The 57,671-nt window shown below is 56.3% G+C and carries 55 protein-coding genes, 2 rRNA genes and 2 pseudogenes (1 of these 59 running past the window's edge); 16 read left to right on the forward strand and 43 right to left on the reverse strand.

Annotation, left to right across the window (positions count from 1 at the left end; genetic code table 11):
• Positions 1–1,134 (forward strand): 23S ribosomal RNA (locus tag RZ35_RS14450); the annotation flags it as partial.
• A 105-nt stretch (positions 1,135–1,239) separates the two neighbouring features.
• Positions 1,240–1,355 (forward strand): 5S ribosomal RNA (rrf, locus tag RZ35_RS14455).
• Between the two features lie 165 nt (positions 1,356–1,520).
• On the opposite strand, the gene RZ35_RS14460 is transcribed toward rrf, so the two are convergent.
• The 7 genes and pseudogenes from RZ35_RS14460 to RZ35_RS14485 all read right to left on the reverse strand — a co-directional run bounded on the left by RZ35_RS14460 (position 1,521) and on the right by RZ35_RS14485 (position 7,584).
• Positions 1,521–2,282 (reverse strand): amino acid ABC transporter ATP-binding protein, encoded by a 762-nt coding sequence (locus RZ35_RS14460; RefSeq protein WP_026743960.1) that lies wholly within the window; start codon positions 2,280–2,282, stop codon positions 1,521–1,523.
• A gap of 8 nt (positions 2,283–2,290) precedes the next feature.
• Positions 2,291–3,379, reverse strand: a complete 1,089-nt coding sequence (locus tag RZ35_RS14465) for an amino acid ABC transporter permease (protein WP_036153549.1) — start codon at positions 3,377–3,379, stop codon at positions 2,291–2,293.
• Between the two features lie 15 nt (positions 3,380–3,394).
• A pseudogene (locus RZ35_RS18625) lies at positions 3,395–3,949 on the reverse strand (ABC transporter permease subunit); the annotation flags it as partial.
• A gap of 71 nt (positions 3,950–4,020) precedes the next feature.
• Positions 4,021–4,573 (reverse strand): annotated as a pseudogene (locus tag RZ35_RS18630) (ABC transporter permease subunit); the annotation flags it as partial.
• Between the two features lie 66 nt (positions 4,574–4,639).
• Positions 4,640–5,665 carry an amino acid ABC transporter substrate-binding protein gene (locus tag RZ35_RS14475; protein WP_026743963.1) on the reverse strand — a complete coding sequence of 342 codons (1,026 nt, stop codon included), beginning with the start codon at positions 5,663–5,665 and terminating at the stop codon, positions 4,640–4,642.
• Positions 5,666–6,124: 459 nt separating this feature from the next.
• Positions 6,125–6,790 (reverse strand): amino acid ABC transporter permease, encoded by a 666-nt coding sequence (locus RZ35_RS14480; RefSeq protein ID WP_026743964.1) that lies wholly within the window; start codon positions 6,788–6,790, stop codon positions 6,125–6,127.
• A gap of 23 nt (positions 6,791–6,813) precedes the next feature.
• Complete coding sequence (locus tag RZ35_RS14485) at positions 6,814–7,584, reverse strand: amino acid ABC transporter substrate-binding protein (RefSeq protein WP_026743965.1); 771 nt, start codon at positions 7,582–7,584, stop codon at positions 6,814–6,816.
• Between the two features lie 1,771 nt (positions 7,585–9,355).
• On the opposite strand from RZ35_RS14485, the gene RZ35_RS14495 reads away from it, so the two are divergent.
• Positions 9,356–9,805, forward strand: coding sequence for an RcnB family protein (locus RZ35_RS14495; RefSeq protein WP_026743967.1), 450 nt, complete (start codon positions 9,356–9,358; stop codon positions 9,803–9,805).
• Between the two features lie 103 nt (positions 9,806–9,908).
• Here the strand turns inward: RZ35_RS14495 and RZ35_RS14500 are convergent, their stop codons facing one another.
• The 13 genes from RZ35_RS14500 to acuI form a co-directional block, all read right to left on the reverse strand.
• Positions 9,909–10,250: a YkvA family protein gene (locus tag RZ35_RS14500; RefSeq protein ID WP_026743968.1), complete on the reverse strand. Its 342-nt coding sequence runs from the start codon at positions 10,248–10,250 to the stop codon at positions 9,909–9,911.
• Between the two features lie 196 nt (positions 10,251–10,446).
• A complete protein-coding gene (fis, locus tag RZ35_RS14505) occupies positions 10,447–10,743 on the reverse strand; it encodes a DNA-binding transcriptional regulator Fis (RefSeq protein ID WP_012883002.1) in 297 nt (98 codons plus the stop codon).
• A gap of 23 nt (positions 10,744–10,766) precedes the next feature.
• A complete protein-coding gene (gene dusB / locus RZ35_RS14510) occupies positions 10,767–11,732 on the reverse strand; it encodes a tRNA dihydrouridine synthase DusB (RefSeq protein ID WP_036153551.1) in 966 nt (321 codons plus the stop codon).
• A 372-nt stretch (positions 11,733–12,104) separates the two neighbouring features.
• Positions 12,105–12,716 (reverse strand): alpha/beta hydrolase family protein, encoded by a 612-nt coding sequence (locus RZ35_RS18695; RefSeq protein WP_455709717.1) that lies wholly within the window; start codon positions 12,714–12,716, stop codon positions 12,105–12,107.
• Positions 12,717–13,237: 521 nt separating this feature from the next.
• The gene (prmA, locus tag RZ35_RS14520; RefSeq protein ID WP_026743971.1) at positions 13,238–14,125 is read right to left on the reverse strand and encodes a 50S ribosomal protein L11 methyltransferase; all 888 of its coding nucleotides are present in this window, start codon (positions 14,123–14,125) and stop codon (positions 13,238–13,240) included.
• Positions 14,126–14,134: 9 nt separating this feature from the next.
• The gene (gene panF / locus RZ35_RS14525; protein WP_026743972.1) at positions 14,135–15,586 is read right to left on the reverse strand and encodes a sodium/pantothenate symporter; all 1,452 of its coding nucleotides are present in this window, start codon (positions 15,584–15,586) and stop codon (positions 14,135–14,137) included.
• Positions 15,579–15,818, reverse strand: coding sequence for a YhdT family protein (locus tag RZ35_RS14530; protein WP_026743973.1), 240 nt, complete (start codon positions 15,816–15,818; stop codon positions 15,579–15,581). Before RZ35_RS14530 ends, panF begins: the two co-directional genes overlap by 8 nt.
• Before the next feature lie 268 nt (positions 15,819–16,086).
• Entirely contained in the window at positions 16,087–17,430 is a 1,344-nt protein-coding gene (gene accC / locus RZ35_RS14535) for an acetyl-CoA carboxylase biotin carboxylase subunit (RefSeq protein ID WP_026743974.1), read from the reverse strand.
• A gap of 11 nt (positions 17,431–17,441) precedes the next feature.
• Entirely contained in the window at positions 17,442–17,906 is a 465-nt protein-coding gene (accB, locus tag RZ35_RS14540; protein ID WP_026743975.1) for an acetyl-CoA carboxylase biotin carboxyl carrier protein, read from the reverse strand.
• Positions 17,907–17,927: 21 nt separating this feature from the next.
• Positions 17,928–18,380 carry a type II 3-dehydroquinate dehydratase gene (gene aroQ, locus RZ35_RS14545; protein WP_026743976.1) on the reverse strand — a complete coding sequence of 151 codons (453 nt, stop codon included), beginning with the start codon at positions 18,378–18,380 and terminating at the stop codon, positions 17,928–17,930.
• A 229-nt stretch (positions 18,381–18,609) separates the two neighbouring features.
• Entirely contained in the window at positions 18,610–19,209 is a 600-nt protein-coding gene (gene msrQ / locus RZ35_RS14550) for a protein-methionine-sulfoxide reductase heme-binding subunit MsrQ (protein WP_026743977.1), read from the reverse strand.
• 34 nt (positions 19,210–19,243) lie between these two features.
• Positions 19,244–20,245, reverse strand: coding sequence for a protein-methionine-sulfoxide reductase catalytic subunit MsrP (gene msrP, locus RZ35_RS14555; protein WP_026743978.1), 1,002 nt, complete (start codon positions 20,243–20,245; stop codon positions 19,244–19,246).
• A 343-nt stretch (positions 20,246–20,588) separates the two neighbouring features.
• Complete coding sequence (gene acuI / locus RZ35_RS14560; RefSeq protein ID WP_026743979.1) at positions 20,589–21,566, reverse strand: acrylyl-CoA reductase (NADPH); 978 nt, start codon at positions 21,564–21,566, stop codon at positions 20,589–20,591.
• A gap of 163 nt (positions 21,567–21,729) precedes the next feature.
• Between acuI and csrD the strand changes: the two genes are divergently transcribed.
• The 8 genes from csrD to tldD all read left to right on the forward strand — a co-directional run bounded on the left by csrD (position 21,730) and on the right by tldD (position 34,122).
• The gene (csrD, locus tag RZ35_RS14565) at positions 21,730–23,670 is read left to right on the forward strand and encodes an RNase E specificity factor CsrD (RefSeq protein WP_026743980.1); all 1,941 of its coding nucleotides are present in this window, start codon (positions 21,730–21,732) and stop codon (positions 23,668–23,670) included.
• A 313-nt stretch (positions 23,671–23,983) separates the two neighbouring features.
• A complete protein-coding gene (gene mreB, locus RZ35_RS14570) occupies positions 23,984–25,027 on the forward strand; it encodes a rod shape-determining protein MreB (RefSeq protein ID WP_003855260.1) in 1,044 nt (347 codons plus the stop codon).
• 106 nt (positions 25,028–25,133) lie between these two features.
• The gene (gene mreC, locus RZ35_RS14575; protein ID WP_026743981.1) at positions 25,134–26,138 is read left to right on the forward strand and encodes a rod shape-determining protein MreC; all 1,005 of its coding nucleotides are present in this window, start codon (positions 25,134–25,136) and stop codon (positions 26,136–26,138) included.
• Positions 26,135–26,623 carry a rod shape-determining protein MreD gene (mreD, locus tag RZ35_RS14580; protein WP_026743982.1) on the forward strand — a complete coding sequence of 163 codons (489 nt, stop codon included), beginning with the start codon at positions 26,135–26,137 and terminating at the stop codon, positions 26,621–26,623. Before mreC ends, mreD begins: the two co-directional genes overlap by 4 nt.
• Before the next feature lie 9 nt (positions 26,624–26,632).
• Positions 26,633–27,226 carry a Maf family protein gene (locus RZ35_RS14585; protein ID WP_026743983.1) on the forward strand — a complete coding sequence of 198 codons (594 nt, stop codon included), beginning with the start codon at positions 26,633–26,635 and terminating at the stop codon, positions 27,224–27,226.
• Positions 27,216–28,685: a ribonuclease G gene (gene rng, locus RZ35_RS14590; RefSeq protein WP_026743984.1), complete on the forward strand. Its 1,470-nt coding sequence runs from the start codon at positions 27,216–27,218 to the stop codon at positions 28,683–28,685. The genes RZ35_RS14585 and rng overlap by 11 nt, the downstream gene beginning before the upstream one ends.
• Before the next feature lie 117 nt (positions 28,686–28,802).
• Positions 28,803–32,630, forward strand: a complete 3,828-nt coding sequence (yhdP, locus tag RZ35_RS14595; RefSeq protein WP_026743985.1) for an AsmA2 domain-containing protein YhdP — start codon at positions 28,803–28,805, stop codon at positions 32,628–32,630.
• 46 nt (positions 32,631–32,676) lie between these two features.
• Positions 32,677–34,122 (forward strand): metalloprotease TldD, encoded by a 1,446-nt coding sequence (gene tldD / locus RZ35_RS14600; protein WP_026743986.1) that lies wholly within the window; start codon positions 32,677–32,679, stop codon positions 34,120–34,122.
• 36 nt (positions 34,123–34,158) lie between these two features.
• Here the strand turns inward: tldD and aaeR are convergent, their stop codons facing one another.
• Positions 34,159–35,097 (reverse strand): HTH-type transcriptional activator AaeR, encoded by a 939-nt coding sequence (gene aaeR, locus RZ35_RS14605; RefSeq protein WP_026743987.1) that lies wholly within the window; start codon positions 35,095–35,097, stop codon positions 34,159–34,161.
• 315 nt (positions 35,098–35,412) lie between these two features.
• Between aaeR and aaeX the strand changes: the two genes are divergently transcribed.
• From aaeX to RZ35_RS14625, 4 genes are all read left to right on the forward strand, one after another.
• Complete coding sequence (aaeX, locus tag RZ35_RS14610; protein ID WP_026743988.1) at positions 35,413–35,616, forward strand: p-hydroxybenzoic acid efflux pump operon protein AaeX; 204 nt, start codon at positions 35,413–35,415, stop codon at positions 35,614–35,616.
• A gap of 7 nt (positions 35,617–35,623) precedes the next feature.
• Entirely contained in the window at positions 35,624–36,571 is a 948-nt protein-coding gene (gene aaeA / locus RZ35_RS14615) for a p-hydroxybenzoic acid efflux pump subunit AaeA (RefSeq protein WP_026743989.1), read from the forward strand.
• 9 nt (positions 36,572–36,580) lie between these two features.
• A complete protein-coding gene (gene aaeB, locus RZ35_RS14620) occupies positions 36,581–38,539 on the forward strand; it encodes a p-hydroxybenzoic acid efflux pump subunit AaeB (RefSeq protein WP_026743990.1) in 1,959 nt (652 codons plus the stop codon).
• 153 nt (positions 38,540–38,692) lie between these two features.
• Positions 38,693–39,325, forward strand: coding sequence for a LysE family translocator (locus RZ35_RS14625; protein WP_026743991.1), 633 nt, complete (start codon positions 38,693–38,695; stop codon positions 39,323–39,325).
• Between the two features lie 49 nt (positions 39,326–39,374).
• On the opposite strand, the gene yjgA is transcribed toward RZ35_RS14625, so the two are convergent.
• Positions 39,375–39,926 carry a ribosome biogenesis factor YjgA gene (yjgA, locus tag RZ35_RS14630; protein WP_026743992.1) on the reverse strand — a complete coding sequence of 184 codons (552 nt, stop codon included), beginning with the start codon at positions 39,924–39,926 and terminating at the stop codon, positions 39,375–39,377.
• Between the two features lie 191 nt (positions 39,927–40,117).
• On the opposite strand from yjgA, the gene pmbA reads away from it, so the two are divergent.
• Positions 40,118–41,458, forward strand: coding sequence for a metalloprotease PmbA (gene pmbA, locus RZ35_RS14635; protein WP_026743993.1), 1,341 nt, complete (start codon positions 40,118–40,120; stop codon positions 41,456–41,458).
• Between the two features lie 38 nt (positions 41,459–41,496).
• Here pmbA and phnP read toward each other — a convergent pair whose 3' ends face one another.
• The 21 genes from phnP to kdsC all read right to left on the reverse strand — a co-directional run.
• Positions 41,497–42,270, reverse strand: coding sequence for a phosphonate metabolism protein PhnP (gene phnP, locus RZ35_RS14640; RefSeq protein ID WP_051625591.1), 774 nt, complete (start codon positions 42,268–42,270; stop codon positions 41,497–41,499).
• Positions 42,263–42,823 (reverse strand): ribose 1,5-bisphosphokinase, encoded by a 561-nt coding sequence (gene phnN / locus RZ35_RS14645; protein WP_026743995.1) that lies wholly within the window; start codon positions 42,821–42,823, stop codon positions 42,263–42,265. Before phnN ends, phnP begins: the two co-directional genes overlap by 8 nt.
• Position 42,824: 1 nt before the next feature.
• A complete protein-coding gene (gene phnM / locus RZ35_RS14650; protein WP_026743996.1) occupies positions 42,825–43,961 on the reverse strand; it encodes an alpha-D-ribose 1-methylphosphonate 5-triphosphate diphosphatase in 1,137 nt (378 codons plus the stop codon).
• Complete coding sequence (gene phnL, locus RZ35_RS14655) at positions 43,951–44,667, reverse strand: phosphonate C-P lyase system protein PhnL (protein WP_026743997.1); 717 nt, start codon at positions 44,665–44,667, stop codon at positions 43,951–43,953. Before phnL ends, phnM begins: the two co-directional genes overlap by 11 nt.
• 29 nt (positions 44,668–44,696) lie before the next feature.
• Positions 44,697–45,491 (reverse strand): phosphonate C-P lyase system protein PhnK, encoded by a 795-nt coding sequence (gene phnK / locus RZ35_RS14660; protein ID WP_036153561.1) that lies wholly within the window; start codon positions 45,489–45,491, stop codon positions 44,697–44,699.
• Positions 45,475–46,359 carry an alpha-D-ribose 1-methylphosphonate 5-phosphate C-P-lyase PhnJ gene (locus tag RZ35_RS14665; RefSeq protein ID WP_051625592.1) on the reverse strand — a complete coding sequence of 295 codons (885 nt, stop codon included), beginning with the start codon at positions 46,357–46,359 and terminating at the stop codon, positions 45,475–45,477. The genes phnK and RZ35_RS14665 overlap by 17 nt, the downstream gene beginning before the upstream one ends.
• Positions 46,349–47,455: a carbon-phosphorus lyase complex subunit PhnI gene (locus RZ35_RS14670; RefSeq protein WP_026744000.1), complete on the reverse strand. Its 1,107-nt coding sequence runs from the start codon at positions 47,453–47,455 to the stop codon at positions 46,349–46,351. Before RZ35_RS14670 ends, RZ35_RS14665 begins: the two co-directional genes overlap by 11 nt.
• Entirely contained in the window at positions 47,455–48,057 is a 603-nt protein-coding gene (phnH, locus tag RZ35_RS14675; RefSeq protein ID WP_026744001.1) for a phosphonate C-P lyase system protein PhnH, read from the reverse strand. The genes RZ35_RS14670 and phnH overlap by 1 nt, the downstream gene beginning before the upstream one ends.
• Before the next feature lie 2 nt (positions 48,058–48,059).
• Entirely contained in the window at positions 48,060–48,503 is a 444-nt protein-coding gene (gene phnG / locus RZ35_RS14680; protein ID WP_026744002.1) for a phosphonate C-P lyase system protein PhnG, read from the reverse strand.
• A gap of 3 nt (positions 48,504–48,506) precedes the next feature.
• Entirely contained in the window at positions 48,507–49,406 is a 900-nt protein-coding gene (locus tag RZ35_RS14685; RefSeq protein ID WP_026744003.1) for an NAD(P)-dependent oxidoreductase, read from the reverse strand.
• A 53-nt stretch (positions 49,407–49,459) separates the two neighbouring features.
• A complete protein-coding gene (aepY, locus tag RZ35_RS14690; RefSeq protein WP_026744004.1) occupies positions 49,460–50,614 on the reverse strand; it encodes a phosphonopyruvate decarboxylase in 1,155 nt (384 codons plus the stop codon).
• Positions 50,615–50,672: 58 nt separating this feature from the next.
• Positions 50,673–51,584 carry a phosphoenolpyruvate mutase gene (gene aepX, locus RZ35_RS14695; RefSeq protein ID WP_026744005.1) on the reverse strand — a complete coding sequence of 304 codons (912 nt, stop codon included), beginning with the start codon at positions 51,582–51,584 and terminating at the stop codon, positions 50,673–50,675.
• A 565-nt stretch (positions 51,585–52,149) separates the two neighbouring features.
• Positions 52,150–52,422, reverse strand: coding sequence for a PTS phosphocarrier protein NPr (gene npr / locus RZ35_RS14705; protein ID WP_026740687.1), 273 nt, complete (start codon positions 52,420–52,422; stop codon positions 52,150–52,152).
• On the reverse strand, positions 52,419–53,273 hold the full coding sequence (gene rapZ, locus RZ35_RS14710) for an RNase adapter RapZ (RefSeq protein WP_026744007.1): 855 nt from the start codon (positions 53,271–53,273) through the stop codon (positions 52,419–52,421). The genes npr and rapZ overlap by 4 nt, the downstream gene beginning before the upstream one ends.
• A gap of 162 nt (positions 53,274–53,435) precedes the next feature.
• Complete coding sequence (gene ptsN / locus RZ35_RS14715) at positions 53,436–53,924, reverse strand: PTS IIA-like nitrogen regulatory protein PtsN (protein ID WP_026744008.1); 489 nt, start codon at positions 53,922–53,924, stop codon at positions 53,436–53,438.
• Between the two features lie 84 nt (positions 53,925–54,008).
• The gene (hpf, locus tag RZ35_RS14720; protein ID WP_026744009.1) at positions 54,009–54,296 is read right to left on the reverse strand and encodes a ribosome hibernation promoting factor; all 288 of its coding nucleotides are present in this window, start codon (positions 54,294–54,296) and stop codon (positions 54,009–54,011) included.
• Between the two features lie 24 nt (positions 54,297–54,320).
• Positions 54,321–55,754 (reverse strand): RNA polymerase factor sigma-54, encoded by a 1,434-nt coding sequence (gene rpoN / locus RZ35_RS14725; protein ID WP_026744010.1) that lies wholly within the window; start codon positions 55,752–55,754, stop codon positions 54,321–54,323.
• A 45-nt stretch (positions 55,755–55,799) separates the two neighbouring features.
• Complete coding sequence (lptB, locus tag RZ35_RS14730; protein WP_026744011.1) at positions 55,800–56,525, reverse strand: LPS export ABC transporter ATP-binding protein; 726 nt, start codon at positions 56,523–56,525, stop codon at positions 55,800–55,802.
• 3 nt (positions 56,526–56,528) lie between these two features.
• On the reverse strand, positions 56,529–57,107 hold the full coding sequence (gene lptA / locus RZ35_RS14735; RefSeq protein WP_026744012.1) for a lipopolysaccharide ABC transporter substrate-binding protein LptA: 579 nt from the start codon (positions 57,105–57,107) through the stop codon (positions 56,529–56,531).
• Entirely contained in the window at positions 57,085–57,654 is a 570-nt protein-coding gene (gene lptC, locus RZ35_RS14740) for an LPS export ABC transporter periplasmic protein LptC (RefSeq protein ID WP_026744013.1), read from the reverse strand. The genes lptA and lptC overlap by 23 nt, the downstream gene beginning before the upstream one ends.
• Positions 57,651–57,671, reverse strand: the 3' end of a protein-coding gene (kdsC, locus tag RZ35_RS14745) for a 3-deoxy-manno-octulosonate-8-phosphatase KdsC (RefSeq protein ID WP_026744014.1). Its footprint extends 546 nt past the window's final position; only the last 21 of its 567 coding nucleotides appear in the window; the start codon falls outside the window, past its right edge; the stop codon is at positions 57,651–57,653. Before kdsC ends, lptC begins: the two co-directional genes overlap by 4 nt.

Below are 57,671 nucleotides of genomic sequence, written 5' to 3' on the forward strand. Positions count from 1 at the left end.
ACTGTTTAATAAAAACACAGCACTGTGTAAACACGAAAGTGGACGTATACGGTGTGACGCCTGCCCGGTGCCGGAAGGTTAATTGATGGGNTCAGCCGCAAGGCGAAGCTCTTGATCGAAGCCCCGGTAAACGGCGGCCGTAACTATAACGGTCCTAAGGTAGCGAAATTCCTTGTCGGGTAAGTTCCGACCTGCACGAATGGCGTAATGATGGCCAGGCTGTCTCCACCCGAGACTCAGTGAAATTGAACTCGCTGTGAAGATGCAGTGTACCCGCGGCAAGACGGAAAGACCCCGTGAACCTTTACTATAGCTTGACACTGAACCTTGAGCCTTGATGTGTAGGATAGGTGGGAGGCTTTGAAGTGTGGACGCCAGTCTGCATGGAGCCAACCTTGAAATACCACCCTTTAATGTTTGATGTTCTAACGTGGGCCCCTGACCGGGGTTGCGGACAGTGTCTGGTGGGTAGTTTGACTGGGGCGGTCTCCTCCCAAAGAGTAACGGAGGAGCACGAAGGTTAGCTAATCCTGGTCGGACATCAGGAGGTTAGTGCAAAGGCATAAGCTAGCTTGACTGCGAGAGTGACGGCTCGAGCAGGTGCGAAAGCAGGTCTTAGTGATCCGGTGGTTCTGAATGGAAGGGCCATCGCTCAACGGATAAAAGGTACTCCGGGGATAACAGGCTGATACCGCCCAAGAGTTCATATCGACGGCGGTGTTTGGCACCTCGATGTCGGCTCATCACATCCTGGGGCTGAAGTAGGTCCCAAGGGTACGGCTGTTCGCCGTTTAAAGTGGTACGCGAGCTGGGTTTAGAACGTCGTGAGACAGTTCGGTCCCTATCTGCCGTGGGCGTTGGAAGATTGAGGGGGGTTGCTCCTAGTACGAGAGGACCGGAGTGAACGCACCACTGGTGTTCGGGTTGTCATGCCAATGGCATTGCCCGGTAGCTAAGTGCGGAAGAGATAACCGCTGAAAGCATCTAAGCGGGAAACTTGCCCCGAGATGAGTCTTCCCTGGGACCTTGAGTCCCCTGAAGGGCCGTTGAAGACGACGACGTAGATAGGCTGGATGTGTAAGCGTAGCGATACGTTGAGCTAACCAGTACTAATGACCCGAGAGGCTTAACCTTACAACACCGAAGGTGTTTTTAGAGAGACGAGATTCAGCTTGTTCAAAGATTGGTTCTGGTGGTTGCACGGGAAGAGGTGTAACGGCTGGAATGAAACAGAATTTGCCTGGCGGCGATAGCGCGGTGGTCCCACCTGNCCCCATGCCGAACTCAGCAGTGAAACGCCGTAGCGCCGATGGTAGTGTGGGGTCTCCCCATGTGAGAGTAGGGAACTGCCAGGCATCAAATCAGTAGAAACCCTCAGCGCAAGCTGGGGGTTTTTGCGTTGGGGCGAAAAAGAAAAAAGCGNCCACCCCGCAAGGNAGATATCGGCAGCCCGGCAGGCCAGACTGTTATGCCCAAACAGCTAATTAAGGCTCATTCTACGAATGAGCCTTAATAAATGGTTAGTGCAGAATCTGCGCCAGGAAAGACTGAGTACGTTCCGATCGCGGATTGGAGAAGAAGATCTCCGGCGGCGCCTGTTCGACGATCTCACCCTGATCCATAAAGATCACCCGGTTAGCAACTGTGCGAGCGAATCCCATTTCATGGGTGACGCACAGCATAGTCATACCGTCTTCGGCCAAACCAAGCATGGTATCCAGCACCTCTTTGACCATTTCAGGATCTAACGCCGAGGTAGGCTCATCGAACAGCATGATCTTGGGTCTCATACACAGCGAACGCGCGATAGCGACACGCTGTTGTTGGCCTCCGGAGAGTTGTCCTGGATACTTATGCGCATGGGCCGAAATGCGCACGCGTTCCAGATAATGCATCGCCAGCGCATCGGCCTCTTTTTTCGGTATGCGATGTACCCAGTTAGGTGCCAGCGTACAGTTTTGCAAAACGGTGAGATGCGGGAAAAGATTGAAGTGTTGGAACACCATGCCAACTTCCGTTCTGATTTTTTCAACGTTGCGGCTGTCGCTATTCAGCTCGATGCCATCGACAACAATTCGTCCTTTCTGATGTTCTTCCAGATGGTTGATACAGCGGATCGTCGTTGATTTTCCCGAACCTGACGGGCCACATAGGACAATACGCTCACCTTGTTTCACCTGAAGGTTGATGTCTTTAAGTACGTGAAAATGACCGTACCACTTATTCACGTTTTCCAGCGTAATCATGTAGTCAGCGGATTGTGTTAACGCATTCTGATTCATGGATGACCTCAATGAGACTTATGTCCGGTATCAAACCGTTTTTCCAAATGTTGGCTATAGCGCGACATGCTGAAACAGAAGATCCAATAGATCAGCGCGGCGAAGACGTAGCCTTCGGTAGACATGCCCAACCAAGCGGGATCGACTGTGGCCTGCTGGATACTGCTGAACAGATCGAATAGTCCGATGATGATTACCAGACTGGTATCTTTGAACAGCGAGATGATGGTATTGACCAGACCGGGGATAACCATTTTTAGCGCCTGAGGCAGGATGACCAGAAACTGCATCCGCCAATAGCCTAATGCCAGCGACTGTGCTGCTTCATACTGTCCTTTCGGCAACGCTTGAAGGCCGCCTCGTACCACTTCGGCCACATAGGCGGATTGGAACAGAATGACTCCCACTAAGGCGCGTAACAGTTTGTCTATGTTAGTCCCTTCCGTCAGGAACAGCGGCAGCATCACCGAGGACATGAACAGCACGGTGATCAGCGGTACGCCACGCCAGAATTCAATAAATCCAATGCATAGCATACGGACGATAGGCATTTCCGAGCGTCGGCCCAGCGCCAGCAAGATCCCGAGCGGCAAAGCGCCCGCAATCCCCACGGCGGCGATAATGATGGTGAGTGTGAGTCCGCCCCATTGGCGTGTTTCCACGTGAGGCATCCCNCCAAATCCGCCGGACAGCAGCCCCCAGGCGATGAGTGGGTAGACAATGCACCATCCGGCGATATAACGGCCGCGATGCGGCACCTGTTTCCAGAACATGGGGAAAATGCTCAACAGCGCCAGCACCAGCGCGAAGTTGATTCGCCAAATCTCTTCAGTGGGGTAGAGGCCATACATAAAGTGGCTGAAGCGGGCGTGAATAAACACCCAGCAGGCCCCTTCGCGGGTACAGTCATTGCGGGTTGCGCCCAACCAGTTGGCGTCGAAGACCGCCCAGTTCAGAAGTGGCGGCACCCCTTTCCACAGCAGCCAAAGGCAGAAAAGGGTCAGCAGGCTGTTGGGGAGGCTGGAAAACAAATTCCGTCGAACCCATGCGATGGCGCTGCTAACAGGCATCGGGCGATTTGGTGTATGTGAAATCATGTTCACCCTGCTCCTCTAGCGCTCAATTAAGGCGATTTTGCGGTTATAGATATTCATCAGCAGCGAGATGAGCAGGCTGATAATCAGGTAGACCGACATCGTCATGGCAATCGTCTCAATCGCTTGACCGGTCTGATTCAGGACCGTACCGGCAAACAGCGACACCATATCCGGGTAACCAATCGCAGCAGCGAGAGAGGAGTTCTTCACAATATTCAGGTACTGGCTGGTCAGCGGCGGAATGATGACGCGCATTGCTTGAGGCAGGATGACCTTGCGTAGTGTGATCGCTTTTGGCAGGCCAAGCGATAGCGCTGCTTCATGCTGGCCGTGCGATACCGATTGAATACCAGAACGGATGATTTCGGCAATGAAGGAGGAGGTATAAACTGAAAGCGCCAGCGCTAGCGCAGCGAGTTCCGGGATCATGACCAGACCGCCGTTGAAGTTAAACCCTCTCAATACCGGGAGTTCCCAGCTCAATGCACCACCAAAGGTGATGTGCGCCAAGCCCAGCAGTAGTGCAAGGATCAGCAATGGCCACGGCCAGTTTCTTCGATAGACGCCAGTTTCAAGGTGATAGCGCTGATTTATGCGAACGATGAGAACGGTCGCGAGTGCGGTAATAACCACGGCGATTAGGGCTGGAAGGGCGCCAGGCCCGAAATCCGCCGCCGGGATATACAATCCGCGGTTACTCAAAAACACTGCATCCAGCGTACTAACCGCCTGGCGAGGCCCCGGGAGATTGCGTAGTACCGCAAAGTACCAGAAGAAGATCTGCAGCAGAGGCGGAATATTGCGGAACGTTTCGATATAGAAGGTGGATAGCTTACGGAGCAGCCAGTTATCAGACAGCCGGGCCAGACCGACCATAAATCCTAACAAGGAAGCGCAGACAATACAGATGGCTGACACCAACAGCGTATTCAGCAAGCCGACGACGAAGACGCGGGCGTACGTATCGCCCTGCTGATAGTCGATGAGATGCTGGACAATACCAAATCCTGCGGAGTTATCCAGAAAAGCAAAGCCGGACGTAATGCCACGTTGCGCCAAATTAGTAATGGTGTTGTGCAACAGATAGGCTGCGAAAGACAGTACGACGACGACAGCGATAATTTGGTACAGCCAGGCGCGCACCGCAGGATTAGTCAGTGATAAATCACCTTTTACGGTTGGGCGTTGCAGCATGATGAAGCCTCGGTAGCAGTCAAACGGGAGCACGGCGACAAGGCCGTGCCCGATTTACTTGGGGGATTAACGAACGGCGGGCGCGTATTGAATACCGCCATTGGTCCACAATTCGTTCAGTCCGCGTTTGATTTTCAATTCGCTGCCCATACCGACGTTGCGCTCAAATATTTCGCCGTAGTTACCGACCTGTTTAATAATTTTGTAGGCCCAGTCAGCGGGTAATTTGAGATCTTTTCCGTAATTGCCTTCTTTGCCGAGCAGATGAGCCATATCCGGTGTTGTCGGTTTTGCCAGCATCTGGTCGACGTTCTGAGAGGTGACCCCCATCTCTTCCGCGTTCAGCATGGCGAACAGGCTCCAGCGCACGATGGAAAACCACTCTTCGTCTCCACGGCGAACGACCGGTCCCAGCGGTTCCTTGGAGATGACTTCAGGCAGCACGATGTATTCGTTGGGATTAGCCAATTTGATGCGCAATGCATACAACTGAGACTGGTCGGAAGACAGCGTGTCGCAGCGTCCGGACTCCAGCGCTTTGGCGCTCTCATCGGAGCGGTCGAAGGTCACCGGCGTGTACTTCATGCCATGAGTTTTGAAATAGTCGGCGACGTTCAGTTCGGTATCGGTCCCCGCCTGAATACACACCGTCGCGCCGTCCAGCTCCGTCGCGCTTTTCAGCCCGGCTTTGTTGTGGGTCAGGAAACCGATGCCGTCATAATAGGTGACGCCGGTGAACAGCATGCCCATGCCCGCGTCACGCGAAGAGGTCCATGTCGTGTTGCGGGACAGCAGGTCCACTTCGCCTGACTGCAGCGCCGTAAAACGTTCTTTGGCGGTCAGCGGGGTATATTTCACCTTGTCGGCATCGCCGAAAACGGCAGCCGCGACGCCCCTGCAAACATCCACATCAATACCGGCATATTTGCCGCTGGCATCGGCATAGGAAAAACCCGGCAAGCCATCGCTGATACCGCATTGGACAAAGCCTTTTTTCTGTATGGCGTCCAGCGTGGCGCCAGCATGGGCCTGTTGCATCGCCGTCAGAAGAGAAGCGCCTGCGACCAGCGTAGAAATGAACAATTTTTTCATCATCTTATGTGCCTAATGAGTTGTGTGCTGTGGTAATGGACGCAGCGTTGCGTCCGTCCTGTCTGCCGGCGCCGTCATTTGGATATTGGGCCGTGACGTGATTAAGCAAAACTAATGCCAATCCGTGACGGATGCTCTCTGGCTGACGGCGGGGAGTTTTGTGAGGGAGGACACAAAACTTGCAATGTATTGCACCAATATAATCACGGCGCTCAAAAAAATTGCCTGTATTTGGTGCGAAACGACCTCATTGGCGGATTTAGCAGAATGCCGCGATCTTAACCAGTGCATCGCCAAGGTGTTTGTTGTCTTTTTTAGTGCAACTTGTTACTGAATTGCTGGATGAGCGGCGCGGGTAGGGTTGAAGGACGAGACTATGGCGGGCGGGTGAAAGAGATGAATATCAGTAAAATAAAGGAGTTATTCGGCCCTCCGCATCGCGGAAGGCCGGGCGCCATGTCAACGAACGTTATGCCGTTGATAAAAGCGTTCCAAGCGCGTCTGCGCTTTGCTGAGAATGGTACAAAACAGAAGGTAAATAATGGCGGCTTCGACGTAGAGAATGAGCGGTTCATAGGTGACGGAGACGATGCGCTGAGCGGCAAGAAACATCTCCGGCACGGTGATGACGGCAGCCAACGAGGTATCTTTGATCAGAGAGATAAAGGTATTCGATAGTGGGGGAAGGGACACAAATACCGATTGGGGAAAAATGACCCATCGAATAGCCTGAGTTCCCTTCATGCCTAGCGAGTAGGCGGCGTTCCACTGTCCCTGAGGCACGGACAGTATGGCTCCACGTACAATCTCGGAACTATAAGCCCCTACATTAAGGGTGAAACCGATCAGCGCGGCTGGAAATGCGTCCAGAGTGATCCCGGCGCTGGGTAGCCCATAAAAAATCAAAAACAGCTGCACCAGCAGCGGCGTGCCGCGAATGACCCAGACGTAAAAATCGGCAATCCATTTCAGCGGACGAGGCCCGTAAAGCCGGATCAAGGCGACGACGATCCCGAGCGCCAGCCCGAGAATGAAGGAGATAATGGCGAGGGGAACGGTGAACTTCAGTCCAGCAGAAAGCAGACTCCAAAAGGAGTCTGCCATAAGTTGTAGCCAGGGTGGCATCTAACACTCCGATATCTTTGCGGTTACTGGGAAACATCTTCCCCGAAGTATCGCACAGAAATCGTTTTATACGTGCCATCCGCTTTCATCTGGTCCAGCGCGTGGTTAATTGCCTCGACCAGCGGGGTTTGTCCTTTACGCACCAGAATGGCGGACGGATCGCCGCTTTCAGCGGTGGCGGCGACTTTGACTTTCGCATCCGGCTTCTGTTTTTTGAAGTCGAGGAATGACAGATTGTCGTTCAGCGTCGCATCGGCGCGGCCGCTCATCACCAGGTCCAGCGATTGGTTAAACCCATCGGTAGGGACGATATCCGCGCCGTACCGCGTCGCTAGCTTCGAATAATTACTGGTCAGACTTTGTGCGGACTTATGACCTTTGAGATCTTTAAACGTCTTGATCGTGGTGTTGTCGTTGCGGACAACCAGCACAGACTTCGCATCAATATAGGGTTTGGAGAAATCGAATTTCACCTGACGTTCAGGCGTGATACCGACCTGATTAACGACGGCGTCATAGCGGCCTGCGCTCAGCCCGGCGATCAATCCGTCCCAACGTCCTTCGACGAACTCGGCTTTAACGCCGATTTTCTCGGCCACTGCACGGCCTATTTCCACATCAAAACCGACCAATTTCCCCGATTTATCGTGATAGGTATAGGGAGCATAGGTCCCTTCCGTACCGAATTTCATGACCCCCGCGGCCTTAATGGTGCTGAGATCGTCCTGCGCCTGTACCAGAGCACTGGTGACAAGTAACGCGCCAGTCAGTAATGCAACGCTGATTTTTTTCATCGTGGTTCCTACAAAGACGGGAGAGAGCAACCGGCATGCTTATGAGGCCGAGCGGCGAGAATCTACGTGATATCACCACGCATTGCTAATCACATAAGGTGATGGTTTATAGCAACAAAGCATAAATATAGTGGTGCGCGGCGGTTTTTTCCACAACGGGGGAGCCGTTGGTGCTGGCGTGAGGATAAATAAAGAAAAAGGGACGGATAATCCGTCCCTTCGAGCCTGGCGTGATGGCGATGAGCTGTCCGTTAACCCCAGACGGCGTCAGCGATCTCTTTGACCAACGCAATTTTCGCCCACTGCTGCGTTTCGGTGATCTCGTTGCCTTCTTCCGTTGAGGCAAAGCCGCACTGAGTGCTGAGGCACAGGCGTTCCAGCGGTATGAATTGGGAGGCTTCCTTGATGCGGTCAATGACCGCCTGTTTGTCTTCCAGTTCGCCGAACTTGGAAGAGATCAACCCCAGAATCACCTGTTTATCGCCAGACACCTGAGCCAGCGGAGAGAAGTCGCCAGCGCGTTCGGTATCGAACTCGAGATAGTAGGCGGAAACATTTTCACGGGCGAACAGCACGCTCGCTACTGGCTGGTAACCACCGCTGGCGGCCCAAGATGAGGCATAGTTGCCGCGGCACACGTGCGTCGTCAGCACCAAATCTTCCGGCGCGCCTTCCACGCTCGCATTGTTGACCTTCAGATACAGCTCGGCCAGCGTGTGTACTTTGCTGCCTTCAACCGGTTCTGCGTGATGCCCGCAGCCGCAGCTTGTGGAGTTCGGCGTATCGGCGCCGCCGCCGCCCGCGAATTTCGGGTCGACCAGCATGCCCCAGGNGCAGTCATCCAGCTGTAGGTTACGGCATCCCGCCGCATACAGCTCTGTGATAAAGGTTCGGTAGGCCTTGGCGATATCCTGAACCAGCGCATCTTCAGTTGGGTAAAACTCCAGCGTCTTGGCTTTATTGTCAGGACGCTGCAGCTCGGCCAGAAACTGTGCCGCGGAAGGTACGGTCAGTCGCGGTATAATGCCAGGCTCTGCGAACTGGAGCAGGAATTTAAAATGTTCGACGAACGGATGGTTCTCGCCGGAGATCTTACCCGAGAGGTGCGCGGTTTCCGGACGGGTTTCCTTGTCGGCAAACGCGTAGCCTTTGGCGATGAGTTTTTTTTCCACCCCGTTAAGGCCCCACATGAAATCGAGGTGCCACCAGCTACGACGGAATTCGCCGTCGGTAATCACCTGCAAACCGGCTGCTTTTTGTTTATCGACCAGTTCGGTGATCGCTTTGTCTTCAACGGCCCGAAGCGCGTCGGCGGAAAGGTTACCCTGGGAAAATTGTGCCCTGGCATCATGCAGATATTGTGGTCGAAGATAGCTTCCTACTACGTCGGCACGAAAGGGGGGGCGTCGCGTTTGAATGGTTGTCATGAATATAAATGCCTTATTAATTATTTTAGTGGGCAGAGATTATCATGGAACTAATCCCCTCATGAGATGAAATTCTCTCAACGTGATTGAGAGAATTTCACGTTGGGCGGCGTGCGGAACCGAGCGATATATTCATCGACTAGACTGTGGGTATGAACGTGGAGCGGTGGGAAAGGGCGAAAATGACGCGAAGGTGTGCTGATGTGTTAAGAATTCGATAAGCAGGGTAAAACTAGTTAAGAAAGCACGATTTAAGACATTTCGTTATTCAAGACTGCCGTAGTGTGGACGATAGTGCTGTGTAATCTGCTTACTAAAGGCAGGACCATTCGAGGAAGNCAGTTATGAAAAAAATTACGTTGGCTATGGTAATGACGGTTTTTACCGCAAGTAGCCTGCTCTCAACCGTTTCTTTTGCAGCGGGTCCGGATCATCAGGACGGTAAGCAATGGCAGCAGGGACCGGGAAGCCAGCAGCATGGCGGCCATGACGGCAATCGTGGCGGTCAAGCGAACCGCGGCGGACATGGCGAACCAGGCCGGCAGCAGTCACACGTACAGCGCGGAGGCGACCGTGACCACTTTGTCTCCCATGGTCACGATTTCAGAAGGGGCAAACCGGCTCCGGCTCGTTATCGCGGCAATGATTATCGTGTCAACGACTGGCGCGCTCGCGGCTTGAGACAGCCGCCGTCAGGCCAGCATTGGGCTTACATCGACGGCAACTATGTGCTGATTGCCGCCGCGACGGGTGTGATCACCTCGATTATTCTCAACAGCGCCCTGCAACATTAATGTTAACAAGTGCCGGAGCGAGTCTCCGGCACCGCTTATCCCGCTTTTTTTCTCCCGCCCTTATCCGCGCGACTTGTCAGTTCGACAACGTCGGNGTCGATGATTAGCCGAACCAGTCTGCGAGTTTATCGCGGGTCTGCCGTTTGACCTCTTCGTTGATGTACAGGCTGACGGTGCCCATAGCCCCGGCAAGAACGCCCAGATCGTCTGTGAAACCCACCACCGGCAGCGCATCCGGAATGGCATCGACGGGCAGGACGAAGTAAGCCAAAGCGGCGTAGATGGTCGTTTTGGCCCATACCGGCGTATCAGGCCGTTGTGCGGCGTAATAGAGCCATAGCGCTTTTTCAATCACTTCGCGCCCGGCCTTTTTGGCGTAGCCGACTATTTTCGTCCAAAAGCGCGTTTCATTGAAATCGTCTGCCTGAGTGAACTTATTTACCATCGGTTTTCGCTCCTGGTCAGTGGCTCTGTTCATCGCGTGTTGCTGTCTCTCATTGTCGTCCTATCGGTCGACGTTTGGCGTCACGCGGATGACTTCATTATGGCAAAGAGCAGGGCGAATCGGCGGGAAAAGGGCACAAAAAAGGCGCTGATGATGGTTCATCAACGCCTTGTGAAAATACGGATGCCGAACGTTATCAGTTCATGCCGTATTTTTTCAGTTTCTTACGCAAAGTGCCGCGGTTGATACCCATCATCAGTGCTGCACGGGTCTGGTTGCCGCGAGTATATTGCATCACCATGTCCAACAGTGGTTGCTCTACTTCAGCCAGTACCAGCTCATACAAGTCATTCACATCCTGACCGTTCAGTTGAGCAAAATAGTTCTTCAGTGCCTGTTTAACCGAGTCGCGCAGGGGTTTTTGGGTTACCTGAGCCTGAGAGTTTACGGTGGAAACGGTCAGTACGTCAGAATTCACGCGTTGTTCGAACATAGTTCTGTCAGCTCTTTTTCTGTTTACGCAAGATTTTCAAAATATGCCTCCAACGCCTCCAGCTGTTCGCTGGCATCCTCAATGGCGTTGAATGTGCGCCTAAACTGGTCGTCCGGGGCATGTTCCTGGAGATACCAGGAAACGTGCTTACGAGCGATACGGAATCCCTTGCCTGGACCATAAAAGTCATGCAATTCCCGTATATGCCCGATCAGCAAGCGCTTCACCTCTGCCAATGGCATCGGCGGCAGCAGCTCCCCTGTGTCCAGATAATGCTGGATTTCCCGAAAGATCCAGGGTCTTCCCTGAGCGGCCCGNCCTATCATCAGGGCATCGGCCCCGGTGTAATCGAGAACCGCTCTGGCTTTATGCGGGTCAGTAATGTCGCCATTCGCAATGATGGGAATGCCGACGGCCTGCTTAACTGTCCGAATGCTGTCGTACTCGGCCTCGCCATTGAACAAGCACGTACGTGTTCGTCCATGAATGGTGAGAGCCTGGATACCACAATCTTCAGCCAATCTGGCAATTTGTACACAGTTGCGGTGCTCTGGAGACCAGCCCGTACGAATTTTCAGCGTCACCGGTACGTCTACCGCTTCCACCACCGCCGTCAGAATCTGTTTCACCAGATCAGGATGCTGCAGTAATGCAGACCCCGCCATCTTGCGGTTCACTTTCTTGGCTGGACATCCCATATTGATGTCGATGATTTGCGCGCCGAACTCAGCATTGATGCTGGCCGCCGCCGCCATCTCCCCTGGATCGCAGCCAGCAATCTGCACGGCTCTGATACCAGGTTCATCGCTATGCACCATGCGCAAGCGGGACTTGTCCGAACGCCACACTTCCGGATTGGAAGAGAGCATTTCGGACACTGTCATTCCAGCGCCCATCATGTGACAGAGTGCTCTGAATGGGCGATCGCTAATACCAGCCATCGGGGCGGCTATCAAACGATTGGGAAGCTGAAATTGTCCAATGTGCATAGACAAAGAGTGACCATACTGTGTCTGCAAGGGCGCGTATATTACGCATTTTTCACGCGATAGGAAAGGCCAAACTTTGAGCAATTACGCGGAACAGATCAATAAAATGGCGTTTCATCAAAAGAAATTTTCATTTTAACGATACATATCATGTGGTTATGTGAATCCCCACTCTGTGGGCCACGCAGTCGACAAGGGCTTATTAGAAGTGAAAAGACCGTAAAGATGCGGCATCAGGGAGCGATTCATGGGGCAATGAAGGCAATTGGTAGTGAAAAATGCATCATATTCAGTGGAAAGAGGAGCATTCTATCGGTCTGGCGACGGCACTAGAATGCTCCTGATTTCTGTCATTGCCGTGGCGGCAGGTTCCTATTCTTGGTCGATTTCGTCTATCGCCGCGTCAATTTCGTGGCTGATGTGTTCGATGTCAGCGGGAGAAAATTCGATGTCCGGCTGCTCCCCGGTATCACGCAGAATTTTTTGGGCAATGAGACGTGTGACCGGCAGGATGATAGAAAAGTGGTCGCCGTGCGGCACGCTATAGGCATGAAAGGACACGCCCGCGTTTTGTGCATCCTTCTCCATCTGGGGCAATGAATATTCCCAGTAATTATCGCTGCCTTCAAAATAGTAAGTCGGCGATTTGAGGTGCGTGATAAAAGTGCGAGGGGAGCGCAGGTAAAACTCACGCGAATTTTGGGTGTTGAAGGATGGGCCGACGGCGGTGGGGCCGCGACTCAATCTCAATTCTAAATCAGGCACGCCCCCAAGTGAAAACGCTGCGCGGAAACCATGTTGATACTCGTTTCCCAAAAGCGTCATCGTCCCGCCTGTGCTGTGGCCGGNGAGATATATGCGGTCGGGGTCGACGTAAGGAAGTTTAGCCAGATAGTCTCTCGCGGCATGTAAATCGTTAATCTCGCCATAAAACATCTCGAACTTGCCGGGATTGTCATTTTCTCCACGCCAGCTTGGCATCATCGTAACGATGCCGGCCTCTGGGAATGCGCGACCGCTTTGATCGTTGTCGGCGTCCTGAGGTTCCCAAAGGAAGCTTCCTATGCCGCCATAACCTCCGTGGGCCCACACCACGGCCGGATGTCGCTTGCCGTCTTTGGGATCGGGCGTCAGATAGGCGACCAGTTCACCCACGGGCGACGGATATTGTACGGTCTTATACCGCTTCACTGGCGGCGTCTCAGCCTTGCCGTCGGGTTGCAGCGTATCTTTGACCAGCTCGGTCTGAAAACCGGCTCGAGCCTGCGAGAGATCGATATCGCTCAATGGATAGTGCGCGCTAACGGCGGATGTCCCGGCGGCGAACAGCCCCGCCGCCAGCAGAATGGGTTTCAAGTTGCTATAAATCACTGCAATATTCCTTTTGTCGTCAAATAGCCTGACTACCACTGTGTCATGCGGTGTGTGGTTAAACCGGTGAGGAGAAGGGAATGATAAAGAAGCGGAACGCGCGGAATGGCGTCCCGCCAAGGCTTCAGGCGCGTTTACAGCGCCTTTCTGATACCGGTAATTCGGCACCACTCTTCTTTTTCCGCCACAGGATCCAGCGTGAACTTATCCTGATAGGCTTCTGATACGTTCGCGGCCTGTGTCGCTAGCACGCCGGAGAGGCCCAGATGACCACCCGCATTAGGTAATGCGCCGATCAGCGGAGCCAGTTCCCGCAGAGGGCCTGCCAGTATGTTGGCGACGACGACGTCGGCGGAAAGCGCTTCCGGCTGGTCTTGCGGCAGGTACAGCTCCAGACGCTCGGACACGCCATTGCGCTGGGCATTATCGCGGCTGGCCTGAATGGCCTGCGGGTCGATATCGATGCCGATGGCGCGGGCGGCGCCCAGCTTCAGCGCCGCGATGGCCAGAATGCCGGAGCCACAGCCGAAGTCGATGACGGTTTTCCCTTGCAGGTCGAGACCGTCCAGCCATTGCAGGCACAGCGCGGTGGTAGGATGCGTGCCGGTGCCGAAGGCCAGACCGGGGTCCAGCATCACGTTGACCGCCTCCGGATCGGGGATATCACGCCAGCTGGGGCAAATCCACAAGCGCTTGCCGAACTGCATCGGATGGAAATTATCCATCCATTCACGTTCCCAGTCTTTATCTTCTAACTGCTCGATTTTGTGTTTGAAACCCGCGCCCAGCAGCGGTTCCTGTTCCAGGATCGCGACGACGGCCTTCATGTCGGTCTCGGCGTCGTACAGACCGATCACGTCGGTATCGCCCCACAGGCGCGTTTCGCCCGGCAGCGGCTCGAACACCGGCGTGTCATGAGTGTCCTGAAAGGTGACGGACACCGCGCCGCTTTCGACCAGCGCGTCTCCCAGGGGTTCGGCATGTGCGCCGGAAGTATTAATTTTGAGTTGAATCCACGGCATAACGGCCTCTTACTTAACGTCGGATGAAGTAACGGCGGCGGGCGCGGCGTGCCCGAACCGGTTACCAATAATAAATGCCAGCAGGCTTAATGCCAGTGCGGGGACGATCGGATGAAATCCGCCCCATTGGATCTTGAAGCTGGCCAGCAGGGTATAACAGAGCGCACCCCCTATCATGGCGCACAGCGCGCCCGTCGCGTTGGCGCGTTCCCAGTACAGTCCCAGTACCAGCGGCCACAGGAACACGGCCTCCAGTCCGCCGAACGCCAGCAGATTGAGCCAGATAATCATTTCAGGCGGTCGCCAGGAGGCCAGCAGCACCAACAGTCCCAGCACCAGCGTGGTCAGGCTGGACAGGTGTTTGATGTATCTTTCGTTGCTGGCCCGCTGAGGGCGGACGCTGAGATACAAATCTTTGACGATGGTGGCCGATGCCTGCAGCAAATGCGCATTGATGTTGGACATAATCGCCGCCATCGGCGCCGCCAGAAAAATACCGGCGGCCAGCGGAGGCAGAACGGCGATCATCAGCTCAGGCAGAACCTGGTCGGGGATAGTGAGGTTGGGCAGAATCGCTCTCCCCAATGCTCCTGCCAGATGCATGCCGAGCATCAGAACGGTAATGACGAGGGTGCCGATGATGATGCCGCGGTGCAGCGCTTTACTGTCCCGATAGGAGATACAGCGTACCGCCGTGTTCGGCAGGCCGATAACGCCAAAGCACACCAGCAGCCAGAACGAGGTCATGAACGGTCCGGACAGCACATCGCCGGGACCGTGCGGAGAGACCAGCGCCGGGTCGATATGACGCAGTTTTTCCACTGCGACGGGCAGGCCGCCCGCGGCATAAATCACGCCGACCACCAGCAGCAACGTCCCCACCAACATCACGATGCCCTGCATGGCGTCATTGAGCACGCTGGCCCGGAAGCCGCCGAAAGCGGTATACAGCGCGATGGTGACGCCGAAGATCAACAGCCCGGTGTCATAAGGAATGCCGACCGCGGTTTCGAGCAGACGAGCCCCGCCGATAAACTGTACGGCCATGGCGCCGATGAAGGCGACCAGAAGACTGAGGCTGGCGAACCAGACCAGCAGCCGACTGCCGTAGCGGGCGTATAACATATCGTTGAGCGTGATCGCGTTATAGCGCCGCGCCAGAATCGCGAACTTTTTTCCCAGAATGCTGAGCGAGAGCAGCATGGTCGGCNCCTGGATCATCGCCAGCAGTACCCAGCCAAGTCCATATTTATAAGCGGCGCCGGGACCGCCGATGAAAGAGCTGGCGCTCACGTAGGTCCCAATCAATGTCATGGCCAGCACGAAGCCGCCCATCGATCGGTTGCCGAGAAAATATTCACGCAGGAAATTGCCTTGCTGGCGGCGGGTATAGGCGTAAACGGACAGCCCGAAGACCAGCAGCAGGTAGGCGATCAGCGGAATGACGATCTGGCTATGCATCCTCATCCTCCAGCGAGATATCGCGGAACAGATGGCGGACCATCAGCCAGCATAGAATGATGAAGGCCAGCGGCAGCAGCAGGCACGACATCTCGAACCAGTGCGGCAGTCCGGTGATGCCGGATTCGTTACCTGGCAGATACGCGGCGGCAATCCACAGCAGCAGGTAACCCAGCGTCAGGCCGAGCGCCCAGCGCGCTTCCCGGTGTGCCTGAAGAAAACGTTTATCCATCTTGTTATACAACCCAATTGGTATTCATCAGTAAGCGTGTGCAAAACAGGGGATTTTACGGTATGTGAGCGCATTGCCTAGCAGGAATTCACGTTCAGGTGCGGATAGCTGGAGATAAACCGGTGCGTTTCTGAATGCGGGAAGGATGCAGAAAAAGCAGTAATCGACTGAATACTCGTTATTTTTATCTTTTATCACGGGGGCGAAAAGACAAGGCCGGTCGACTGCCTGAAAGCGATCGACCGGCCTTTATCTCGTCTGCGGCGTGTTACTGCAGGCCGAGTTTCTTCTCCAGATAGTGGATGTTGGTGCCACCATGCTGGAAGTTTTCGTCGTTCAGGATCTTCAACTGCAGCTCGATGTTCGTCTTGATGCCGTCGATGATCAGTTCCGCCAGCGCATTACGCATACGGGAGATCGCCACGTCGCGGCTTTCGCCATAGGTAATCAGCTTGCCGATCATGGAGTCGTAATAAGGAGGCACGGTATAGCCTGCATAGATGTGCGATTCCCAACGAACGCCAAAACCGCCCGGCGCGTGGAAACGCGTGATTTTNCCCGGACTAGGCAGGAAGGTGTTGGGGTCTTCCGCATTGATACGACACTCGACCGCATGGCCGCGGACATGCACTTCTTCCTGTTTGATCGACAGCGGCAGACCGGCGGCGATGCGCAGCTGCTCTTTGATCAGGTCCACGCCAGTGACCATTTCGGTGACGGGATGTTCCACCTGAATACGGGTGTTCATTTCTATGAAATAGAATTCGCCGTTTTCATACAGGAATTCGAACGTACCGGCGCCGCGATAGTTGATGTCCACGCAGGCCTTGGCGCAGCGTTCGCCGATGTAACGGCGCAGTTCGCTGGTGATGCCCGGCGCTGGCGCTTCTTCCAGCACTTTCTGGTGGCGACGCTGCATGGAGCAGTCACGCTCAGCCAGATAGATCGCCTGGCCCTGACCGTCCGCCAGTACCTGAATTTCCACGTGGCGTGGGTTTTCCAGGTATTTTTCCATGTAGACCATATCGTTGTTGAACGCGGCCTTGGCTTCCGCCTTGGTCATGGAAATGGACTGTTCCAGCTCTTTATCGCTGCGGACGACGCGCATACCGCGTCCGCCGCCGCCGCCGGAAGCTTTGATAATCACCGGGTAACCGATGCGTTTAGCAAAGGCGCGGTTCTTTTCCATATCGTCGCCCAGAGGACCATCGGAACCAGGAACGCAGGGAACGCCGGCTTTTTTCATCGCGCTGATCGCGGACACTTTATCGCCCATCAGGCGAATGGTGTCAGCGCGAGGGCCGATAAAGATAAAGCCGGAGCGCTCAACCTGTTCGGCGAAGTCGGCGTTTTCGGACAAGAAGCCGTAACCGGGGTGGATGGCCACCGCGCCGGTAATTTCAGCGGCGGAGATCAATGCGGGAATGTTCAGGTAGCTTTTGGTGGACGGCGCAGGGCCGATGCACACCGTTTCGTCAGCCAGCAATACGTGTTTCAGGTCGCGATCCGCCGTGGAGTGCACGGCGACGGTTTTGATGCCCAGCTCTTTGCAGGCACGCAAAATACGCAACGCGATCTCACCACGGTTAGCGATAACAATTTTATCTAGCATGGTACGCCCCGTTATTCGATGACAACCAGCGGCTCGTCAAATTCAACCGGTTNACCGCTTTCCAACAGAATGGCTTTCACCACGCCTGCTTTATCTGCTTCGATTTGGTTCATCATTTTCATGGCTTCGACGATGCACAGCGTATCGCCGACGTTAACCTGCTGGCCGACTTCCACAAACGCTTTCGCTTCCGGGCTTGGCGTACGGTAGAACGTCCCTACCATCGGCGAACGTACGATGTGACCGCTGATTGCGGCGGGNGCTGCGGCGACTTCGGCTACCGGCGTTTCGGCCACGGTAGCGGTCAGTGCAGGCTGAGGCTGCATCGGCGCATAGGCCTGCTGCATCATCGGATAGGGCTGTGCAGCGGGGGAACGGCTGATGCGTACTGACTCTTCACCTTCGGAAATTTCCAGTTCGGCGATGCCGGATTCTTCAACCAGTTCAATCAGTTTCTTGATTTTACGAATATCCATGAATGGGGTTCCGTACTCTTGTTAATTGGAAATTGACAGGCGTTTTACGGCCGTCTGTAAAGCGTAGCTATAACCATCTGCACCCAGGCCACAAATGACCCCGACTGCCACATCGGACAGATAGGAGTGGTGGCGGAAGGGTTCACGCGCATGCACGTTAGACAGATGAATTTCGATAAAGGGGATGGCGACCGCCAGCAGCGCATCCCGCAGCGCAACGCTGGTATGGGTATACGCCGCTGGGTTGATCAGAATGAAGTCGGTGTTGCCTCTGGCCTGATGAATGCGGTCGATCAGCGTGTGCTCTGCGTTGGACTGCAGATGCGACAGCTGAACGTTCAGCGCCAGTGCTTCTTGTTCCAATCCGTTAACGATTTCCGTCAACGTGGTACGGCCATACTTCTCAGGCTCGCGGGCGCCCAGAAGATTCAGATTCGGACCGTTCAAAAGCAAAATGTTGAACTTATCTACCATTATGCTGCTATCTCCCGCGATTCGCTTGGTGCTGCACAAAATAGCGCGAAGCTATTCGTTTGTCACCTTTCTAGGCGCAAATTGTCCGATGCCTAAAAACAAAGTCGTGCATTATAATCATTTCGTTGCAATTAGCAGCCATATAGTGGCTTTATCTGCGGAGATATTCATCTCAGCTTCCTTTCCGCCCCGTTTCGGCGCTTTTATCACACCGCTAGACCCCGGAGCTTCAGCGCCACCACTGGCGAAATTTTTTATAACGCATCAGTAACAAAATGAGGGCGAGAAGAGTATAGAAAATAGGTTGCGGAGACAACGTTTTAACCGACCAAATGTAGTGGATAGGGGCAAGAATAGCGACGAGATAAAGCGTGTTATGCAATTTTTGCCAGCGAGATCCCAACTTGCGCATCATGGCCTGCGTGGACGTCAGCGCCAGCGCCAGCAGGAATATCCAGCTGACAATGCCGAGCGTGAGATAGGGGCGGGAGAAAAGCTCGCTGACCAGCAGCGAAAGGTGACTGAGTCCCCATTCCAACAGCGCGTAGCTCGTCAGATGCAGCGTCGCCCAGGCGAAGCACCACAGGCCGACGGGCCGTCGACAGCGGATTAGCAGCGGCTGTTTGCCATAGCGCGCCAACGGCGCTATCGCCAGGGCGGCCAATAGCCATTTCAGCGCGATTCTGCCGGTAAAATGCTGGATATCCTTCGCCGGATCGGCGCTCAGCCATCCCTGGTTCGCGGTCAGAAACAGCCACAGTAGCGGCAATATTCCCGCCAGATGAATCAGTACCTTAATCCAAAACAGGTGTCGGGGGTGCAAACGCATTCGACGCTGACTCCACGTGTTGGGCTCGAATAATTTAGAAGTTCGCCCGCAAATCCAGACCGCGGTACAACGAGGCCACCTCGTCTGCATACCCGTTGAACAGCAGGGTCGGTTGCCGCTGCACATCGAGAATACCGCCCGCGCCGATCACCCGTTCCGTCGCCTGCGACCAGCGTGGATGGTCCACGTGCGGGTTCACGTTGGCATAAAAACCATATTCGTTCGGCGCCGATAAGTTCCAGGNCGAGGGAGGTCGTTCGTGCGTGAAGCGGATTTTCACGATGGATTTAATGTTTTTGAATCCGTATTTCCACGGCGCCATCAGCCTCAGCGGCGCGCCGTTTTGCGGCGGCAGCGTTTTGCCGTAAACGCCCACGGCCATCAGCGTCAGCGGGTTCATCGCTTCATCCATCCGCAGCCCTTCGACGTAAGGGTAATTCAGTCCCCCGCCGATAAAGCTGTCCTTTTGTCCCGGCATCTGTTCAGGATCGTAGAGCGTCTGAAACGCGACATAGCGCGCGTTGCCGGTAGGATTNGCGAATGCGATAAGTCGAGAAAGCGGAAAGCCGATCCAGGGCACAACCATCGACCAGGCCTCAACGCAGCGGAATCGATAGATGCGTTCTTCCAGCGGGAAGCGCTTGAGAATGTCGTCCATATCCAGCGTGATGGCTTTGGCGACTTCGCCGTCGATCTCGATTTTCCAGTCTTCGGTTTTCAGGCCGCCCGCGTTGGCCGCCGGGTCCGCCTTATCCAGTCCGAACTCGTAAAAGTTGTTGTAACCGATGACTTTGTCTTCCGGCGTGAGCGGCAGATCCAAGCGCCAGTTCGGCGGCTGATTGAAGGTCAGCGGTTTGCCCGGCGGGGCTTTAGGCCTTTCTCCGCCTTTGAGCCAGGACAGCAAGTCCGCCTGCGCGGACAGCGGTAACGAGAGGGCTGCGGTGGAGATGCCCAGAAACTTCAGCAGTTGGCGACGCTGGTGGAACAGGGCTTCCGGCGTGACATCTGCTTCGGTCGGCGTGCGATTTTTTTTCATGGTATTCCGCCTTTATGCCTGTGTGGTGACTCGATGCGCGGCGTTCAACTGGTGTACCACGGTATGGCTTGGGCCTATTTCTGTCGGCGTGATGGGCGCGGCCGTAAGAAAAGGGGGGCGAACTCCGCGAGTCAACGGGGTTATATCCGGTGTCTCTAAACCGTTTGCGCACGGCTCATCGTCAAAGGGATCGCTAGCAGGGTCCAAATGAGGCGGTTCTTAATATATAGATGATTCCGCCGCGGAGAGATTCCGTGCAATAAAGAAAATTTTTCTCTGTCTGAGCGTCATGCGAAGAGACCACCCGAATAGGGATGGTCTAAAAAGAATAGCCCTGGCGGGTTTAACGCAGCTTCACCAGAGTACGGCCCGTCACCCGGTTAGCGATGAGATCGGCGGCGGCGGCGGGCACCTCTGTCAACCGGATCTCTTTGACGACCTGGTGATAGAACGAGGCGGGCAGCAGTTCGGCCAGCCGTTCCCAGGCCTTTTGTCGGCGCGGCGGCGGCGCCATGACCGAATCCACGCCCTGTAGCCGCACGTTGCGCAGAATGAACGGCATGACGGTCGTCGGCAGCGCGATGCCTCCGGCCAGACCGCAAGCGGCGACCGTTGCGCCATAATTCATCTGCGCCAGCAGGGTCGCCAGCACGTTATCACCCACGGTATCGATAGCGCCGGCCCAGCGCTGTTTCTCCAGTGGACGCGGCGCGGTGGTAAATTCCTGTCGGTCGAGCACCTGNCCTGCGCCCAGTTGCCGCAGGTAATCGGCGTTTTCCGTCCGTCCGCTCAGCGCGGTCACCTGATACCCTAGCGCATGAAGCAGCGCAATGGCGGTGCTGCCCACGCCGCCGCTGGCGCCGGTGACGATAATCTCGCCGTCTGCAGGCGTGACGCCGCCTTCTTCCAATGCCATGACGCACAGCATGGCGGTAAATCCTGCGGTGCCAATGATCATGGCCTGACGTGTCGAGAGTCCTTCAGGCAGCGCGACCAGCCAGTCGCTTTTCACCCGAGCCGACTGCGCGAGTCCGCCCCAATGATTCTCCCCGACGCCCCAGCCGGTCAGAATCACGGACTGCCCGACGACGAAAGCGTCGTCGTCGCTGCGGTGTACGGTTCCCGCGAAGTCAATGCCGGGTATCATGGGAAACTGGCGGACAATTTTTCCTTGGCCTGTGATAGCCAGCGCATCTTTATAGTTGATGCTCGACCAGGATACATCGACGGTCACGTTCCCTTCCGGCAGTTGCGTCGGGTCGATGGTGCGGACTTCAGGCACCGTTTTACCCTGGTGCTGTTCGAGAATCAGAGCCTGCATTGCATTACCTCCTTATCAGAGATCGAACAAATGGGTAGAGGGAAGTCAGGTAATGACTATATTGGTAATAGACATGACATGCACTGATAAACCGCAAGGAGCAGGCGGCTGTGCCGCTGCCGCATTTATTCGGTTATAAGGCCTAGGAGTAAAAGACCCAAGGATGAGATTGACCACCAAACTTTCCATGCTGATGACGACGCTGACCCTGTTGGCGATTGCGCTAATGTTCGTCAGCAGTATCTCCAGCTTCATTTACTACAGCCAGAAACGCATGGAGCACCAACTTAAAGCGGTGGCGACCAGCGTCGATCAGGCCCTGCTGGCGAACTCGCCCAGCGAGATCGCAGCGTGGCTGCCGCCGGTGATGAGGAGCCTGGGGATCGTCGAGCTGGAGATCCAGCAGGGGCAGGACAGCAGCGATGTCGTCAGCCTGCGGGAAGACAAGCCCGATGACCGGACGATTATGTATCGCCGGGCGCAGATGTCGCTCATGCAGCATCCCAATATTTCGCTGAAAATGATCTACGTCGATCCGCTGATGGGCTCCCCCCGTTATCTGTTTTCGTTTCTGTCCGTCATGGCGGTGATGCTGGTGATGTCGATCGCCATCTTTTATGCCGTGCGCTGGCTGCGGCGGCAGATGGCTGGGCAGGAGCGGCTTGAAGCGCGCGCGGAGCGCATTCTCTACGGCGACAGCGAAGTGGTGCCGTCCGGCTCTGGTCGCGAATGGCCGGTCAGCGTCAGCGGCGCGCTCGACAAGCTGTTGGGCGATCTGGTGGAAGCACGGGAAGCCAAAGGTCGAGTGGATACACTGATCCGCGCCTTTGTCGCACAGGATGCGGAAACCGGTTTAAATAACCGGTTTTTCTTCGATAACCAACTGGCGACACAGCTGGAAGATCCGGAGTCCGTTGGCACTCACGGCGTGGTGATGATGGTCCGACTACCGGATTTCGACACGTTGCATGGCACTCACGGTTATGACAGCTCGCTGGCGGAATACTGCACGGCCCTGATTAATCAGCTTGCTTTGTTCGTTCACCGCTATCCGGCTGTGCTGGTGGCCCGCTATCACCACAGCGATCTCGCGGTGCTGCTGCCGCATCGAACGTTGAAGGAGGCGGAAGGCGTCGCGGCGCAGATGGTGCGGGACGCTGAGCGCCTGCCCGCGCCGTCTTGCATTGATAAAGACGATATTTTGCATATTGGCATCTGCGCCTACCGCGGCGGTCAGCGGGTGGATCAGGTGATTGAGAATGTGGAAGACGCAACCCGTCATGCCGTATTGCAAGGTGGCAGCGGCTGGTGCGTTTTTGACCGTCGCGTGCCGGAAAAAGGACGGGGGAGCGTGAAGTGGCGCACGTTGCTGGAAGACACGCTGTCGCGCGGCGGCCCGCGTCTCTACCAAAAACCGGCAATCACCAGTGAAGGCAGGGTGCATCACTACGAGCTAAGCAGCCGTATCGACGATGGCACGCAGGAATTACTGGAAGCAGAGTATATGCCGCTGGTGCGCCAGCTCGGTCTCACCGCCAGCTACGAACGGTTGCTGGTGACCCGCACGCTCGCGCTGATAGCGGGTGATACCGACGTTACGCTGGCAATCCCTATTACCGTGGATTCCCTGCTACAGCCTTCATTCCTGAGGTGGTTATGCGAAGCGCTGCAACAGAGTGCTCACGAACAGCGTTCTCGTCTGCTGCTGGAACTGGCCGAGGCCGACGTGTGTCAGTACCTCGGCCGTTTGCGTCCGGTGATTGCCGAACTGACCGGGCTGGGCTGTCGGTTGGTGGTGGCGCAGGCTGGTCTGACGCTGGTGAGCAGCGACTATATCAAGTCACTGCCGGTCGAGGTGATCAAACTGCATCCGGCGTTGGTGCGCGGGGTCGATCAGCATCCGGAGAACCAGCTATTGATCCACAGCCTGACCGAAGCCTGCGTCGGTACGAAGACGCGCGTTTGCGCCGTCAGCGTTCGTACCCGCGAAGAGTGGCTGACGTTATTGGATAAGGGGGTTCGCGGTGGTCAGGGCGCATTGTTTGCCAACTCGGCGTCCGTCGGGAATACGCTGAAAAAATATTCACAGCAGTTCCATGTTTAATATGAATGTCCGGCCCGATTTAGCGTAGAATGAGCGCGCCGTGGAGAGCATGTCGTTACTGCTGATATCACCGCGAAAATGTTAGATTTTATGTCCGTTGTCGGCGCAAATTTTCGGGATTGTGCGCGGCCAGTCTAGATGCCGCCTGAGGGTACCCCCCTCCATGAGTTTCGTGCCTAACCCAAATTTGTGCGGCATACGTCTTTTTCACCGTAGCAGAGCCTGTTCGCGCCTTGTCGCTGCTGCGTGTGGTTGGTAAAGNAGGCGGATTTTATTTATTTCCGCCCCCAGCTTGCAGGATTATCCTTTAGTTATGTTTAAGAAATTTCGTGGCATGTTTTCCAACGACTTGTCCATCGACCTGGGTACCGCCAATACCCTGATTTATGTAAAAGGACAGGGCATTGTATTGAACGAACCTTCCGTGGTGGCGATTCGCCAGGACCGCGCGGGTTCTCCGAAAAGTGTTGCCGCAGTAGGCCATGACGCCAAACAGATGTTGGGCCGTACGCCGGGCAATATCGCGGCTATCCGTCCAATGAAGGATGGAGTGATTGCCGATTTCTTCGTGACTGAGAAAATGCTGCAGCACTTTATCAAACAGGTGCATAGCAACAGCTTCATGCGCCCCAGCCCGCGCGTGTTGGTCTGTGTTCCGGTCGGTGCGACTCAGGTTGAACGCCGCGCGATCCGTGAATCCGCACAGGGTGCGGGTGCGCGCGAAGTGTTCCTGATTGAAGAACCTATGGCGGCGGCTATCGGCGCGGGGCTGCCGGTATCTGAAGCGACTGGCTCCATGGTGGTGGATATCGGTGGCGGTACCACGGAAGTGGCGGTGATCTCCCTGAATGGCGTGGTCTACTCCTCTTCGGTCCGCATTGGCGGCGACCGCTTCGACGAAGCCATCATCAATTACGTTCGCCGTAACTACGGATCGCTGATCGGCGAAGCGACGGCGGAACGCATCAAGCACGAAATCGGCTCCGCCTACCCGGGCGACGAAGTCCGTGAAATTGAAGTGCGCGGCCGTAACCTGGCTGAAGGGGTACCGCGTGGCTTCACGCTGAACTCCAACGAAATTTTGGAAGCCCTGCAGGAGCCGCTGACCGGCATCGTCAGTGCGGTCATGGTCGCACTGGAACAATGCCCGCCAGAGCTGGCGTCCGACATTTCCGAACGCGGCATGGTGCTGACCGGCGGTGGCGCTCTGCTGCGCAACCTGGACCGTCTGCTGATGGAAGAGACCGGCATTCCAGTGGTGGTCGCGGAAGATCCGCTGACCTGCGTTGCGCGTGGCGGTGGTAAAGCGTTGGAAATGATCGACATGCATGGCGGCGATTTGTTCAGCGAAGAATAATCCGGCCTGCCAGAAATAAAGAAGGGGGAAACCGTATGGATGAAGGTTTGTTGTGTTCATCCCGTCTGGTTGCCCCCTTTTTCATTGTCGAGGAATACGCCATTTTATGAAGCCGATTTTTAGCAGGGGTCCCTCCTTGCAACTGCGACTTTTTCTAACCGTCATCACCGCCATTGTCATCATTATTGCTGACAGTCGGCTCGGTACGTTTGTCAAAATCCGCACTTATATGGATACCGCCGTCAGCCCGTTCTATTTTCTGGCGAATGGTCCGCGCGCGGCGTTGGACAAGGTCTCGGCCAAGCTGACCTCCCGGGAACAGCTGGAGCGCGAGAACGCGGCGCTGCGCCAGGAGCTGTTATTGAAGAACAGCGACCTGTTGCTGCAAGGACAGCTCAAGCAGGAGAACGCGCGGCTACGCGAACTGCTGGGCTCTCCGTTGCGGCAGGATGAACACAAGATGGTGACGCAGGTCCTCTCCGCCGGTATCGACCCTTACAGCGATCAGGTTGTGATCGACAAAGGCGCCGTCAACGGCGTGTATGAAGGCCAGCCGGTCATCAGCGATAAAGGCGTTGTCGGACAGGTGATCGCCGTCGGACAACTGACCAGCCGCGTGTTGCTGATTTGCGATGCTTCTCACGCACTGCCGATCCAGGTGCTGCGTAATGACATCCGCTTGATTGCCGCGGGCAACGGCTGCACGGAAGATTTGCAATTGGAGCATTTGCCGAACAATACCGATATCCGTGTCGGAGATGTGCTGGTCACCTCCGGTCTGGGGGGACGCTTCCCCGAAGGCTATCCCGTGGGCGTCATTTCTTCGGTGAAAGTCGACACTCAACGTGCCTATACGGTCATCCAGGCGCATCCCACGGCGGGACTGCAGCGTTTGCGCTATCTTCTCCTATTGTGGGGAGGGGATAACGACGCCCACGCCGCCATTTCTCCGCAGGAAGTGCAACGAGTAGCGAACGAACGCCTGATGCAGATGATGCCGCACGTGCTGCCGTCTCCTGACTCGATGGGACCGCCGGCGCCCCCGGCGAACGTGGCTTCTCCGACGGATAGCGCTCCTGCGGGCGGTCGCGCGCCGAGGGGCGAGCAATGAATCGTTATCGTCGCAACGGCAACGGGATTATCTGGCTGTCGTTCCTGATAGCACTGGTGCTGCAAATTATGCCGTGGCCGGATGACATCTATATGTTCCGCCCCTCCTGGCTGACGTTGTTCCTGATTTACTGGGTGATGGCGCTGCCGCACCGGGTAAATGTGGGAACCGGCTTCATTCTTGGGATCATCACCGATCTGATTCTTGGAGCGACGCTGGGCGTGCGCGCGTTGGGACTGAGCATCGTGGCCTATCTGGTGGCGTTTCGCTTCCAGCTCTTCCGCAACATGGCGCTGTGGCAGCAGGCCTTGATCGTCATGCTGCTGTCGCTGTTGTTGGATCTGTTGGTCTTCTGGGCAGAGTTTTTGGTTCACGACGTGACGTTTCGTCCGGAAGCGCTATGGAACTGCGTGGTCGATGGTGCGTTGTGGCCGTGGCTGTTTTTATTGATGCGGAAAATCCGCCGTCAGTTCACCGTACAATAGAGGTCGTGCATGACAGCACTGTATTTAGCGTCATCGTCTCCCCGGCGTAAAACTCTTCTGGAGATGTTGGAGATCCCGTTCGTGACGCTGACGGCTGACGTGGAAGAGCAGAGACGGCCTGGCGAAACGCCGGAACACTACGTGAGTCGTCTTGCGCAGGATAAAGCGGCGGCGGGCGTGGCCGTCGCGCCGCAGGATCTCCCTGTGCTCGGCGCGGACACCATCGTGGTTCTGGAAGGCGATGNGCTGGAAAAACCACGCGACGAGGCGCACGCCGCCGAGATGCTGCGGACGCTGTCCGGCCGTCGGCATCAGGTGATGACGGCCATAGCACTGGCCGATAAAGAAAAAACATTAAGTCAACGTGTGGTCACCGAAGTGGTTTTTCGGCGGCTCTCAGAACAGGATATCGTTAGCTACATTGCCAGCGGTGAACCCATGGATAAAGCCGGCGCCTATGGTATCCAGGGCAAAGGCGGGTGCTTCGTAAAATCCATTGCGGGAAGTTACCACGCTGTTGTGGGACTGCCGCTGGTGGAAACCCTTGACTTGTTCAGCCGATTTGCCGAACTGCGTACAGCAAGAGGAACCCATGACCGCTGAGTTACTGGTAAACATTACACCTTCAGAAACGCGCGTCGCTTACATTGACAACGGCACGATGCAGGAAATTCACATCGAGCGCGAAGCCAAGCGCGGCATCGTCGGCAACATCTATAAAGGGCGGGTCAGCCGCGTGCTGCCCGGCATGCAGGCGGCGTTTGTCGATATTGGTCTGGATAAGGCGGCTTTTTTGCACGCCTCCGACATCATGCCGCATACCGAATGCGTGGCGGGCGACGAACAGAAAAACTTCCACGTCCGCGACATTGCGGAGTTAGTGCGTCAGGGACAAGATCTCATGGTGCAGGTGGTCAAGGACCCCTTGGGCACCAAAGGCGCGCGTCTGACGACGGACATCACACTGCCTTCGCGCTATCTGGTCTTCATGCCGGGCGCCTCGCACGTCGGCGTCTCCCAGCGTATCGAAAGCGAAACTGAACGTGAGCGCCTCAAACGTATCGTTTCCGCCTACTGTGACGAACAGGGCGGATTCATCATTCGCACCGCCGCCGAAGGCGTGGGCGAGCAAGAGCTGACGGAAGACGCCGCTTTCCTGAAACGCCTGTGGGCCAAGGTGATAGAGCGTAAAAAGCGCAATAAAACCCGTTGCCAGCTGTATGGCGAACTGGCATTGGCGCAGCGTATCCTGCGGGATTTCGCCGGCGCGGAGTTGGATCGCATTCGCGTCGACTCTAAGCTGACCTTCGACTCTCTGGTGGAGTTCACCTCCGAATATATCCCCGAGATGGCCAGTAAGCTGGAGCTTCATGCGGGTAAGCAGCCGATTTTCGACCTCTACGATGTGGAGAACGAGATTCAACGCGCGCTGGATCGCAAGGTGGAGCTAAAGTCAGGCGGCTATTTAATCATCGATCAGACCGAGGCGATGACGACGATTGATATCAACACCGGCGCCTTCGTCGGGCATCGCAATCTGGATGAAACCATCTTNAATACCAATATCGAAGCGACGCAGGCGATAGCCCGCCAGCTGCGACTACGTAATCTGGGCGGCATCATCATCATCGACTTTATTGATATGAGCAACGAAGACCATCGTCGCCGCGTGCTGCATTCGCTGGAGCAGGCGCTCAGTAAAGATCGGGTAAAAACCAGTATTAGCGGTTTCTCTCAACTAGGATTAGTGGAGATGACCCGTAAGCGTACCCGTGAGAGTATCGAGCACGTATTGTGCAGCGGCTGCCCCACCTGTCACGGTCGCGGGACGGTGAAAACGGTTGAGACCGTCTGCTACGAAATCCTGCGTGAAATAGTGCGCGTACACCATGCTTACGATTCCGACCGCTTCCTGGTTTACGCCTCGCCGCGTGTTGGCGAGGCGCTGAAAGGCGAAGAGTCCCATGCTCTGGCCGAGGTGGAAGTCTTCGTCGAGAAGCAGGTCAAAGTCCAGATCGAACCCCTGTACAGTCAGGAGCAGTTCGACGTAGTGATGATGTAATACAGACGGCGTGTGAATACCGGCGGCCGGCGATAGCGGAAAACGCAGAGTCGACGCGGTGCGGAGACGGCATATCTGACAGCCTCGCTGCCGGTGATGGACAACAAGGAGACATGCGTGAGGCGACTGCCCGGAATCTTACTTGCTACGGGAGCCACCCTTATTGTACTGGTTGCGCTGGGGGTCAGTGGACTGAGGCTTGTCATGCCGCATCTGGACGATTTGAGGCCGAGGCTGGTGGCTTGGGCGCAGTCAATCTCCGGGACTTCCATCGAGGTCGCGGGTCTTCACGGCAGCTGGGAGCCGTTCGGCCCCACGCTGGAAATCAACCATATTCGCATTCAGCATCCGGATGCTGACTGGCAGTCCGAACGGGTCACGCTGGCGCTGGATGTGTGGCAATCCTTGCTTCATCTGCGCTGGCAGTTCCGCGATCTGACCTTTTACCAGATGCAGCTGGACATCAAACATCCCCTCAATTTTTCGCAAAAAAATAACGATAGCGGCTGGCAGGCAAATCAAGTGGCCGACCTGTTTCTNCGGCAGTTCGACCGCTTCGATTTGCGCGACAGCCATATCACCTTTTTGACGCCCTCCGGCCCGCGAGCCGAACTATTTATTCCCCAACTCACCTGGCTAAATGGCCACAACCGCCATCGCGCCGAGGGGCAAATCAGCCTGTCGAGTTTTAACGGACAGCATGGCGTGGTGCAGATGCGCATGGATTTGCAGGACGATCAGGGATGGCTGAATGACGGCACACTTTATCTGCAAGCCGATGATATCGACATGAAGCCCTGGCTGAGCCGCTGGTTGCGAAGGAATACCGGTCTGGAGAATGCGGACTTTAGTCTGGCGACCTGGCTGCATGTGCGTAACGGCGAGATCGCCGGGGGCGACATTCTGCTGAATAAAGGGACGGCGGGCTGGCGCGACGGCAAAGAGACCCATCGCATCAGCGTCGACAGTATGATGCTGCAGGCTAGTCGACAGGATAGCGGCTGGCAGTTGACCATCCCAACATTGAATGTTGCGACGGACGGGCAGGACTGGCCTCAGGCGGCCGTCTCCGCGCTGNGGCTTCCTGCCGATAAGCCGGTCGATGGCGAGGCGCTACAGGGCGAACTGCGAGTTCGCAGCGGCAGTTTGGCGCTGGAGCGTTTTACGCCGCTATTGCCCTTGCTCTCTTCCGCGATGCCAGAGCTGAAAACACGCTGGCAGGCGTTGCAGCCAAAAGGCCAACTGACCACGCTGGCGCTGGATATTCCGCTGGCGACGCCGCAGGACAGTCGCTTTCAGGTGGGTTGGCAAGATGTCAGCTGGCAGCCCTGGCAGATGCTACCGGGCGTTGACCATTTTTCCGGTACGGTGAGCGGAAGCGTGGGAAGCGGTCAGGTGCATCTTCAACTGAAACAAAGCACGTTGCCTTATCCAGGCATGTTCCGCGCGCCGCTGGAAATGGCGAAGGTGGAAGGGAACCTGTATTGGCGGAGCGACGACCAAGGGTGGACGCTATGGTCGAAGGGGTTGGACGTCCAGGCCAAATCGCTCTGGGCCAACGGCGATTTTGACTACCATCATCCCGCGCAGGGTGAGCCGCAGCTGAATATTCTCGCCGGGCTGCGTTTAAGCGATGGGGCGGAGGCGTGGCGTTATTATCCCGAACATTTTATGGGAAAAAGTCTGGTCAATTACCTCAGTCAGGCGGTGCAGGGCGGCTCGGTAGACAACGGCACCCTGATATTTTCCGGCAACCCATCGCACTTTCCCTTTGCGCATCATGATGGACAGTTTCAGGTGTGGGTGCCGCTGAAAAACGCCAAGTTCGGCTTTCAGCCCGGCTGGCCCGCATTGGACAGTGAAAATATCACGCTCAATTTCCTGAATAACGGGCTGTGGATGAATGCGCCGCAGGCGCGGCTCGGCAATGTTAAAGGCCGGAACATCGATGCCGCGATCCCCAACTTTCAGCAGGAGCTGCTGCTGATAAATGGCGACCTGAACGGCAGTGGCAAAGATGTGAGTGATTACTTCATGCAGACGCCGCTGAAATCCACGCTGGGAACGACGCTGCAACAATTGCAGATCGGCGGTAACGTGGCCAGCACGCTGCATTTGTCTATCCCGCTGAACGGTAAGCAGGTACGGGCGAGCGGCGAGGTCACGATGAATGACAATAGCCTGTTCATCAAACCGCTAGGCGTCACGCTGCGCCAGCTCAACGGTCGCTTCAGTTACGACAACGGTAATTTGAAGAGCGAGCCGTTGCAGGCCAGCGTATTCGGCCAGCCGCTGACCGCCAGTTTCACCACGGAAGAGCAGGAAAACGCGTTTCAGGTCAATGTGGATCTGCTGGGGAGCGTACAACCGGCGCGGCTGCCGGGCTTACCTGCCGACGTCGTGAGTGCGTTGGGCGGCAACGCGACGTGGAAAACACAAGTGGGCGTGACGCTGCCGCACAAGGGCGGCGTCACCTACGATATCAACGCCCAGGCCGACCTGAAAGAAGTAAGCAGTCACTTACCTTCTCCGCTCGACAAGGCCGCAGGCAAAGCGCTCCCGGTCCAGCTGAGCGCTAAAGGCGATCTGCGCGGCTTTACGGTACAGGGCGTGTTGGCGAAAAGTCAGCGATTTAACAGCCGTTGGCTGCTGAAGAAACAGTCGGTCGTGTTGGCACAGGCTGTCTGGCAGAACGGCGGTAAAAATATGCCGGCTCTGACCGGCGAGGACGGCATCACGCTGCATCTCCCGGAGCTTGACGGCGAACGCTGGCTGGGGCTGCTGTCCGGCGCGAAGTCCGGCCTGGGGTCGGGAGGCGGCGGACTTTCGCTCCCGGCGCGCGTCACCGTGACGACGCCGCAGTTGACGCTGGCGGGCCAGCAATGGCGCGATCTGGCGCTGAGCGCGTATTCCACTGCGGGCGGCACCGCGGTGACGGCGCGCGGCCGCGAGATCGACGGACGCCTGGAAATCCCGCGTACCGGCGTGTGGCGGAGCGACGTGCGCTATCTTTACTACAACCCTCAATGGTCCGGGAGCGCGGCTTCCCAGACGTCGGGCAAAGCTTCCGCGCCCTTTACCATCACCAACGAAACTTTTGCCGGGTGGCCTACGCTACAGGTGAACTGCACCGAATGTTGGGCGATGGGACAAAATCTGGGCCGGATTCAGGCTCTGTTGGTGCCTGAGAGAAACAAAATTTCGATCCGCCACGGGCTGGTGGATGACGGCAAGGCGCGTTTGACGATCGACGGCAGCTGGCAGCAGGCCGAGGGGGGAAGCCGCACTTCGCTGAAAGGCGTGCTGTCCGGCGATAGCCTGACGGAGAGCGCCGAGTGGCTGGGCATTGCCACGCCGCTGCGGGGTGAGTCATTCAACATCGATTATGATCTTTACTGGCATGGCGAGCCGTGGTCTCCGGACGTGCCCACGCTTAGCGGTATCCTGCAGACGCATCTTGGCAAAGGGGAAATCACCAGCGCGAGCAGCGGGTCGGCCGGGCAACTGCTGCGCCTCATCAGCTTCGATGCGCTGCTGCGCAAATTGCAGTTCGACTTCAACGATACCTTTAACAAAGGCTTCTATTTCGACAGCATCCGCAGCTCCGCCTGGATTAAGTCCGGCGTGCTGCATACCGATAATCTGTTGGTCGACGGGCTGGAGGCGGACATCGCGATGAGCGGCGATGTCGATCTGGTGAAGCGGCAGATCAACATGGAAGCCACGATCGCGCCGGAGCTGTCCGGTACGGTCGGGGTGGCCGCGGCTTTTGTGGTCAATCCCGTCGTCGGCGCGGCGGTATTTGCCGCCAGCAAAGTGCTGGCGCCGCTGTGGAATAAATTTTCCCTGATTCGTTACCATATTTCCGGTAGTGTGGATCAACCGAAGATTCAGGAAGTTCTGCGCGAAAAGCAGAAAGCCCGCGCGGCGACATCCGGCCAGTAAGGGCGGTATGTTTATCTGATTACCTTGACATTAAGAGTGACATCCTATGAGTCTGACGTTAGTCAGTGAGCAATTNCTCACAGCCAACAAGCTGAGCCTAAACGATTTAAACGCCATTCTGGAGACGCTGAATGCGCGTCGTCTGGACTATGCCGATCTCTATTTCCAATCCAGCTACCATGAGTCTTGGGTATTGGAAGATCGCATCATCAAAGACGGGTCCTACCATATCGATCAGGGCGTGGGGATCCGGGCCGTCAGCGGCGAAAAAACGGGGTTCGCCTACGCCGACCAAATTACCTTGAACGCCCTGCAACAAAGCGCTCAGGCGGCCCGCAGTATTGTAAGAGAACAGGGCGACGGACGCGTGCATGCTCTTGGCGAGTCGGCGCATCGCGCGCTGTATCCGAGCCAGAACCCGCTAGATAGCCTGACGCGGGAAGAGAAAATCGCCCTGTTGCAACGCGTGGACGCCACCGCGCGTGGGGAAGACGCCCGCGTGCAGGAAGTCAGCGCCAGCCTGACCGGTGTGTATGAGCTGGNGCTGGNGGCGGCAACCGATGGCACGCTGGCGGCGGATATCCGTCCGCTGGTGCGCCTGTCCGTCAGCGTACTGGTGGAACAGGACGGCAAGCGTGAACGTGGCTCCAGCGGCGGCGGCGCGCGTACCGGTTACGACTATTTCTGGCAGTCTGTGGACGGCGAAGCGCGGGCGGAAGCCTGGGCGAAAGAAGCCGTACGTATGGCGCTAATCAACCTTTCCGCCGTCGCGGCCCCTGCGGGGTCGATGCCCGTCGTGCTGGGCGCGGGCTGGCCGGGCGTGCTGCTGCATGAAGCGGTCGGTCACGGTCTGGAAGGCGACTTCAATCGTCGCGGTACCTCCGTATTCAGCGGCCAGATAGGCAATCTGGTGGCATCTGAACTCTGTACCGTGGTGGATGACGGCACGATGGAAGGCCGTCGCGGCTCGCTGGCGATGGACGATGAGGGCGTTCCGGGTCAGTACAACGTGCTGATCGAGAACGGNGTATTGAAAGGTTACATGCAGGACAAGCTCAACGCCCGCCTGATGGGCGTCGCGCCGACCGGCAACGGTCGCCGTGAGTCCTATGCGCATCTGCCGATGCCGCGCATGACCAACACTTACATGCTGGACGGGAAATCCACGCCGGAAGAAATTATCGCCAGCGTCGACTACGGCCTGTATGCGCCGAACTTCGGCGGCGGTCAGGTGGACATCACCTCCGGCAAGTTCGTGTTTTCCACGTCGGAAGCCTATCTGATCGAAAAAGGTCGCATCACCAAGCCGGTCAAAGGCGCGACGCTGATTGGTTCCGGTATCGAAGCCATGCAGCAGATCTCTATGGTGGGCAACGATCTCTCGCTGGATATGGGCGTCGGCGTTTGCGGTAAAGAAGGCCAGAGTCTGCCGGTCGGCGTCGGTCAGCCGACGTTGAAGCTGGACAGCCTGACGGTAGGCGGCACGGCTTAATCACCCTCCGTTCTCCTCCGTCGTCTCGGCGTGCTGTCAGGGCGCCGCCGGCGGAGGCGTCTCCTGGCGATATCCTTGATAGGTCAGCGCCACCTTTTTGAAGTACTCCGTCAGATAATTAATGCACACCTGCACCTTCAACGGCAGATGATCCTTGCGCGTGTATAACGCATAGACCGGCCGCGGATCGGAATGGTAGTGGGAAAACAGAATCTCCACCTCACCGCGTTTAATCTCCTCAAGGACCCACATCAACGGCACATGCGAAATGCCCGCGCCGTGCTTGAGCCAGCGGATTAGCGTCTGGGAATCATTGGTGACGAAACGCCCCTGCGGCTTCAGACGCGTCGTCAACCCTTCCGGCGAGATCAGCTCGAATTCGCTGTCGGGCCGCACGCTGTATTCCAACCAGGAAAAGTTGTCGATGTCAGACAGTTTCTCTGGCGCGCCGTTCTGCGTCAGGTAGCTTTTGGCGGCGCAGACCACCATCGGCATCGAACCCAGACGGGTGGAAAACAGACTGGAGTCCTGCAGCGCCCCTACGCGAATCACGATGTCCAGACCGTCGGCGATCAAGTCCGGCGCGGGGATGCCGCTGACCAGATTGACGGACAGCCCCGGATACTCCTTCAGCATTTCCGCCGTCATCGTCGCCAGGACGTTTTGAGCCATGGTCGAGGTGCTGCCGATACGCAGCGTACCGATCGGCGTGTTGGTAAACGCATACAGCTGATCGTGAACTTCATGCGCTTCGACCAACATGCGACGGCAGCCGTGGTAATAGATTTTTCCCGCCTCGGTCAGCCCGATGCTGCGCGTACTGCGGTTCAGCAGCTTCACCTGCAACGCATTTTCCAGCTTGGTTACCGTTTGGCTGACGGCGGAGACGCTCATTTTCAACTGCCGGGCGGCGGCGGTAAATGAACCGAACTCCACCACTTTGGCGAAGACGGTCATGCTTTTTAATCGTTCCATTATTAAGCCTGGCTTAAAAGTGATTTAGATCACGCTGGGTAGATAAGGTCATAATAAACATCCATAATAAGGCGTGTCTAAACAGGAAGCGCGGTGTTCTCCTCGCCGGATTCCTGCCTTTGTTACCTCAATGAATGAAAAAGTAACCGCTTCATCATACCGATCATTCGTTATGTGTGTTCTTCATTATTGTTATCAGTCTTGCTGTGTCTTCCCCTCGCCCGCAGTCAATGGCTGCGGGCGGAGGTTTTTTTTGGTTATTTGCTATGCTGCTTACAGGGCGTATTACGCATCAGAGTGAGAGATAAGAAAAAGATGAATTCGCTTCCGGTCATGGTTCTGTTCGGCCTGTCGTTCCCGCCGGTATTTTTTGTCCTGCTGGTCTCGCTGGCGCTGTTTTATATTTGTCTCCGTCTGCTGCAGCCGACCGGGATCTACGATATCGTCTGGCATCCTGCGCTGTTCAACACCGCGTTGTTCTGCTGTCTGTTTTATCTGCTTTTCCGTTTCGGTCTTTGAGGTCGTTGTGAATACATCCGCTCTGACAATCTATCTGAAAAAATTTGCTCGCATCGCCATTACGCTGGTGTTGGTCCTGTTGGCCATCATGGCGATTGTGCGGGTGTGGGCGTTCTACACCGAGTCCCCCTGGACGCGCGACGCGCGATTCACCGCCGATATCGTCGCTATCGCGCCCGACGTCAGCGGACTGCTGACCGCCGTCAACGTCCACGATAACCAATTGGTCAAGAAAGGCGACATCCTGTTCGAAGTCGACAGACCTCGCTATCAGCAGGCGCTGGCCGAAGCGCGGGCGAACGTCGAATATTATCAATCGCTGGTCGTTGAGAAAAAACGGGAAGCAGGCCGTCGTCTGAAGCTCGGGACGCAGGCGCTGTCGCGCGAAGAAATCGAACAATACGGCAATACGCTGGAAACCACGAAACATCAGTTGGCGCAAGCACAGGCCGCGCTGGAACTGGCGCAGCTCGACCTGGATCGCACCGTCGTCCGCGCTCCGTCGGAGGGTTGGGTGACCAACCTGAATTTGCAGGTCGGTGAATTTATTACCCGCGGCGCGACCGTGGTCGCGCTGGTGAAAAAAGATTCTTATTACCTGTGGGCGTATATGGAAGAGACCAAGCTGGGCGGCGTTCGTCCCGGCTTACGGGTGGAAATCACGCCGCTCGGCAGCAACCGCATTTTGTACGGCACCGTGGATAGCGTGGCGGCGGCGGTGACTAACAGCAATATCACCACCGACAGCAGCGGTTTGGCGACGGTCGNCTCCAATCTGGAGTGGGTGCGGTTGGCGCAGCGGGTGCCGGTGAAGATTCGGTTGGACCAACAGATGGGTAACCTCTACCCGGCGGGTACCACTGCGACGGTCGTGGTCACAGGGGAAAAAACGGAGCATACAAAATCCATGTCGCCGATGTTGAAACTGATGCACCGGCTGCGCGNGTTCGGGTAAAGCGCCGCCATGTTCAATTTCCCCGGATTCATCCGGCTGCGGTTTGCCTTCAAGCTGAGTTTCGCGATCCTGCTTTCGCTCATGCTCGGTTTTTATATGCAGCTTGAAACCCCGCGCTGGGCGGTGCTGACCGCCGCGATCGTGGCCGCCGGCCCCGCCTTCGCCGCCGGCGGGGAGCCATTTTCGGGCGCTATTCGCTATCGTGGGCTGCTGCGTATCCTGGGCACATTTATCGGCTGTATCGGGGCGCTGGTCATTATTGTCAGTACGGCGCGCGCGCCGGTCGTGATGCTGATGCTGAGCTGTCTGTGGGCGGGAGCCTGCGTATGGATCTCCTCGCTGGTGCGGGTGGAAAACTCCTACGCTTTTGGGCTGGCCGGCTATACCGCGCTGATTATCGTTGTGACGACGCAGAGTACGCCGCTTCAGGCGCCGCAGTTCGCCGTCGAACGCTGCAGCGAGATCGTGCTCGGCATCATGTGCGCTATCCTGGCGGATCTGCTGTTCTCCCCGCGATCCATTAAACAAGATATCGATCGTGCGATGAAAGCGCTGCTGTTGGATCAGTTCCAGCTGTTGCAACGCTGCGTGTCCGGCGCCTCGAAAGAGGAGCTGGATGCTAACTGGCATGCGCTGGTGCGTAATACTCAGGCGCTGAACGGCATGCGCAGCCAGCTGCGCGTCGAGTCGTCCCGCTGGCAGAACAGCAACCTGCGCCTCAAAAGCATGGTGACGCAGTCCTGGCTGATGATCACCCAGGCCTGTGAAACCTACCTGATCCTGCAAGACACCCAGGCGCCTATCAATGGCGCGCTGGCCCTGATGTTGGAGCAGCCCGTGACGTCGTCGGAAGAGGGACGTCAGCGCTTACGCCAGCTGCGCTATCTGGTGGCCGTCAACGGCGCCAGCCTGCCGCCGTCGCTGGTCGGCTGGGTCGCGACGGCGACGCGTTACCATTTACTGATGCGGGGCGTGCTGAACAACGGTCGTATCAACCGCATTGAGGNGGATGCGCTGACGGCGGACGCAGCGGTCAAAGCTACGTCGGCAGAAACCCATCACGCCATGATCAACGGGGTGCGGACCTGGGCGGCCACCACATTGGGGTGCCTGTTCTGGCTGGCGACGGGATGGAATTCCGGCAGCGTCTGCATGGTGATGCTCGCCGTCGTCACCGCGCTGGCGATGCGCTTGCCCAATCCGCGCATGATGGCCAAGGATTTTCTGGTCGGGACGCTGTTCGCGCTGCCGCTCGGCTCCTTGATGTTTATGCTGGTGCTCCCCGCCACCCAGCAAAGTCAGCTATTGCTGTGTCTCAGCCTCGGCCTGATGGCGTTCTTTATTGGTATCGAGGTACAGAAGCGACGGCTGGGATCGCTGGCGTCGCTAGCGACGACCATCAATATTCTGGTGCTGGATAACCCGATGACCTTCGATATCGCACAGTTCCTGGACAGCGCCATTGGGCAAGTCATCGGTTGCTTCCTGGCTTATCTGGTCATTTTGCTGATTCGGGACAACTCGCTGGCCTGGACGGGACGGACGCTGATGAACCGCTTCGTTTTCGGCGCGGTGTCGGCATTGAACACGCGTCAGGAACGGCGGCAGGACAACTACCTGCCCGCGCTGTATCAATACCTGTTTCTGCTACTGAACCGCTTTCCGGGCGATATCGCCAAGTATCGGCTGGCGCTGTCGCTGATTATCGCGCATCAAGGGCTGCGGCAGCTGGATATCCCGGTTAGCGAAACGCTGGCGTCGCATCATCGGCGGTTGCGCGCAACCGCCGGTCGGGTGATCAAGGCGAAACAGGATACGGCGCGCAGCCGCTATTTCACACAGCTGCTGGAGGAGATGGACGCGTATCAGCAGGCTTTGTTGGACCACCGGGTAGCGGAAAAAACCATTGCGTCGGTCAGTCGCCTGATCGCGCTGCTGCGGCGAAATCAGCATGCTTTCATCGGCTAACGACGCCGGACACGCGCAGGCTCACCGTGCCGCCCGGCGGGCTATCTTTGTTTAGGTGGACGGTCTAATATCTTCCTTCAACCCACTGTTCGACTTCTTCCACCGCATCGTGTGTGGCGACACGCGCGGATGACGTATAGGTAACGACGCATTATGACTTTGCATCTTTGGTTGGTTTACACCGGCGTGATCGTGGCGTTGATCGCCATACCCGGCCCGTCGGCGCTCATTAGCATGACTCATGGTTTACGCTATGGACAAAGACGCGCGATCGCCACCATCGCGGGCGGGGCCAGCGCGGCGTTGCTGCTGATGACCGGCTCGGCGCTCGGACTGGGCGCGATCCTCGCGGCGTCGACGACGGCGTTTATGCTGCTGAAGGGGGTAGGCGCGGCTTATCTTATCTGGCTGGGTATTTCGGCGTGGCGGGCGAAAACAGGCCCGGTGGCGGAAACAGAAAGCGTGGCGCTGCCGGTTGATGAACCCGGCATATTCACGCTGTTTAGACGCGGTTTCACGGTGGGGATCAGTAATCCGAAGGATCTGCTGTTCTTCGCCGCGCTGTTTCCCAATTTTATCGACACCAGCGCGCCGCACGTCGGTCAGTTCGCGCTGCTGGCGCTGACCTGGACGGTGCTGGATTGCAGCATCATGTTCTGTTACGCCTGCATGGGAAAACGCGTGTCTTCCCTGTTTTCGCACCCGAAACGCCTGCGGATGTTCAACCGCGCGTCCGGTTCGCTGTTTATTTTTGCGGGCACCGCGCTGGCGGCATCAGCCAGGTAGCGCTAGGGCGGACCGGCGGCGAGGAACACGCCAACTGCCGGTCACGGTCTTACGCTTCGGTTTCGGCCAGTTCTCGCAGATATTGATACAGCTGACGGGAAGATTTCGGGGGCTTGTTCGCGGCCTGTTCTTTCTGGGCATTCCGCAGTAATGAGCGCAGCTGCTGGCGATCGGCCTGCGGATAAAGCGTCAGCACGTCAGTGATGGCATCGTCTCCCTCCGCCAGCAGACGATCACGCAGTTGCTCCAGCTTATGGAACAGCGCCACCTGTTGGTTATGGCGGTTCTTCAACTTATCCAGCGCCTGCTGAATGGGTTCCGGGTCGCGTGCGCGCAGCATTTTGCCGATCAATTGCAACTGACGTCGGCGGCCTTCTTTCTTGATGCGCTGGGCCAGCTCGACGGCGGCCAGCAGCTCTTCATCCAGCGGGATGCGTTCGAGGGCATTCTTCCCCAAGGCGACCAGTTCCGCCCCAAGATCTTTCAGGGCTTCAGCATCACGTTTGATTTCGCTTTTGCTGACCCAGATAATTTCGTCGTCGTCTTCTTCCTGGCTGGTAGGCGGGNCGTCGTCCTGCCAGTCTTCGGGGTGTTTATTCATGCGTGGTTTCCTCAAAAAGAGGCCGATCCTATCAGGTTATGGCTTGCTGCGAAATTGTCGGCAGATCCTGTTAGACTCAAGGATATCACGCTACCTCTTTATTACGCAGAGGTATGGCACGAATCGCGCGCAGACGCGCCTCGTGACCGCCTACAGTATCAGGATGTTTTCTTACTCATGATGGCGAATCAATGACAATTATCACTCAGGTTGCAGAGCAGCGAAAAACGCTGGAACAGGCAGTGGCGCAGGCGCTGGAGTTGGCCCGCGCCGGTTCGGACGCGGCGGAAGTCGCGGTAACCAAGACCACGGGGATCGGCGTCAGCACCCGCTATGGCGAGGTGGAAAACGTTGAATTCAACAGCGACGGCGCGTTAGGCATCACCGTCTACCATCAGCAGCGCAAAGGCAGCGCGTCCTCGACGGATCTCAGCCCGCAGGCCATTGCCCGTACGGTGCAGGCGGCGCTGGATATCGCCCGTTACACCTCGGTTGACCCGTTCGCCGGTCCGGCGGATGAAGCACTGCTGGCGTTTGATGCGCCGGATCTCGATCTGTTTCATCCCGCTGAACTGGATGCGGAGCGCGGCATTGAGCTGGCGGCCCGCGCGGAGCAGAGCGCGCTGCAGGCGGATGAACGTATTACCAACACGGAAGGCGGCAGCTTCAACAGCTACTACGGCGTCAAGGTCTTCGGCAACAGCCATGGCATGTTGCAAAGTTACTGCTCGAGCCGCCACTCCATGTCCAGCTGCGTGATCGCCGGCGAAGGCGGCAACATGCAGCGCGATTATGCTTATACCCTCGGACGCGCGCTGGACGATCTTGAAACGCCGGAGTGGGTCGGTCAGGAGTGCGCGCGCCGCACGCTGTCGCGACTGGCGCCGCGCAAACTGTCTACGATGCAGGCGCCGGTGATGTTCAGCGCGGAGGTGGCGACCGGCCTGTTCGGCCATCTGGTGGGCGCGATTAGCGGCAGCAGCGTTTATCGCAAATCGACGTTCCTGCTGGACCAGTTGGGCCAGCAAATCCTGCCGGAGTGGCTGACGATTCGTGAGTTGCCGCATCTGCGCAAAGGACTGGCGTCCACGCCGTTCGACAGCGAAGGGGTACGCACGCAGGAGCGAGACATCGTGAAAGACGGCGTGCTGCAAACCTGGCTGATGACCTCCTACGCGGCGCGCAAACTGGGGATGCAGAGCACCGGTCACGCGGGCGGTATCCACAACTGGCGCATCGCCGGACGCGGTCTGGACTTCGACGGCATGCTGCGTGAGATGGGAACCGGCCTGCTGGTAACCGAACTGATGGGACAGGGCGTGAGCGGCGTAACAGGCGACTATTCACGCGGCGCGGCTGGCTTCTGGGTGGAAAATGGTCAAATCCAGTACCCCGTCAGTGAAATCACTATCGCGGGAAACCTGAAGGACATGCTGCGCAATATCGTCACCGTTGGCGACGATATTGAAACCCGCAGCAACATCCAGTGCGGATCGGTCCTGCTGCCAGCCATGAAGATCGCCGGGGCGTAATTTCTGGGGCGCGCGGTGCATTTTACGTCGCGCGTCCGCTACAGCTTCAGCCTCAATCCATCGTATGCAGCATGCACATGCTTCGGCAATGGGTGCTCCCGCAACCAGCGATCCAGCGAATGACCGATATGCGTCAGGTACATTTTCCCCGGCTTTAACCGTTCAAAGATGTTTAGCGCCAAAGTCAGATCGTTGTGATTCCTGGGCGGCGTGGGCTGCGGGGGGGCGCTGCAGTCGAGCACGAGATAATCCACCGGCCGTCCGGCCAAGAACCGCTCGGTTTCTTCCGGTAGACCCACGGTATCCGTGAGGTAGGCCAGCGAAGCAAACTGCGTCTGAAACAGATAACCATAGGTCATTCTGGAGTGATTCAGGGGCAACGGGGTGGTTGGCACGCGGCCAAACGCGACCGTCTCAAAGGGTTTCAGCGGCGGCTGAAATTGCAGAATGCCGGGGTGTTTATAGAGATCATCGCAGCCGTTCGGATCGGGCGGGCCGAACACGGGGATCGTCTCGCCGCAGCCCCAGCGCAGTGGGAAGAGNCCCTGAACGTGGTCCATGTGGTAATGGGTGAGCAGAAAGCGGCGAATCTCCCCGGCGCTGAAGCGGCTGTCCAGATCGGGCAAGCCCGCGTCGATCAGCGTCATTTCCCCATGATCGATCAGCGCGGCGCAGCAGGCGCGCCGCCGCCGTTGCGGAGACGACCTTGCGCTTTGGCATACGCCGCAATTACAACCGAAGGCGGGAACCTGCTGCGCGCCGCCGGTGCCCAGGAAATGAAATATCGACGTGTGCCGCTTTTCATCACACATTCTCTTTCCTCTCCGTTTGGGACAGCAACTGCCAGAACTGCGCCAGCGTCTGGGGAAGAGGACCGTCGTTATGCAGTAAAGCGCAGTCTGGCGGTAAGTTGCGCTGTTGCTCCTGCGCTCGTAACAGTCGCTCTTCGATCTGACGCGCATTTTCCCGTCCGCGCGTCAGCAGCCGTTGACGCAGGGTCGACGGCGACACCGCCAGACAGAGCGGAAACAGCCGCGAGCCGTAACGTCGTTGCGCCTGCTTGAGGTAAGCGCGCGAGCCGTTGACGGCCACATCCAGATCCCGTTCCAGCCACAGATCGATTTCGATGCCGATGGCGTAATGGTGATGATGCGCCCGCCAGTCCAGAGCGAACAAGCCGTGATGACAGCGTTGGCTAAACTCGTTCACCGTGAGCGACACGTGGTTTTCACCGGGCAGACCGGCAGGTCGCGTGATGTAGCGGTGAGCGACCAGCAGGCGTTGCGGGGAGCTGGCGCGAATGGCATCCAGCAGACTGTCCTTTCCTGCGCCCGAAGGCCCTATCAAATAGATCAGTCTGCTCATTTCAGAAAACCCTCTCGCCTTGTCGCCATACCCGTTTCAGCACCATCTGCGGGCCATGACGACGGACCAGTACCAGGTCGGCGCGCATTCCCTCTGCGACCAGACCCCGATCGTTCAGTTGCAAAGCTTGCGCCGGGTTATGGCTGATCAACGCGATAGCCTGAGGCAGACTGTAGTTGTTGCGCTCGTCCTCGGCTATGAGAAAAGCGGCTTCCAGCAGGCTGGCGGGATAGTAGTCCGAAGAGAGAATATTCAGCAGGCCTTCTTCCGCCAACTGATGCGCGGCGACGTTGCCTGAGTGCGAGCCGCCGCAGATCACGTTGGGCGCGCCCATCAGCACCTGCATACCGACCCGATGGGCGGCGCGCGCGGCGGCGGCCGTCGTGGGAAATTCGGCGATAGACACGCCGTGGCGGTAGGCGTCCATCACATGATCTTCCGCGGCGTCGTCGTGGCTGGCCAGCGTAATACCTTTGGCCTGGCACAAACTGACGATGCCTTGACGGTTGGCCTGGGACCAGCGCTGCGAGCCTTCAATCTGTTCCGCTTCGAACTGCGCCATTTGCTCATCGTTCAGGAGGTATTTGCCTTTATAGTACTCATGGTACTTCTCTCGCGAGGCGAACTGGCGCTGCCCTGGCGAGTGGTCCATCAATGACGCCAGCGTGACCGACGGCAGATCGCAAAGCTGTTCAAACAGCGGCAGCGTATCTTTATGAGGGAGTTCGCAGCGCAGGTGCAGCAAATGTTCCGCGCGATTCAGGCCGGCTATCTGGGTCGCAACCNCCGTGTCGGTCATTTTGAGCAGGTTGTCGAGGCGGTGGCCGCCATCCCGGATATCGCCAACGGAGATCGCATCCAATACGGTGGTGATCCCGCTGGAGATAATGGCGGCGTCGTGCGCGCGCATCGAGGACGCCGGCGGCCAACTGACGCCGGGACGCGGGGTGAAGAATTTGTCGAGGTTGTCGGTATGCAGCTCAATCAGTCCTGGGATCAGCCAGGCGCCGTCGCCGTCCAACGCGCCCGGCAGGCGGCTCGGCGCATCGCTGATGTGCTGAATCACACCTCGATGAACCGACAACGATCCGCTGATGATTTCGTCCGACATCACCATCCGTACATTACTAATGATCATAGGACTCCTCCTCCTGAGACGCGCTGACGGACATGGCATAGATGCGGTCCGAGACCCGAGCGCGAACTTCTTCATCATGGAAAATACCGACGATAGCCGCGCCTCCCGCTTTGGCCTGAATGATGGATTGCGTAACGGCTTCGCGATTGTCCGCATCCAGCGAAGCGGTCGGCTCATCCAGCAGCAAAATGGGGGAGTCGCCGATCAGTCCGCGGGCGATATTGACCCGCTGCTGTTCGCCGCCGGAGAACGTAGCAGGCGCCAGCGACCATAACCGTTCCGGCACATTCAGCCGGGTCAGCAGCTCACCGGCGCGGATTTCGCTTTCCTGACGTGGGATACCCCGCTCCAGTAAAGGTTGGATGACGACGTCCAGCGTGCTGATGCGTGGGATGACCCGCAAGAACTGGCTGACCCAGCCGATCGTATGTCGACGGACGTCGAGGAGGTCGCGAGCGTCGGCTGACACCATATCCACCCAGCCGTTCTGATGGCGCGCGTAGATATGGCCGCTATCCGGCTGGTAGTTGCCATAGAGCGAACGCAGCAGCGTAGATTTTCCGCTGCCGGAATGGCCGTGGAGGGCGATGCACTCTCCGCTTTTCACCGTCAGATTGATGTCTCTGAAAACCGGCAATCTAACGCCCTGCTGGTTATGCAATACGAACGTTTTACTTACATTTTCAATGCGTAGGCGAAGATCCATAATTGACGCCTCCTGGGGAGATGGCTCTGCTAGAGGATGGATGACACCAGCAGTTGGGTATAAGGATGATGAGGATCGTCCAGCACGCGGTCGGTCAGTCCCTGTTCGACGACTCGTCCCTGTTTCATGACCAGCAGCCGATGGGACAGCAGACGCGCTACGCCCAGATCGTGGGTGACGATGACGACGGCCAACTGCATGTTCGTCACCAGCGTACGCAGCAGATCCAGCAGGCGAGCTTGTACCGAAACATCCAGTCCGCCGGTCGGCTCATCCATAAAAATGAGGCGCGGCGAGGTCACCAGATTGCGGGCGATTTGCAGACGCTGCTGCATCCCGCCGGAGAAGGTGGTCGGCAGATCGTCCATACGTTCAACAGGCAGCTCGACGTTGCGCATCCAGTGCGCGGCCGTCTCGCGGATGTGGCCGTAATGACGGTCGCCGATAGCCATTAGACGTTCGCCGATGTTGCCGCCTGCGGAAACCGCCGAGCGCAGTCCCAGCAGCGGATGCTGCCAGACAATACCCCATTCGGTGCGTATCAGCGCCCGNCGCTGACGTTCGCTGATGTCATAAATCGGCCATGTTCTTTGCTGGCGATCTCGGTAGGTGACGGAGCCATGCTGGGGCGCCAGACGGGCGGAAATCGCGTTCAGCAGGGTAGTTTTACCTGACCCGGACTCTCCGACAATTCCCAGAACCTCACCGGGCCAGAGCTGGAACGACACATCCTGGAATCCTTTCCCCGGCGCATAGAGATGGGTGAGCGCATCGACGGACAGCAGCGGACCGTCATGCTCATGGTGGTTATTGAGTGTTCCCATGCTTTTTCTCCTGGTTGTCCCGTTGCTGCTGGCAATAGTCGGTATCTGAGCAAACAAACATGCGGCTGCCCGCATCGTCGATGACTACTTCATCTAGAAAACTGTTGCGTGAGCCGCAGATTGCGCACGGCTCGTCCCAGTGCTGCACGGTGAAAGGATGGTCGTCGAAGTCGAGGCTTTCGACCGGGGTATAAGGGGGAACCGCATAAATGCGTTTTTCGCGCCCGGCGCCAAACAGTTGCAGGGCCGGCATCATGTGCATCTTGGGATTATCGAATTTGGGGATGGGAGAGGGGTCCATCACGTAGCGCTGATTGACTTTGACCGGATAGGCGTACGTGGTGGCGATGTGCCCATAGCGCGCGATGTCCTCATACAACTTGACCTGCATGACGCCGTACTCTTCCAACGCGTGCATTTTTTTGGTTTCCGTCTCCCTCGGCTCGATAAACCGTAACGGCTCTGGGATCGGGACCTGGTAGACGATGATCTGGTCCTCCTTTAGCGGCGTCTCCGGTATTCTGTGGCGCGTCTGAACGATGGTCGCTTCTGTCGTCCTTTCCGCCGTTTTCACTTTCGCGACGGTTCGGAAGAAGTGACGGATAGAGACGGCGTTGGTGGTATCGTCGGCGCCCTGATCGATGACCTTGAGGACATCGTCCGGCCCGATAATGCTGGCGGTCACCTGAATACCGCCGGTTCCCCATCCGTAAGGCATGGGCATCTCCCGGCTGGCAAAGGGCACCTGATGGCCGGGAATGGCAATGGCTTTGAGTATGGCGCGGCGGATCATGCCCTTGGTGTTTTCGTCCAAATAGGCATAGTTGTAGGCTCTTTCTTCAATTTCTTCAGCAACGTTAGTCGTCATGATGTGGGTCTTCCTGCGTGGATAAATACTCCTGTCGAAGACGCTTGAGGAGTTCCAGCTCTGATTGAAAATCGACGTAATGTGGGAGTTTCAGGTGAGAGACGAAACCGGCCGCTTCGACATTGTCGACATGAGACAGAACAAACTCTTCATCCTGCGCCGGGCCATGAATGTCTTCGTGATAGTCGGCGGCCTGTAGAGCACGATCCGCGAGGGCGACGGTGATCGCTTTGCGTTCGGCTCGCCCAAAGGCCAGACCATAGCCGCGGGTGAAGTGCGGGGCCTGTTTCATGGGTTTGATAAAGCCATTGACGGTTTCGCACTCCGTTACCAGGATGTCGCCGATTTCCACCGCCATATCCACTTCCTGAATGAACATCACCACCGTGACCAGGCCTGTGCGGATTTCGCCAACAAAAGGGTGATTGCGGCCATAGCCGCGCTGGGTGGAGTATCCCAGCGACAGCAAAAACCCCTCATCGCCGCGGATCAACTGCTGTAGCCGCGCCGAACGCGGACACGGATAGCTCGGCGGATCGACGGTGATATCCGCCGGCTCTTCGTCGCGTTCATCCACCGGCGGCACCAGCTCCTGCTGTGTCAGGAAGTGAAAGGCATGAGGAACCGTGTCCTCGATGGGTGCCTCATCCTGTGTTTCCGGCTCCGTCGGGGCGGTTGGCGGTTCGCCCTCCGCCAACAGCGTGAAGTCCAGCAGCCGATGGGTATAGTCGTAAGTCGGCCCCAAGAGTTGCCCGCCTGGAAGATCTTTGAAGATGGCGGAAATGCGCCTTTCCAGACGCATGGATGCAGTAGCCAGCGGTTCGCTCACCCCCCAGCGCGGCAGGGTAGAACGGTAGGCGCGCAGCAGAAAAATCGCTTCGACGAGATCGCCGCTGGCCTGCTTGATTGCTAGCGCAGCCAGTTCACGGTCGTAAATATTGCCTTCGGTCATGACGCGGNCGACCGCCAGACCGAGCTGTTGTTCAATCTGTTCACAGCTCAGTTCCTGAATATGCGGCTGACCGCGCCGACGACAGGCTTGAAGTTGGTGTGCGGCTTCAATGGCTTTTTCACCGCCTTTCACTGCAACATACATCAGCACTCCTCCNCTCGAGTGGTTCGGGGGATAGCGAGCAGCTTCTTGCCGGAGGTAAACAGAAAATCGAGTCCCATCGGGAAAGGATGTGGCCGCTCACAGAGATAGCGCCGTATCGCGCTGGGAAGATGCGGAGAGATGATTTTGACGTTATTCACGCCAGGGCCGCTGAGCTTCAGGCATCTGCCGTTGTTAAGCCCATCAACTTCCATAATGATGGTGGCCGATTTCTCCGGCTCTATTTCGTTGCCGCAGGGGAAACACATCAGATCGTGTTGGATGGGGCGACTATCGAACTTGTTAGTTTTCCCGTTCAACAGGACGAAATACGCTTCTGCCGCGTTAGAAGTAATCGGCACATTGGTATGTAAACACAGCGTTCTCAGCAACAGTGGGTTACTGATATTTCGATCGATGAACAGCGGTGTTTTCTGGCTGGTCAGTGTCAACAGCACCGCGATAGTGGATGATGAAATGTTGTTCAGTTCCTCGATGCCGGGAACGGTCACCGTTGCCCCGGGTTCGCTCATGGCTTTGACGATTTTTCTGAAGCAGGCCTGAGTGCCGAATACCGGATTGGAGAATCCATTCAAAATGTCCATGATTACTCTCCTCTGACCAACGTAAAGAAGTTGACTCGACTGGTGGCGACTTCACGGCGCTGTTGGTCATGTTCAGCTTGCAGTTGCTTGGCGAGAGGGGAAACCAGACGCTTCCACAGCGGGTTGAAAGCAGACTGGGTTTGTAATAAGGCATCGATGAAGGCACAGCGTTCCGCATGGGGTTTGTCTCTGCCGACGATATAGCTGTAGCCGCAAATTCCGTCCTTGAGTTGCAATGCCGCGCGGGTCACGGTCATGTCGCCCACCATAAAACGCTGTCCTGTGGTTTCCATGCGACCTTGTAGTTGGAGCAGGCCGATCTCCGTCGGCCGCAGCAGTTGATAGTCCACGGCAATATTGAGGGGTTGCCAATATGACAGCAGTGCTTCGGCACGGCTGCGTGACAGTACGGACATCCAATAAGCGCGTTGCTCTTTCTTCGTCATCATTTACGCCTCCGGCTCTTGCTGTTGTGATTGCTTCGACAAATAGGCAAAACACGCGGTCTGATCCTGTGGCGCCCTGAGGGCTTCGGCGGTATCCAGATAAATACGCTGGATAGGGTCGAAAAAGGTGCTATGGACCGTTTGTTCACGAAACAGGGCGTGAGCCAGATCCAGGTCCTTGATACGGATATCTAACGGAACGGAAATCAGGTTTGATGGGTGAAGATAACGATTCAGCATTACATCCATATAGGTGGAGCGACCTCGCCCCAACGGTAGTGCTTGCTGCAATGTCGTCTGGCTGATGCCGCACTTCTCGGCTAACAGAATCGATTCTGCGGCGACCAGCAGGTGGACGGCCTCACAGTAGTTGTTGATGACTTTCATCGTCTGTGCGGCCCGGTTGCTGTCCATGACGACATAGTTGTCGCTCAGAGAGGAGAGCAACGCGGGGAGGACATCGGAAAAGTCAGTCGGTATTGGGCCTGCCCAGCAGGCCAGTTTGCCGGTGCGCGCGCCTTCGGGGCCCCCGGAGACGGGGGCTTCCAGGTAGTGAGCGCCGTGGCGCAGGAAAAAAACCTCCATTTGCTGGCTGTCCTGGGGGCCGATGGTGCTGATGTTGACAATAAGTGGCTGATATTTTTTGAGTCTGCTGGTTATTTCCGGCGTGCAAAAAAGGGCTTTCATGGCCTCAGCATCTGTCAGACAAACCAGAATAATTGATCGTTCACGCGTGAATAACTGGCTGAGTGAATTCACAGCGCGTGCGCCGTTGCCGCTTAGGGCTTCGGCTTTACTCACCGTACGGTTGTAGAGGCTGAGAGAGTATTGGCACTGACGTAATCTGAGTGCGATCGCCTTTCCCAATACGCCGATGCCAACCAGAGAAATGTGTTTTGTCATAGGGAGCATCCTTTCAACGTCACCGCTTCGGGGAAGGGGTGGCAGGGGTGTTATCAGCTGGAATGAGCTGGCTGCGACAGGAACCGCATAAAGCAGGTTCGATTCTGGGAAGGCGATGTCGTGGGCCTTCCTAGATTGTCGCGGTGTCCAATGCGGCATTTCACTTCGATAAACTGACTCCCCTGACTCATCAGCGCCTTGTGAAGCGTTGCCCGCAGGGCTTCTCGGCTTCCTACCGCTGTGACCCTGCTATAGCCACAGGCGGCAGCGATGGGCGCTAAGGGGNGGCGCGACGCCGCCGTCCGCTGACCGCCGACTGACTCATGGGCGCCGTTATTAATGACGATATGGATAAGCGTGGGGGAAAGGGCGCTATTGGTCAGCCCGCCCATGTGCATCAGCGTCGCGCCATCGCCATCCAGACAGACGACTTTCTTACCCGGTCGACCTTCGCTGATACCCAGCGCTATCTGGCTGGCGAGGCCCATGCCGCCTACGGTCAGAAAGTCGCGTTCGTGCTCTTCCCCACGCTGTTCTCGTAGCTCGAACAGNTCGCGCGACAGCATTCCGGNGGTACTGATGATGGGGACATCGGCCGGTAGTGCGGACAGGACTTCCGCGACGATCTCCTCGCGCAGCAGCGTGGCCGAGGTTCGCGCCGGCTGCCTGGCTTGTTGGCAAGGAGAGAAAGTATGTTTACGTACGACCAGGGCGACAGGACGTTTTTCGCGTTGCGCCTGTTCCAGCAGCTGTTCTATCTGCGGGAAGTCAATATCAGGCTCGCCTTCCAATATATGATAGGGAATATTGATTACATCTAACTGCGGTAGTGTGACCCGACCTTGCATCACATGCTGTGGTTCGTCATTCAGTTGGGTTCCGTCGGGTTTGGTTTCACCACGCCAGCCGATAATAAATAGCATCGGGATGCTGTAAACGTCTGTCGCCGCCAGCGAACAAATTGGATTAACGATATTTCCCAGTCCGGAATTTTGTAAATAAACCACAGGTATTGAGTTTGTTGCCAAATGATAGCCAATGGCCATTCCTGCCGCAGTGCCTTCATTGCAAGCTAACTGATGCCGAATATCTTCTTTTGTTCCGTCGATAGCCAGACAGAATTCTTTTAATAAAGAGTCAGGGACGCCACTATAGAATCGAATACCTTTATGGTGTAAAAAACCCAAAAAATCGTCAGGGTTAATCATGATAAGTTCCTTCTTTTTTAATGATTAATTGTGTTGCTGGATTATTATTCTTGGGTGATTATTTCGTTCCGGGAATTAAGTTGAGTATCTCCTTTATAGAAATACATTTGTCTTCGATTTCTCGTGTGCGGCCATATTTGAGAATTTGGGGGAGAATTTCTCGCATGGCCGGATAAGATGCGCGCAACATATGGTTAGCATAAATAATGATGTTAAAACCACTTTTGACCAGGTGTTCGAACGTAATTTCATTAAAACTGGTCGGTACGCAAACTAAAGGGATCTGCGGATAGTGACTGCGGAATATTTTAGCAAATTCGAGAATTTCATCCGGGGTTCTAAGCCGACTATGGATCATGATGCCGTCGGCTCCCGCCTCGACATAACGCAGTGCGCGGTCGATGGCATCGTCCATACCGGTTTCCAATATCAGGCTTTCAATGCGTGCAATCAACATAAATTCCGGCGTCAACTGAGCCTCTTTGGCCGCTCTGATTTTCGTGCAGAAGTCATCCACCGTAGCTTGGGTCTGTTTCACTTCATTGCCGAATAGAGAGTTTTTCTTCAGACCGGTTTTATCCTCAATGATGATGGCGGAAATTCCCAGATTTTCGGCCTCTCGGATGTGGTATACCAGATGTTCTATCTGGCCGCCGGTATCACCGTCAAAAATTAATGGGCTGTTCGTAACATTGAAAATATCAGCGATGGAATTAAAACGGCGGCTGTAATTGACTAATTCCGTATCGGGTTGACCTCTCAAAGTAGAATCGGTCAGAGAGCTGGACCAAAAAGCATCAAATTTGTGATTCACTCCTCCTTTTATATATTCGGCCTCTTCAATCAGCATGGCGGATAATGGACTGTGGGCTTCCATGACGCGGATCGCTTTTTTGTTATTTAGTAGTTCCCTCAATGCGCCACGACGAGAACCTGGCGTTTGGCCTTTATTGGCTATACTTTTAGACATATTAATATCCTCATCTATGTATTCCTTTTACTTAATCTTAACCCGTGGTTACTCAACACCGCCAAATGATATGAGATTACTCCGGCTTACTCATTCATAATTTGGATGGGGAGTGTCTTCGTATTTTTATTAATAATGGCTTTCATTTCAAATCAGATCTTTTTTTTGATTTTTTTTATGGCTATTTATATCTGCATGAAGTTAAAAGAGAAAATGGCAGTATTTGTTAATTCAAATAGGATAAACTCCTTATTAATCTCGCGAATACATATGATCGTCTATTGTTTAAGGCCATTTCTGGTTTTTGGGCCTAAGGACAATTTGAGATTTCTTTATAAAAATGAAGATAAGAAAATAACTACATGTTATTTATCCGGTTTAGTTGTGAACTCGGGCTTTTTTTAAATTAACAAAAAGATTGGGGACCTTTATAGGAACACGTGTTTTTAATTTATCGGCTGCGAAAGGTATGATCCTAAAATAGTTTAGGCGTAGGGAATTCTGGGCGATAACAAGGCGAGGGGAAATGGAAGGTACGAAGACGAAAAAATGAGCTGAAATCTGGTTATTCTTCGTCAAAGCCGGCGTCGAATAGTTTTACGACGGCCGCGAGCGCTTCGTTTTCGTCCGGACCGGTCGCTTCGATTTCAATACGCCGGCCCTTGGCGGAATCCAGCATCAGCATGGCAATCACGCTGCTGGCTTCCGCCTGCGTGCCGCTCTCATTGCGCAGAATGACTTCAGCATCGAAGTTTTGTACGAGCTCGAATAGCTTCATCGCCGGACGGGCGTGCATACCCAGACGGTTTTTGACTTCAACGGTATGTCTTACGGTCATGATTTACGTTTTTCCAGCGTACGGTGGCGTAGTTGCACGTTTTTGCCTCTGGAGCGGAAGTAGTCGGCCAACTGCTCGGCGATATACACCGAACGGTGTTTACCGCCGGTGCAACCAATGGCGACGGTCAGGTAGCTGCGATTGTTGGTTTCCAGCATCGGNAGCCATAGCTCAAGGTAGCTGCGCGTTTGATAAATAAAATTGTGCACTTCGGTATGGCGATCCAAAAACGCCGCGACGGGTTTGTCCAGCCCGGTCATGGGGCGTAGTTTGGGATCCCAGTGCGGATTTGGCAGGAAGCGGACGTCGAACACGTAGTCGGCGTCGATAGGAATGCCGTGCTTGTAGCCGAATGATTCAAATACCATCGTTAGCTCGCGTTCCCGCTTGCCCAACAGGCGGGCGCGCAGCNTCTCCGCCAATTCGTGCACCGACATCTCGGAGGTGTCGATGATCAAATCGGCGCGGGAGCGCAGCGGCTCCAGCAGATTGTTTTCTTCGTCGATGGCATTTTCCAGCGACAGGTTCTGGCTGGACAGCGGGTGCAGGCGACGAGTGTCGCTATAGCGGCGGATCAGCGTATTGCGATCGGCGTCCAGAAACAGCAGCTGCGGCGAGAAACTGCTTGGCAGTCGGGTCAGCGCCTGCTCCAGCACTTCCGGCGTTTCCGGCATATTACGTACGTCAATGCTGACCGCCGCCGAGATGTTCCGCGCGGCCAGGGTATTGGCCAGATCCGGCAGTAGAATCACAGGCAGGTTATCCACGCAGTAGAAACCCATGTCTTCCAGCGCGCGCAAGGCCACGGATTTTCCCGAGCCTGAACGACCACTGACAATCATCAGCACCATCTGACGACTCCCCTCAGGCAGCGGAATGGTGAAGGTCTCGCTGCCACCGTTAGCTTATGTAAGTCATCCGGCCTTGGCCGGAATGATTACCGGACGCGAGCGTTGGCGCACGGCGTCCGGTCGTTTCATTTTCTTGGTCTGGATGCGCTTCGCCCTGATATTTTAGGGCTGCTCGTCGCTATCCGATTCGGTCATGATCTGATACAGCTCTTCGTCGCTCTGCGCACCCCGCAACCGACGGCACAGCGCCTTATCCGACAGCTGTCTGGCGGCTAGCGCCAGCGTATTTAAATGGGTTTTACATTGTTCGGCGGGAACCAGCAAGGCAAACAGCAGGTCCACGGGCTGGTTATCTATGGCATCAAAGGCGACGGGTTTCTCCAGATGGATGAAGACGCCCACGGCGCTCAATGTGTCCTCGTTATCGAGCTTCCCGTGAGGAATAGCAATACCGTTGCCAATACCGGTGCTGCCCATCCGTTCACGCGCCAGAATGGCTTCAAAAATAATCTGCGAGGGCAAATTGAGCTGTGCCGCAGCGAGTTCGCTGATGATTTCCAGAGCGCGCTTTTTACTCTGGCAGCTCACGGCGTTGCGGGTGCACTCCTGTCGAAGTACGGCGCTGAGTTGCATAATGGAATCGTTATTCATTTTGTATTCACCTGACAACACTCGGGCCTCCAGCTACCGAAAGGGCTGCCCTTTCGGTCCCTGCGCCTGGAGGCGGGGGAACAATCAGTGCTGCTTCAGTTTATCCTTATGTTTGTTTAACTGTCGCGCCAGTTTGTCGATGAGAAGATCGATGGCGGCATACATCTCTTCCGCTTCCGATGTGGCATGCAGCTCACCGCCGCTGACGTGGATCGTGGCTTCAGCAATCTGCTGAATTTTCTCCACCTTCAGCACTACGTACACCTGATTAATGCGATCGAAATATTGTTCCAGCTTCGCAAACTTCGTATTGAGAAATTCGCGCAAGGCATCGGTAATTTCAACATGGTGTCCGGTAATGTTCAGCTGCATAGCGTCTTCCTTCTCAGTTCAAGGTCAAACCAGTTGTTTACGCTGGTTGGACGGTGGGATGGATAAAGACTCGCGATATTTGGCGACGGTGCGCCGGGCCACGATGATTCCCTGATCGGAAAGCAGAGTGGTCAGCTTGCTGTCGCTCAACGGTTTGGCGGGATTCTCCGCAGCGATTAATTTTTTGACCAACGCCCGGATGGCGGTAGACGAGGCCTCTCCGCCGCTGTCCGTGTTGACGTGGCTTGAGAAAAAATATTTCAGTTCGAAGATGCCGCGGGGGCTGTGCAGGAACTTCTGCGTCGTGACGCGAGAAATGGTGGATTCGTGCATTTCCACTGCCTGGGCGATATCCGCCAGCACCATCGGCTTCATGTACTCTTCGCCGTGGTCGAAGAAGGCCTGCTGTTGTTCGACAATGCAGCGGGTCACTTTCAGCAGCGTGTCGTTGCGGCTCTCCAGACTTTTGATGAGCCAGCGGGCTTCCTGAAGGTGACTACGAATGAACTGACCGTCGCTGTCGCTGCGCGTGCTGTTGCCCAGCGCGGCATATTGTTGGTTGATTTGCAGCCGCGGTACGCTGTCGGTATTGAGTTCGACGGACCATTGGTCCTGCACTTTACGCACCAGAACGTCGGGGATCACGTATTCCGACTCGCCGGTGTTGATGGACTGTCCCGGACGCGGATCGAGGGATTGAATCAGGGCCAAGGCTTCTTTCAGCACGTCTTCTTTTAAACGGCTGGCGCGAATCAGCGTACGGAAGTCATGATTCGCCAACAGGTCGAGATATTCGCTGACGATCAGCTTGGCTTCTTCCCAGCGCGGCATCTTATTGTCGAACTGGGACAACTGCACTAGCAGACACTCGCGTAGATCGCGCGACGCGACGCCCACCGGATCGAAGCGCTGTACCCGTTTCAGGACGGCCTCCACTTCTTCCATCGTCAGCTCTTCATTACCGACGCTGTCGCGGATTTCTTCCAGAGAAACGGTGAGGTANCCCGTGGGATCGACGGCGTCGACGATGGAGGTGGCGATGGCGGCATCGGTGTCGGAGAACGGCGTCAGCTCCNCCTGCCACATCAGATAGTCTTGCAGGGATTGTGTGGTTTCGCCCTGGTAGACCGGCAGCTCATCATCGCGGTAGTCGGTGCTGGTGCCGGAGGGCGTGCCCGCCGTATAGATTTCATCCCAGGCGGCGTCCAGCGGCAGCTCGTCGGGCATCTCTTTCTGCTCCAGCGCCTCCCGGGTATCCAGCGCTTCGCTGCTGCTGCTTTCTTGCGTCTCGACCTCCTCGTGGGGATCGGTTTGTTCCAGCAAGGGGTTGCTTTCCAGCGCCTGTTGAATTTCTTGCTGGAGTTCAAGCGTGGACAGCTGCAACAGGCGGATTGCCTGCTGTAACTGTGGCGTCATTGCCAGTTGCTGGCTAAGCCTGAGTTGCAAACCTTGCTTCATAAATAGCGCTAACTTCCCTTGGATAATACGAACAAAAATATGACGTCAGAGTCGGAAGCCTTCGCCCAGATAGACACGTTTGACCTGTTCGTTNGCCAATATATCCGCCGGTGTTCCGTGGGCGATGAGATGGCCCTGGCTGACGATATAGGCACGTTCACAGACGTCCAGCGTTTCGCGGACGTTATGGTCGGTGATGAGGACACCCAGACCGCTGTCGCGGAGGTGTTCAATAATTTTCTTGATATCTATCACCGAAATTGGGTCCACCCCGGCGAAAGGCTCATCCAGCAGGATGAACTTAGGATTGGCTGCGAGCGCTCGGGCGATTTCCACTCGACGACGCTCCCCACCGGAGAGGGATTGTCCCAGACTATCGCGTAAATGAGCAATATGAAACTCTTCCATCAGCTCATTGGCGCGGTCAGCCTGCTGTTCCTGCGTCAGATCCTTACGGATTTGCAGCACGGCCATCAGGTTATCGTAAACGCTCAACCGCCGGAAAATCGACGCCTCCTGCGGCAGGTAGCCGATGCCGCGGCGCGCGCGGTCGTGAAGCGGCAGCAGACTGATATCATCGTCGTCGATAATGATGCGGCCTTCATCGCGCTGGACGATGCCGACGACCATGTAAAACGTGGTCGTTTTGCCTGCGCCGTTCGGACCCAGCAGGCCGACGATTTCGCCGGAATTGACTTTCAGGCTGACGTTTTCCACAACCTTGCGGCCTTTGTACGCCTTAGCCAGATTTTCTGCGATTAATGTAGCCATGAGTTATTGCGTCGCTCGCTGTTGCGGTTTGGGGGCCTTGGCCGGGGCGGTGCGCTGGCCATTTTTGTCCTGCAGCTGAGAAGGCACCAGCACCGTGGTCACGCGCTTGCCTTTATCGCTGAATGCTTCCATCTGCTGCTGCTTGACCAGATAGGTGATGCGGTCGCCTTTGACATTGCTGTCCAGCTGTTCCAGATAGGCGTCGCCGGTCAGGATGACGTTGTCTTTATCCAGCTCATATCGCATTTTCTGTGAGTGGCCTTTGACCGGCTTTCCGTTGTCCTGCATCTGGTAGAACGTCGCCGGATTCCCAAACCCTTCGATGACTTCGCGGCCTTGCTGGCCCTGTGGACGGGTGACGACGACTTTGTCCGCCTGAACCTTGATCGATCCTTGCGTGACGATGACATTGCCGGTAAATGTGACGACGTTGCCCTGCATGTCTAACGACTGCTGGTCGGAGTCGATATGAATCGGCTGATCGGTATCGCCGGTCAGCGCCAATACCGGCATGCTGGCGGAAAACAGCGAGCTGGCGATCAGCGTGTAGCGCAGTGCTTTATTGATTTTTTGGAATTTCATAGGAGGTTTTTACCTTTTCGATCAACTCTGCTGTCTTGTTGCGCAGATTTCCGCGCATTTTCAAACCATTGGAGGTAAAGCTGGCACCGTAAAGCGTGACCTCATCATCGGATGAGACATCCTGGGTGACCAGGTTTACCTGGGCATTCTCTGTTTTGACCCGTTCCAGCTGCGAATCTGTCGTCAGACTGTTCATCTCGACATGGCCGTACAGATACAGCATGCGGTCCTTAGTCAGTTTGGCCCGATCCGAGCGGACTGACCAGGTGGCGACGCCTAATTCGTTGTACATCGTGGCCACCGGCTGGGTGAACCAGGTCAACTGGTCATTTTCGTAATATTCGGCTTTTTCAGTCACCAGCTTGTAGGCCAGTTTTCCCGTTGGGTCATACACCACGGTGAGGTTTTGCTGAGTGGTATAGGTCGGCGCGTTGCTCTCCGACACGGCAGGCGTTGCGTCATCGTTGGTACCGGTCAGATTCAGGCCGATCAACACCAGTGCGATCAGGGCCAGCAGGGCGGTCAGCCAGCGCTTTGTTTTATTCATATCGACAACCCTTTAGC

The sequence above is a fragment of the Lonsdalea quercina subsp. quercina genome (genome assembly GCF_000688655.1).
In the GTDB taxonomy this organism is placed as follows: Bacteria; Pseudomonadota; Gammaproteobacteria; order Enterobacterales; family Enterobacteriaceae; genus Lonsdalea; species Lonsdalea quercina.

Excerpts from the sequence above, each read along its gene's own strand:
- RZ35_RS14460 (WP_026743960.1), bottom strand. The coding sequence starts at position 2,282 with ATGAATCAGAATGCGTTAACACAATCCGCTGACTACATGATTACGCTG.
- RZ35_RS14475 (WP_026743963.1), bottom strand. The coding sequence starts at position 5,665 with ATGAAAAAATTGTTCATTTCTACGCTGGTCGCAGGCGCTTCTCTTCTG.
- RZ35_RS14480 (WP_026743964.1), bottom strand. The coding sequence starts at position 6,790 with ATGCCACCCTGGCTACAACTTATGGCAGACTCCTTTTGGAGTCTGCTT.
- RZ35_RS14485 (WP_026743965.1), bottom strand. The coding sequence starts at position 7,584 with ATGAAAAAAATCAGCGTTGCATTACTGACTGGCGCGTTACTTGTCACC.
- RZ35_RS14495 (WP_026743967.1), top strand. The coding sequence starts at position 9,356 with ATGAAAAAAATTACGTTGGCTATGGTAATGACGGTTTTTACCGCAAGT.
- RZ35_RS14500 (WP_026743968.1), bottom strand. The coding sequence starts at position 10,250 with ATGGTAAATAAGTTCACTCAGGCAGACGATTTCAATGAAACGCGCTTT.
- fis (WP_012883002.1), bottom strand. The coding sequence starts at position 10,743 with ATGTTCGAACAACGCGTGAATTCTGACGTACTGACCGTTTCCACCGTA.
- prmA (WP_026743971.1), bottom strand. The coding sequence starts at position 14,125 with ATGCCGTGGATTCAACTCAAAATTAATACTTCCGGCGCACATGCCGAA.
- RZ35_RS14530 (WP_026743973.1), bottom strand. The coding sequence starts at position 15,818 with ATGGATAAACGTTTTCTTCAGGCACACCGGGAAGCGCGCTGGGCGCTC.
- aroQ (WP_026743976.1), bottom strand. The coding sequence starts at position 18,380 with ATGGTAGATAAGTTCAACATTTTGCTTTTGAACGGTCCGAATCTGAAT.
- msrQ (WP_026743977.1), bottom strand. The coding sequence starts at position 19,209 with ATGCGTTTGCACCCCCGACACCTGTTTTGGATTAAGGTACTGATTCAT.
- csrD (WP_026743980.1), top strand. The coding sequence starts at position 21,730 with ATGAGATTGACCACCAAACTTTCCATGCTGATGACGACGCTGACCCTG.
- mreB (WP_003855260.1), top strand. The coding sequence starts at position 23,984 with ATGTTTAAGAAATTTCGTGGCATGTTTTCCAACGACTTGTCCATCGAC.
- mreC (WP_026743981.1), top strand. The coding sequence starts at position 25,134 with ATGAAGCCGATTTTTAGCAGGGGTCCCTCCTTGCAACTGCGACTTTTT.
- mreD (WP_026743982.1), top strand. The coding sequence starts at position 26,135 with ATGAATCGTTATCGTCGCAACGGCAACGGGATTATCTGGCTGTCGTTC.
- aaeR (WP_026743987.1), bottom strand. The coding sequence starts at position 35,097 with ATGGAACGATTAAAAAGCATGACCGTCTTCGCCAAAGTGGTGGAGTTC.
- aaeX (WP_026743988.1), top strand. The coding sequence starts at position 35,413 with ATGAATTCGCTTCCGGTCATGGTTCTGTTCGGCCTGTCGTTCCCGCCG.
- RZ35_RS14625 (WP_026743991.1), top strand. The coding sequence starts at position 38,693 with ATGACTTTGCATCTTTGGTTGGTTTACACCGGCGTGATCGTGGCGTTG.
- pmbA (WP_026743993.1), top strand. The coding sequence starts at position 40,118 with ATGACAATTATCACTCAGGTTGCAGAGCAGCGAAAAACGCTGGAACAG.
- phnN (WP_026743995.1), bottom strand. The coding sequence starts at position 42,823 with ATGAGCAGACTGATCTATTTGATAGGGCCTTCGGGCGCAGGAAAGGAC.
- phnL (WP_026743997.1), bottom strand. The coding sequence starts at position 44,667 with ATGGATCTTCGCCTACGCATTGAAAATGTAAGTAAAACGTTCGTATTG.
- RZ35_RS14665 (WP_051625592.1), bottom strand. The coding sequence starts at position 46,359 with ATGACGACTAACGTTGCTGAAGAAATTGAAGAAAGAGCCTACAACTAT.
- phnG (WP_026744002.1), bottom strand. The coding sequence starts at position 48,503 with ATGACGAAGAAAGAGCAACGCGCTTATTGGATGTCCGTACTGTCACGC.
- RZ35_RS14685 (WP_026744003.1), bottom strand. The coding sequence starts at position 49,406 with ATGACAAAACACATTTCTCTGGTTGGCATCGGCGTATTGGGAAAGGCG.
- aepX (WP_026744005.1), bottom strand. The coding sequence starts at position 51,584 with ATGTCTAAAAGTATAGCCAATAAAGGCCAAACGCCAGGTTCTCGTCGT.
- npr (WP_026740687.1), bottom strand. The coding sequence starts at position 52,422 with ATGACCGTAAGACATACCGTTGAAGTCAAAAACCGTCTGGGTATGCAC.
- ptsN (WP_026744008.1), bottom strand. The coding sequence starts at position 53,924 with ATGAATAACGATTCCATTATGCAACTCAGCGCCGTACTTCGACAGGAG.
- hpf (WP_026744009.1), bottom strand. The coding sequence starts at position 54,296 with ATGCAGCTGAACATTACCGGACACCATGTTGAAATTACCGATGCCTTG.
- lptA (WP_026744012.1), bottom strand. The coding sequence starts at position 57,107 with ATGAAATTCCAAAAAATCAATAAAGCACTGCGCTACACGCTGATCGCC.
- lptC (WP_026744013.1), bottom strand. The coding sequence starts at position 57,654 with ATGAATAAAACAAAGCGCTGGCTGACCGCCCTGCTGGCCCTGATCGCA.